The sequence below is a fragment of the Paenibacillus lupini genome (assembly GCF_011761355.1).
In the GTDB taxonomy this organism is placed as follows: Bacteria; Bacillota; Bacilli; order Paenibacillales; family Paenibacillaceae; genus Pristimantibacillus; species Pristimantibacillus lupini.
On the sequence record NZ_JAASRW010000001.1, the window covers coordinates 1 to 57,671 of the forward strand.

The 57,671-nt window shown below is 46.8% G+C and carries 56 protein-coding genes, 1 other RNA gene and 1 other annotated feature (1 of these 58 running past the window's edge); of the genes, 37 read left to right on the forward strand and 20 right to left on the reverse strand.

The features are described 5' to 3' along the window. Positions 1 to 141: 141 nt before the first annotated feature. From FHS17_RS00005 to FHS17_RS00015, 3 genes are all read right to left on the reverse strand, one after another. Entirely contained in the window at positions 142 to 1,332 is a 1,191-nt protein-coding gene (locus FHS17_RS00005) for a putative glycoside hydrolase (RefSeq protein WP_167272100.1), read from the reverse strand. A gap of 195 nt (positions 1,333 to 1,527) precedes the next feature. Further along, positions 1,528 to 1,716, reverse strand: a complete 189-nt coding sequence (locus FHS17_RS00010) for a hypothetical protein (protein ID WP_091189279.1) — start codon at positions 1,714 to 1,716, stop codon at positions 1,528 to 1,530. A 149-nt stretch (positions 1,717 to 1,865) separates the two neighbouring features. Next, positions 1,866 to 2,705, reverse strand: coding sequence for a YitT family protein (locus FHS17_RS00015; protein WP_167272103.1), 840 nt, complete (start codon positions 2,703 to 2,705; stop codon positions 1,866 to 1,868). 160 nt (positions 2,706 to 2,865) lie between these two features. On the opposite strand from FHS17_RS00015, the gene cshA reads away from it, so the two are divergent. From cshA to FHS17_RS00035, 4 genes are all read left to right on the forward strand, one after another. Beyond that, positions 2,866 to 4,503: a degradosome RNA helicase CshA gene (cshA, locus tag FHS17_RS00020; protein WP_167272108.1), complete on the forward strand. Its 1,638-nt coding sequence runs from the start codon at positions 2,866 to 2,868 to the stop codon at positions 4,501 to 4,503. A 99-nt stretch (positions 4,504 to 4,602) separates the two neighbouring features. Further along, the gene (locus tag FHS17_RS00025; RefSeq protein WP_167272112.1) at positions 4,603 to 5,388 is read left to right on the forward strand and encodes a YesL family protein; all 786 of its coding nucleotides are present in this window, start codon (positions 4,603 to 4,605) and stop codon (positions 5,386 to 5,388) included. Between the two features lie 51 nt (positions 5,389 to 5,439). Then, positions 5,440 to 5,623: non-coding RNA, 6S RNA (gene ssrS / locus FHS17_RS00030), on the forward strand. Positions 5,624 to 5,782: 159 nt separating this feature from the next. Further along, a complete protein-coding gene (locus FHS17_RS00035; protein ID WP_167272115.1) occupies positions 5,783 to 6,166 on the forward strand; it encodes a DUF1499 domain-containing protein in 384 nt (127 codons plus the stop codon). Positions 6,167 to 6,313: 147 nt separating this feature from the next. Here FHS17_RS00035 and tpx read toward each other — a convergent pair whose 3' ends face one another. After that, positions 6,314 to 6,832: a thiol peroxidase gene (gene tpx, locus FHS17_RS00040; protein WP_167272118.1), complete on the reverse strand. Its 519-nt coding sequence runs from the start codon at positions 6,830 to 6,832 to the stop codon at positions 6,314 to 6,316. Between the two features lie 98 nt (positions 6,833 to 6,930). On the opposite strand from tpx, the gene FHS17_RS00045 reads away from it, so the two are divergent. Together FHS17_RS00045 and gltC are read left to right on the forward strand one after the other, a co-directional pair. Then, positions 6,931 to 7,575, forward strand: a complete 645-nt coding sequence (locus FHS17_RS00045) for a rhomboid family intramembrane serine protease (RefSeq protein WP_167272121.1) — start codon at positions 6,931 to 6,933, stop codon at positions 7,573 to 7,575. A gap of 33 nt (positions 7,576 to 7,608) precedes the next feature. Next, on the forward strand, positions 7,609 to 8,538 hold the full coding sequence (gltC, locus tag FHS17_RS00050; RefSeq protein ID WP_167272123.1) for a glutamate biosynthesis transcriptional regulator GltC: 930 nt from the start codon (positions 7,609 to 7,611) through the stop codon (positions 8,536 to 8,538). A gap of 73 nt (positions 8,539 to 8,611) precedes the next feature. On the opposite strand, the gene FHS17_RS00055 is transcribed toward gltC, so the two are convergent. Both FHS17_RS00055 and FHS17_RS00060 read right to left on the reverse strand, forming a co-directional pair. Next, on the reverse strand, positions 8,612 to 9,295 hold the full coding sequence (locus tag FHS17_RS00055) for a zinc metallopeptidase (protein ID WP_167272125.1): 684 nt from the start codon (positions 9,293 to 9,295) through the stop codon (positions 8,612 to 8,614). Between the two features lie 63 nt (positions 9,296 to 9,358). Continuing rightward, complete coding sequence (locus tag FHS17_RS00060; protein WP_167272127.1) at positions 9,359 to 9,790, reverse strand: MerR family transcriptional regulator; 432 nt, start codon at positions 9,788 to 9,790, stop codon at positions 9,359 to 9,361. A gap of 351 nt (positions 9,791 to 10,141) precedes the next feature. Between FHS17_RS00060 and FHS17_RS00065 the strand changes: the two genes are divergently transcribed. The 3 genes from FHS17_RS00065 to FHS17_RS00075 are packed head-to-tail and all read left to right on the forward strand — an operon-like array spanning position 10,142 to position 13,360. Continuing rightward, positions 10,142 to 11,500 carry an ammonium transporter gene (locus tag FHS17_RS00065; protein WP_167272131.1) on the forward strand — a complete coding sequence of 453 codons (1,359 nt, stop codon included), beginning with the start codon at positions 10,142 to 10,144 and terminating at the stop codon, positions 11,498 to 11,500. A gap of 40 nt (positions 11,501 to 11,540) precedes the next feature. After that, positions 11,541 to 12,608, forward strand: coding sequence for a DUF294 nucleotidyltransferase-like domain-containing protein (locus FHS17_RS00070; RefSeq protein ID WP_167272134.1), 1,068 nt, complete (start codon positions 11,541 to 11,543; stop codon positions 12,606 to 12,608). A gap of 17 nt (positions 12,609 to 12,625) precedes the next feature. Next, positions 12,626 to 13,360, forward strand: coding sequence for a 3'-5' exonuclease (locus tag FHS17_RS00075; protein ID WP_167272138.1), 735 nt, complete (start codon positions 12,626 to 12,628; stop codon positions 13,358 to 13,360). On the opposite strand, the gene FHS17_RS00080 is transcribed toward FHS17_RS00075, so the two are convergent. Beyond that, positions 13,346 to 13,765, reverse strand: a complete 420-nt coding sequence (locus FHS17_RS00080; RefSeq protein WP_167272141.1) for a M67 family metallopeptidase — start codon at positions 13,763 to 13,765, stop codon at positions 13,346 to 13,348. The genes FHS17_RS00075 and FHS17_RS00080 overlap by 15 nt on opposite strands. A 57-nt stretch (positions 13,766 to 13,822) precedes the next feature. Beyond that, on the reverse strand, positions 13,823 to 15,028 hold the full coding sequence (locus FHS17_RS00085; RefSeq protein WP_167272144.1) for an MFS transporter: 1,206 nt from the start codon (positions 15,026 to 15,028) through the stop codon (positions 13,823 to 13,825). Between the two features lie 135 nt (positions 15,029 to 15,163). Here FHS17_RS00085 and FHS17_RS00090 point away from each other — a divergent pair, with 135 nt between their 5' ends. Further along, entirely contained in the window at positions 15,164 to 15,697 is a 534-nt protein-coding gene (locus tag FHS17_RS00090) for a TlpA family protein disulfide reductase (protein WP_167272148.1), read from the forward strand. A gap of 72 nt (positions 15,698 to 15,769) precedes the next feature. On the opposite strand, the gene cimA is transcribed toward FHS17_RS00090, so the two are convergent. After that, the gene (gene cimA / locus FHS17_RS00095; RefSeq protein WP_167272151.1) at positions 15,770 to 17,383 is read right to left on the reverse strand and encodes a citramalate synthase; all 1,614 of its coding nucleotides are present in this window, start codon (positions 17,381 to 17,383) and stop codon (positions 15,770 to 15,772) included. 173 nt (positions 17,384 to 17,556) lie between these two features. Between cimA and FHS17_RS00100 the strand changes: the two genes are divergently transcribed. Continuing rightward, complete coding sequence (locus FHS17_RS00100) at positions 17,557 to 18,825, forward strand: DNA polymerase IV (protein WP_167272155.1); 1,269 nt, start codon at positions 17,557 to 17,559, stop codon at positions 18,823 to 18,825. Positions 18,826 to 18,974: 149 nt separating this feature from the next. Then, positions 18,975 to 19,211, forward strand: coding sequence for a ferredoxin (locus FHS17_RS00105; protein WP_167272158.1), 237 nt, complete (start codon positions 18,975 to 18,977; stop codon positions 19,209 to 19,211). A gap of 70 nt (positions 19,212 to 19,281) precedes the next feature. On the opposite strand, the gene FHS17_RS00110 is transcribed toward FHS17_RS00105, so the two are convergent. Further along, positions 19,282 to 19,422, reverse strand: a complete 141-nt coding sequence (locus FHS17_RS00110) for a hypothetical protein (RefSeq protein ID WP_167272088.1) — start codon at positions 19,420 to 19,422, stop codon at positions 19,282 to 19,284. Between the two features lie 174 nt (positions 19,423 to 19,596). On the opposite strand from FHS17_RS00110, the gene FHS17_RS00115 reads away from it, so the two are divergent. From FHS17_RS00115 to FHS17_RS00125, 3 genes are all read left to right on the forward strand, one after another. After that, entirely contained in the window at positions 19,597 to 20,694 is a 1,098-nt protein-coding gene (locus FHS17_RS00115; RefSeq protein WP_167272161.1) for a quinone-dependent dihydroorotate dehydrogenase, read from the forward strand. A gap of 17 nt (positions 20,695 to 20,711) precedes the next feature. After that, positions 20,712 to 21,515: a GTP diphosphokinase gene (yjbM, locus tag FHS17_RS00120; protein WP_167272166.1), complete on the forward strand. Its 804-nt coding sequence runs from the start codon at positions 20,712 to 20,714 to the stop codon at positions 21,513 to 21,515. A 158-nt stretch (positions 21,516 to 21,673) separates the two neighbouring features. Next, positions 21,674 to 22,633 carry an alpha/beta fold hydrolase gene (locus tag FHS17_RS00125; RefSeq protein ID WP_167276223.1) on the forward strand — a complete coding sequence of 320 codons (960 nt, stop codon included), beginning with the start codon at positions 21,674 to 21,676 and terminating at the stop codon, positions 22,631 to 22,633. Between the two features lie 37 nt (positions 22,634 to 22,670). On the opposite strand, the gene FHS17_RS00130 is transcribed toward FHS17_RS00125, so the two are convergent. Continuing rightward, on the reverse strand, positions 22,671 to 23,126 hold the full coding sequence (locus tag FHS17_RS00130; protein WP_167272169.1) for a MarR family winged helix-turn-helix transcriptional regulator: 456 nt from the start codon (positions 23,124 to 23,126) through the stop codon (positions 22,671 to 22,673). 181 nt (positions 23,127 to 23,307) lie between these two features. On the opposite strand from FHS17_RS00130, the gene FHS17_RS00135 reads away from it, so the two are divergent. Then, a complete protein-coding gene (locus tag FHS17_RS00135; protein ID WP_167272174.1) occupies positions 23,308 to 23,703 on the forward strand; it encodes a YhgE/Pip family protein in 396 nt (131 codons plus the stop codon). Between the two features lie 19 nt (positions 23,704 to 23,722). Here FHS17_RS00135 and FHS17_RS00140 read toward each other — a convergent pair. Further along, positions 23,723 to 24,873, reverse strand: a protein-coding gene (locus FHS17_RS00140; RefSeq protein WP_279590316.1) for an IS3 family transposase whose coding sequence is annotated in 2 segments (ribosomal slippage) — positions 23,723 to 24,618 and positions 24,618 to 24,873 — 1,152 coding nt in all. Because the reading frame shifts where the segments join, the coding sequence is not laid out codon by codon here. A gap of 107 nt (positions 24,874 to 24,980) precedes the next feature. On the opposite strand from FHS17_RS00140, the gene FHS17_RS00145 reads away from it, so the two are divergent. Next, complete coding sequence (locus tag FHS17_RS00145; RefSeq protein WP_167272180.1) at positions 24,981 to 26,582, forward strand: YhgE/Pip family protein; 1,602 nt, start codon at positions 24,981 to 24,983, stop codon at positions 26,580 to 26,582. 81 nt (positions 26,583 to 26,663) lie between these two features. Beyond that, positions 26,664 to 27,239 (forward strand): xanthine phosphoribosyltransferase, encoded by a 576-nt coding sequence (locus FHS17_RS00150; RefSeq protein WP_167272187.1) that lies wholly within the window; start codon positions 26,664 to 26,666, stop codon positions 27,237 to 27,239. 74 nt (positions 27,240 to 27,313) lie between these two features. On the opposite strand, the gene FHS17_RS00155 is transcribed toward FHS17_RS00150, so the two are convergent. Beyond that, positions 27,314 to 28,642: an FAD-dependent oxidoreductase gene (locus FHS17_RS00155; protein ID WP_167272195.1), complete on the reverse strand. Its 1,329-nt coding sequence runs from the start codon at positions 28,640 to 28,642 to the stop codon at positions 27,314 to 27,316. A 362-nt stretch (positions 28,643 to 29,004) separates the two neighbouring features. Between FHS17_RS00155 and FHS17_RS00160 the strand changes: the two genes are divergently transcribed. The 3 genes from FHS17_RS00160 to FHS17_RS00170 are packed head-to-tail and all read left to right on the forward strand — an operon-like array spanning position 29,005 to position 32,183. Then, a complete protein-coding gene (locus FHS17_RS00160) occupies positions 29,005 to 30,612 on the forward strand; it encodes an RsmB/NOP family class I SAM-dependent RNA methyltransferase (RefSeq protein ID WP_167272202.1) in 1,608 nt (535 codons plus the stop codon). A 1-nt stretch (position 30,613) separates the two neighbouring features. Further along, positions 30,614 to 31,363 (forward strand): pseudouridine synthase, encoded by a 750-nt coding sequence (locus tag FHS17_RS00165; RefSeq protein WP_167272205.1) that lies wholly within the window; start codon positions 30,614 to 30,616, stop codon positions 31,361 to 31,363. Between the two features lie 22 nt (positions 31,364 to 31,385). Continuing rightward, positions 31,386 to 32,183, forward strand: coding sequence for a Cof-type HAD-IIB family hydrolase (locus FHS17_RS00170; protein WP_208420182.1), 798 nt, complete (start codon positions 31,386 to 31,388; stop codon positions 32,181 to 32,183). A gap of 78 nt (positions 32,184 to 32,261) precedes the next feature. On the opposite strand, the gene FHS17_RS00175 is transcribed toward FHS17_RS00170, so the two are convergent. From FHS17_RS00175 to FHS17_RS00185, 3 genes are all read right to left on the reverse strand, one after another. Then, on the reverse strand, positions 32,262 to 32,360 hold the full coding sequence (locus tag FHS17_RS00175; protein WP_167272209.1) for a dihydroorotate dehydrogenase: 99 nt from the start codon (positions 32,358 to 32,360) through the stop codon (positions 32,262 to 32,264). A gap of 206 nt (positions 32,361 to 32,566) precedes the next feature. Next, positions 32,567 to 33,979: an RsmF rRNA methyltransferase first C-terminal domain-containing protein gene (locus FHS17_RS00180; RefSeq protein ID WP_167272214.1), complete on the reverse strand. Its 1,413-nt coding sequence runs from the start codon at positions 33,977 to 33,979 to the stop codon at positions 32,567 to 32,569. Between the two features lie 21 nt (positions 33,980 to 34,000). Further along, entirely contained in the window at positions 34,001 to 35,737 is a 1,737-nt protein-coding gene (locus tag FHS17_RS00185; RefSeq protein ID WP_167272219.1) for a DEAD/DEAH box helicase, read from the reverse strand. A gap of 141 nt (positions 35,738 to 35,878) precedes the next feature. Here FHS17_RS00185 and FHS17_RS00190 point away from each other — a divergent pair, with 141 nt between their 5' ends. From FHS17_RS00190 to FHS17_RS00205, 4 genes are read left to right on the forward strand one after another with little or no spacing between them, the layout of a single operon-like run. Beyond that, positions 35,879 to 36,076: a YwbE family protein gene (locus FHS17_RS00190; protein ID WP_167272225.1), complete on the forward strand. Its 198-nt coding sequence runs from the start codon at positions 35,879 to 35,881 to the stop codon at positions 36,074 to 36,076. Between the two features lie 16 nt (positions 36,077 to 36,092). Then, positions 36,093 to 36,395 carry a hypothetical protein gene (locus FHS17_RS00195; RefSeq protein WP_167272231.1) on the forward strand — a complete coding sequence of 101 codons (303 nt, stop codon included), beginning with the start codon at positions 36,093 to 36,095 and terminating at the stop codon, positions 36,393 to 36,395. Positions 36,396 to 36,422: 27 nt separating this feature from the next. Continuing rightward, complete coding sequence (locus FHS17_RS00200) at positions 36,423 to 37,178, forward strand: GNAT family N-acetyltransferase (protein ID WP_167272234.1); 756 nt, start codon at positions 36,423 to 36,425, stop codon at positions 37,176 to 37,178. A gap of 17 nt (positions 37,179 to 37,195) precedes the next feature. After that, on the forward strand, positions 37,196 to 37,864 hold the full coding sequence (locus FHS17_RS00205; protein WP_167272237.1) for a LysE family translocator: 669 nt from the start codon (positions 37,196 to 37,198) through the stop codon (positions 37,862 to 37,864). A gap of 362 nt (positions 37,865 to 38,226) precedes the next feature. On the opposite strand, the gene lplA is transcribed toward FHS17_RS00205, so the two are convergent. Both lplA and FHS17_RS00215 read right to left on the reverse strand, forming a co-directional pair. Then, positions 38,227 to 39,216, reverse strand: a complete 990-nt coding sequence (gene lplA / locus FHS17_RS00210) for a lipoate--protein ligase (protein WP_167272240.1) — start codon at positions 39,214 to 39,216, stop codon at positions 38,227 to 38,229. A 90-nt stretch (positions 39,217 to 39,306) separates the two neighbouring features. Continuing rightward, positions 39,307 to 40,521: a nitrate/nitrite transporter gene (locus tag FHS17_RS00215; protein ID WP_167272243.1), complete on the reverse strand. Its 1,215-nt coding sequence runs from the start codon at positions 40,519 to 40,521 to the stop codon at positions 39,307 to 39,309. A gap of 464 nt (positions 40,522 to 40,985) precedes the next feature. On the opposite strand from FHS17_RS00215, the gene FHS17_RS00220 reads away from it, so the two are divergent. The 5 genes from FHS17_RS00220 to mobB are packed head-to-tail and all read left to right on the forward strand — an operon-like array spanning position 40,986 to position 47,558. Beyond that, entirely contained in the window at positions 40,986 to 42,290 is a 1,305-nt protein-coding gene (locus FHS17_RS00220; protein ID WP_167272246.1) for a molybdopterin molybdotransferase MoeA, read from the forward strand. Next, complete coding sequence (gene nirB, locus FHS17_RS00225; protein WP_167276231.1) at positions 42,290 to 44,275, forward strand: nitrite reductase large subunit NirB; 1,986 nt, start codon at positions 42,290 to 42,292, stop codon at positions 44,273 to 44,275. Before FHS17_RS00220 ends, nirB begins: the two co-directional genes overlap by 1 nt. Next, positions 44,260 to 46,428: an assimilatory nitrate reductase catalytic subunit NasC gene (gene nasC / locus FHS17_RS00230; protein ID WP_167272249.1), complete on the forward strand. Its 2,169-nt coding sequence runs from the start codon at positions 44,260 to 44,262 to the stop codon at positions 46,426 to 46,428. Before nirB ends, nasC begins: the two co-directional genes overlap by 16 nt. Then, positions 46,425 to 47,036: a molybdenum cofactor guanylyltransferase gene (gene mobA, locus FHS17_RS00235; RefSeq protein ID WP_167272253.1), complete on the forward strand. Its 612-nt coding sequence runs from the start codon at positions 46,425 to 46,427 to the stop codon at positions 47,034 to 47,036. The genes nasC and mobA overlap by 4 nt, the downstream gene beginning before the upstream one ends. Positions 47,037 to 47,039: 3 nt before the next feature. Beyond that, positions 47,040 to 47,558, forward strand: a complete 519-nt coding sequence (gene mobB / locus FHS17_RS00240) for a molybdopterin-guanine dinucleotide biosynthesis protein B (protein WP_167272256.1) — start codon at positions 47,040 to 47,042, stop codon at positions 47,556 to 47,558. An 18-nt stretch (positions 47,559 to 47,576) separates the two neighbouring features. On the opposite strand, the gene FHS17_RS00245 is transcribed toward mobB, so the two are convergent. After that, positions 47,577 to 49,502, reverse strand: a complete 1,926-nt coding sequence (locus tag FHS17_RS00245; RefSeq protein ID WP_167272260.1) for a sensor histidine kinase — start codon at positions 49,500 to 49,502, stop codon at positions 47,577 to 47,579. 146 nt (positions 49,503 to 49,648) lie between these two features. Here FHS17_RS00245 and FHS17_RS00250 point away from each other — a divergent pair, with 146 nt between their 5' ends. Together FHS17_RS00250 and FHS17_RS00255 are read left to right on the forward strand one after the other, a co-directional pair. Beyond that, positions 49,649 to 50,383, forward strand: a complete 735-nt coding sequence (locus FHS17_RS00250) for an alpha/beta fold hydrolase (RefSeq protein ID WP_167272263.1) — start codon at positions 49,649 to 49,651, stop codon at positions 50,381 to 50,383. Between the two features lie 168 nt (positions 50,384 to 50,551). Further along, a complete protein-coding gene (locus tag FHS17_RS00255) occupies positions 50,552 to 51,964 on the forward strand; it encodes an arsenite/antimonite efflux transporter (RefSeq protein ID WP_167272266.1) in 1,413 nt (470 codons plus the stop codon). A gap of 72 nt (positions 51,965 to 52,036) precedes the next feature. Here FHS17_RS00255 and FHS17_RS00260 read toward each other — a convergent pair whose 3' ends face one another. After that, complete coding sequence (locus FHS17_RS00260; RefSeq protein ID WP_167272269.1) at positions 52,037 to 52,492, reverse strand: RNA helicase; 456 nt, start codon at positions 52,490 to 52,492, stop codon at positions 52,037 to 52,039. Between the two features lie 134 nt (positions 52,493 to 52,626). On the opposite strand from FHS17_RS00260, the gene FHS17_RS00265 reads away from it, so the two are divergent. From FHS17_RS00265 to leuS, 5 genes are all read left to right on the forward strand, one after another. Further along, positions 52,627 to 52,953, forward strand: coding sequence for an aminotransferase yhxA (locus tag FHS17_RS00265; protein ID WP_167272274.1), 327 nt, complete (start codon positions 52,627 to 52,629; stop codon positions 52,951 to 52,953). Between the two features lie 3 nt (positions 52,954 to 52,956). After that, entirely contained in the window at positions 52,957 to 54,201 is a 1,245-nt protein-coding gene (locus FHS17_RS00270) for a glutathionylspermidine synthase family protein (protein ID WP_167272278.1), read from the forward strand. A gap of 13 nt (positions 54,202 to 54,214) precedes the next feature. Continuing rightward, positions 54,215 to 54,658, forward strand: a complete 444-nt coding sequence (locus FHS17_RS00275; protein WP_167272281.1) for a DUF350 domain-containing protein — start codon at positions 54,215 to 54,217, stop codon at positions 54,656 to 54,658. Between the two features lie 125 nt (positions 54,659 to 54,783). Then, on the forward strand, positions 54,784 to 56,247 hold the full coding sequence (locus FHS17_RS00280; protein WP_167272285.1) for a stalk domain-containing protein: 1,464 nt from the start codon (positions 54,784 to 54,786) through the stop codon (positions 56,245 to 56,247). 85 nt (positions 56,248 to 56,332) lie between these two features. Then, positions 56,333 to 56,547, forward strand: a binding site (T-box leader). Positions 56,548 to 56,632: 85 nt separating this feature from the next. Further along, positions 56,633 to 57,671, forward strand: the 5' end (the start) of a protein-coding gene (gene leuS / locus FHS17_RS00285; RefSeq protein WP_167272288.1) for a leucine--tRNA ligase. The gene runs 1,394 nt beyond the window's last position; the window shows 1,039 of its 2,433 coding nt (coding positions 1–1,039); it begins with the start codon at positions 56,633 to 56,635; the stop codon falls past the right edge of the window.

The following is a 57,671-nucleotide window of genomic DNA, read 5'->3' on the forward strand; positions in this document are numbered from 1 at the left end:
TAATTCCCTCATTCACTGTAGTATTTTTCATTAAAACACAAAAACCCGAAAGACAGGCACTTTTTTAAAGTGTCTATCTTTCGGGTTACAGTTCATTATGCGAAGAAGCCGTTTTTCTGTTCTAGCGGAATAGTGTAGCCATTAATATTGAACACCTTCTGAATAGTGGTTGCCTGCATTCCATAATAGGTACTCATCAACGCCGGCATCATGCAGCGCTTTTATCTGAGCCTCTACCTCGGTCTTACCATACTTCATGTAATGACCTTTGCCCAGCCAGCTGGCGGTGAAGTCTTGAATCCATGGGCGGATAATTGGTTTCTTATCGCCTATGGGTTCAAGCTTCTTATGGGTGTCCTTCATCGCTCCGGCAATGGTTGCGTAAGGGCTCTTATCGGGATCCAGCTGATCAAACCAGCCCGTGCTGTAATGGCTAGGATAGATCATAGGGGAGATGACATGAACATCGCTTGAGATCTTGACGAAGTCTTGTCCGATTCCTTCAGCAGCGGGTACTGATGCCGCATAACCGAATATATCGACGGAGACGCGAACGCCAAGCGGCTCAAGCTGCTCTCTTGCGTATTTGACGAAGCCGGCGACAGCATCAACGCGGCTTTGATCCGTTTTCGTGAAGGTAAGGGAATCTGCTTTCTTCTCGAAACCTTCCGGGAATCGCACATAATCAAATTGAATTTCCTTAAAGCCCAGGCTTACAGCTTCTTTGGCAATATCCACATTGTATTTCCATACTTCCGGCATATAGGGATTCACGAAGCTGTCTCCATTGCCATTGGCCCATAGAGAACCATCCTGGTGGAGATAGGAGAATTCCGGATGCTTCTTGGCAAGCACAGTATCCTTGAAGACGACGATCCGTGCAATTGGATAGACCTTATGCGCTTCAAGCTTTGTCATCAAGGCATGAATATCGGAAATATATTTCTGTGTGGTGCCGAGCTTCAGAAGCTCAGGTGTCTTTGTCGGATAGGTTATGTATCCGTTATCATCTTTAATGTCAATAACCATACTGTTAAGAGCTGTATCGTCCATCAGATTCAAGAGCGTGTTCAGACGCGCTCCACCGGCGCTGTGCGCGGTGACGTAGACGCCTTTAACGCCGGGAGCATCAGGCTGTGGATCGGCCTTTACGCCGTCTCCCACCGCCTCTGGTGTTGCATTGCTGTTCATGGCAGGCACGGCATCAATGATCGTTTGACCGGCAGCAGCGTTAAACAGTGATGCGGCAAGCTGCTTGGAGGCGACATTTTCTTCACCAGTCCCAGTAACAAGTTGATACAAAAGCATCAGTGTAGAAAAAATTACGTCCATATTATGCCCTCTCCCCGCTAGCGATTCTTTCCAAATTATAATTCAGAAGAAGGATTCGTGGCATTATTTTTTTTCAACATGGGCTAATCTAAGCATGCAATTATTTCATGTTTGAACAAAGCAAATTGAACAAACAAAAAGCCTGCCGGACTTTCGTCCAGGCAGGCTCATACGATTCTTTTTATTCCCGATTTGTCATTGCAGTAAAGCTTCTATTTGATGCTCGCAAATGCTGTGATGTACAATTTCCCTTGCATCTTCGGGTTCCAGAACAGCTAATCCATCCCGCAGCACGATGTTAATGGCAAGTTCGCGCTTTGTGAGGAAAGAACTTAGCTCCGGCACCAGCTTTTCCACAATCTGTGACAATGTGACTGTTTCCATATCCACCTGAGCATCACCCTTTCATCATAGGTTCAGGGCAAATCATATGGCAAGAAAACAAAAGTAACGGGATAACCACATTATAACAGGATGAATTGTAAAAACATAGGGATATGTATATGATTCCATGTTTGTCTATTATACTTGGGCTAATCTTTTGAGCGATGGAAGTCGCCTATGACACCTACTGTTTCCACGATATTGACGAAAGCCCGGGCATCGATGGAAGCGATCGTTTTACGTAGCTCGGCGAGCTCATAACGCGTCCGGACCGTCATCAGCATGTCCTTTTCAGCGGACGTATAAGCGCCTCTTGTTTTAATAATCGTGATCCCTCGAGGGTGACTAAGCAGCTTCGCCAGCATTTCGTCCGTTTTGGTTGTAATGATAAAAGCAGTTACTTTAATGTGCCGGACATGAATGATGTCGACGACTTTACCGGCTGTATATATAGATAACAGGGAGTAAAGTGCCAAATTCCAATCCTTCGTAAAGAGGACAAGAGCAGCGATTACAACCCCATTTAAAGTAAAAATAATAGAACCTACTGGTAAATCGCGCTTTCGAGTGATAATTGATGCTATAATATCAAAGCCACCTGAGGAGCCGCCGTAACGAAGCATCATGCCGGTGCCGATGCCCAGAATGATTCCGCCGAATACGGAACCAAGCACAGCATCCTTGGCAATTGCCGTTACGGGAATGAGTTGGAGAAATAAAGTGGATGCTAGAACGGTGTACATGCTCCAAATAATAAACCGGCGTCCAACGATAAACCATCCCCAACAAAGGACGGGAACATTCAAAACTAAATACAGCCAGCCGATGTTTCCGCCGGTCATATAGCCGATCATCATCGCGACACCCGACAAGCCGCCGCTTAGCAGTTGATGGGGAATGAGAAATAGATTAAACGCTCCCGCAATAAGAAGAGCGCCTATGGTCATAACGGATGCTGCAACAGCAGTATGAAAAGTCCACTTGTTCATTTTAGTTAGCTCCATTGATGATTTCTCGCTGTTTTTTCAGCGGATGTTAATCTATGGTAGTATGGCTTTTTGCCCATTGCTGGTATTCGTAAGTTGATATGTGCTATAATGGTTTGGATATTTTTTAGTAGGCTGCAGATAAAAGGAGTATGAGAAAAGTTTGAAAACATTTGCTGAATTTGGCCTGGAACCTAAAGTGTTGCAGGCAATTACGGAGCTTGGATTTGAGGAATCTACCCCAATCCAAGACAAGTCGATCCCCATTGCTATGAGTGGGAGCGATATGATTGGTCAAGCACAGACTGGTACAGGCAAAACGGCTGCATTCGGAATTCCGTTGATTAACAAAATTCCGACTAGCGAAGAACGTATCGTTGCATTAATTATGACGCCGACCCGTGAGCTTGCTATCCAAGTAGCAGAAGAGATCGGGAAGCTGACTAAATACAAAGGTCTTCGTTCACTGCCGATCTATGGCGGACAAGAAATCGGTCGCCAGATTCGCGCTCTGAAAAAGAAGCCGCAAATTATTATCGGTACACCTGGCCGTTTGCTCGACCATATTAACCGCAAAACCATTAAGCTTGAAGATGTACGGACCGTTGTTCTTGACGAAGCGGATGAAATGCTGGATATGGGCTTCATGGAAGATATCCAAGCGATCCTGAAGCAAGTACCGGAAGAGCGCCAAACTTTGCTGTTCTCGGCTACAATGCCTGCGAACATCCAGAAGCTGGCACAACAGTTCCTGAAAAACCCGGAGCATGTAGCGGTTATTTCAAAACAAGTTACAGCTCCACTTATCGCGCAAAACTATATCGAAGTGCATGAGCGTCAAAAGTTTGAAGCTTTGTGCCGCTTGCTCGATATGGAATCGCCTGAGCTCGCTATTATTTTCGGTCGTACGAAACGTCGTGTTGATGAGCTGAGTGAAGGTCTGCAAAAACGCGGTTACTCTGCTGACGGCCTTCATGGTGACTTGTCGCAGAACCAACGTGACAACGTTATGCGTAAATTCCGTGATGGCAGCATCGATGTCCTTGTAGCAACAGATGTTGCAGCACGTGGCCTTGACGTTTCCGGCGTAACACACGTTATCAACTTCGACCTGCCGCAAGATCCGGAGAGCTATGTTCACCGTATCGGTCGTACAGGCCGTGCAGGTAAAGAAGGTTCGGCTTACTCGTTCGTTACACCTCGTGAAGCAGATCACCTGCACTTCATCGAGAAAGTAACACGTCAAAAGATCAACAAGAAGCCATTGCCAAGCCTTGCTGAAGCAATCGAAGGCAAACAACGCCTTACAGCTGAACGTGTACTTGAGATTGTTCAGAACGATGAGTTCACTGAATACAAAGGCATCGCTATTCAATTGCTGGAACAATATGATTCCGTGCATTTGATGGCAGCAGCTCTCAAATTGCTTACTGGCGAGAAGAAAGACGTTAGTGTTGAACTTACGCCGGAAGAACCGCTTCGCGCGAAAAAACGCAAGCCGGACATCCGTTCGAATGGACGCCGTTACTCCGGTAGTTCGTTTGGCGGCGGCAACCGTGGCGGTGGAAGCAGCAATGGCGGTAGTGGTGGCAGCGGTGGCGGTGGTTATCGTGGTCGCGATGACAAACGCAGCGGCAGCTCCCGTGGCTATGAAGGTCGTAACAACCGTGACACTAATAACAACGGTGGCGGCGGCAGCCGTGGTCGTAGCAGCAGTGAAGGTCGCAGCAGCAGTGGCGAAGGCCGCAGCAGCGAGCCGCGTCGTCCGAAATATTCGTCTGAAGACTTCGTAAACAACTAAGTTATCTAGATCAGGGGGAGTCCGTGATGCCTAGCGGGCATCCGGGCTTTCCCTTTTTTATTACATTGCACTTAATCTATGAGGGTAGGGGCGAATCAAATGGAACCAAAAGGCCTTGTTGGCGGGTTGTATCGGATTTCCGAATGGATCATGCGACTAGCGGTCATTAACATCTTGTGGCTGGTATGTTCGATTCCGTTTGTATTTATTGCATGGAGTGGACTTTTGGCTGCCCCGGCAGATATATCTGATTCAGCAGTTACGAGTCAAGTGTATGCCACGTTAATCATGATGGCAGTTATCGCTCCTTTTACTCTTTTCCCGGCAACAGCTGCAATGTTCACTATTGCGCGCAAATGGGTAATGGGTGAAGTAGATGTACCGATGTTTAAAACATTCTTCCGCGGATACAAAGAGAATTATTTGCAAAGTATGATCGGTGGCATTTTCTACTCGCTGATTTTGGGCATTATGATTATTGATTTTGTTGTTTATCAAGATCAATTCAATCTGTTCTCGTACTTATACCTGGCGATTTGCTTATTGCTTGTCGTGTCCTTATTCAACTTCTTCTCGATGCTTGTGCACTATCATATGAAAACGTTTCAATTGTTGAAAAATGCGATTCTGATTACGATCGGTCGTCCGATTCGTTCGTTCTCTACGGCGATTATGGCCGCAGCAGTGATGTATTTCAGCACGCAGTATACTTTCCTGATTCCATTCTTTATGGGCAGTGTGATCGCTTACCTGTCGTTCTGGAACTTCCATCTTATTTACCGTAAACTTCAAGATCAGATGGAGAAGGAAAAACAAAAAGAAGCAGAAGCACAAGAAAATGAGTTTGCTGATCTGACGGATTCGGAGAGAGACCGGAACCATTAAATAGCAGCAAGCGAAAGTTTACTTTTGCCGGATTTACGTCTATAATAGCAATACATCCTGCGATGTTCGTTTCGGCTTTACGTTGTTTTGAACCAATGGCTGTTTCTAGGGAGACCAACATTGGAACGCGGCTGACAAGCCCTCGAAAAAGGGATTTCAAAAACGTTTCTGCGGACACCCACCTGCGAGAGCGGGTTCAGAAACATGTGAGTCGGACGGCATTCGCGGGTTTTTTTCTTGCCATTATAGAGACCGGCAGTTTCTTGGTCATCCAGCTGTGATGATCGGGGAGCTGCTTTTGTATGTTAGAATATGTTCTATGGTCTTTTTCTAAGGGTATAAACATGCTACAATATTTGTTGACGTACATAGATGCTAGAGGGGGAGATCATCGTTGTTGAAGCGGACCCTAATCGGGCTGTTGCGCAGTTTCGAAGCGACGGGCGATAAAGCTAAGGACCCACTGCTCAAATCTCATATCTACAAGCTCTCGAAGGAGAAGGCGTGGGAAGAAGTTACATCCACCCTTAAGAAGATGCAAGGGTATAAGCTGCTCCACGAAGTGAAGTCGGTCGGAGAGATTGTTCTTGAGAAGCGAACAATGACTGGACGTACAATGGATATTACGGTAACCGTCATTGGGGTTAATCCTGTCACTTCGGCAGTTGATATTTATTCCGCTTCCAAAGGATCGCTTGGTGATCTTGGTTCCAACTACCGCGTTATTCTTGATATTTATCGGATATTGGACAAGAAGCTTGCAGCTTTCAAAGCATAACTCAGTAATCACATAAAACATGAAAAAAGCGAGGAAGGTTAGCCCTTCACTCGCTTAATAATTCTATTTGGCGATAAAACCAACCTCTAAGCGCGGTCGTACATCTTCGAACGGCCCCGATAGAGGTTTTCTCATGCGCATAGAAGTTTAGACAAGCGCTTTAACTGCGTTAATCGCTTGCTCGTAATTTGGATGTTCTGTCATTTCGGACAGATATTCAACGTATTGTACTTTATCATTCGCATCGATGACGAAGATAGCACGCATATCAAGGCCGAATTCTTTTATGTAAACGCCATATGCTTGACCGAAGTCATGCGATTTGAAGTCTGACAGCATAACCACTTTATCTACGCCTGCTGCACCACACCAGCGGGATTGAGCGAATGGTGTATCAACACTTACTGTCAACACGATAACATTGTCACCCAGCGAAGAAGCTTCTTCGTTGAAACGGCGAGTTTGCGCGTCGCAAACACCTGTATCAATGGAAGGGACAACGCTGATCAGTTTTACTTTACCTGCGAAATCTTTCAAGGAAACGGAGTCAACAAGCGATTTGTTGATTGTGAAATCAGGAGCTTGGTCTCCAACTTTGACTTCCGGACCGATTAATGTAATAGGATTGCCTTTAAATGCGGCAACGCCAGTGCGTTCTTGTGACATAATGATAATGTCCTCCTTCAATAGTTATGGTTTGTAACAGGTTTAATTATAAGCTTTATGAATCGGCATTGTCCAATGGTTGGAAGGGGAGATTCGTAATGATTTTTTTAAGATATGAAAGCTTTCGCGGATATTTGCGTGCCTACCCGGTTACTTCCGTTATTATCGCGCTCAATCTTATTTATTTCATTGTGATCGCCTTTACGGGGGATACCAATAGTGGGGAGCATTTATATAATTATGGTGCTTTCACGAGCTATAGGGATGGGGATCCGTTGGGGCTCAATGAGCCATGGCGATATGTGACTTCCATGTTCATGCACTCAGGCTTTCAGCATTTGCTGTTTAATATGTTCTCGGTGCTTGTATTTGCACCTCCTCTAGAGAGGTTATTGAAACCACTCAAATATGCTGTATTTTATCTCTTATGCGGCATTCTCGGTAATGCCCTCAGTGCCATTGTATCCAGCCTTACAGAAGAATGGATAAGGCATTTGGCAGTAGGTGCTTCAGGCGCCATATACGGCGTTTACGGTGCTTTCCTGTTCATCTCATTGTTCCGTAAAGCATGGCTGGATGAGGCCTCAAGAAAAACGGTATATATGATATTAGGATTTGGGGTCGTCTACTCCATTGTAATCCCATCGATCGATTTGTGGGGACATGTAGGCGGCGGGCTTGCAGGATTTTTGTTATATGGGTTATTAGATCGCGCTATGACTAAGAAGCGGCGTCGATATTAGAATCAGCATGGTCGGGAGAGATAAGGAGACATTATGGAACTACGTCAGCTTTATTATTTTGTAAAGGTTGCAAAAAAAGAACATGTGACGCAAGCGGCAGAAGAGCTGCATGTCGCGCAATCTGCGGTTAGTCGGCAAATCCACCAGCTCGAGGAAGAGCTGGGCGTCAAATTGTTTCTTCAGAAAGGACGCAATCTTCAGCTGACGCCGGTTGGCCAGTTGTTTCTTAAGCGCGCGGAAGTCATTCTGGAGGATCTTGAAAAGGCTGTTGTAGAGATACACGAGTTTATGGATCCTGAGAAAGGTGAGATTCGACTTGGCTTTCCTCACAGTCTAGGCGTATCTGTTGTCCCTCAAGTTGTCGCTGCATTCCGCAAGCTTCATCCAAATGTCAAATTCCGTTTCCGGCAGGGCATGTATCCGTCGCTGATTCGCGATATGATTAAAGGTGAGATTGATCTGGCCTTTATCTCACCGTTTCCTGATGAACATGAGCATGTTTGTGGTCAAGTTTTGTTGACTGAGGAGCTGTATGCGATACTTCCTCCAAGTCATCCCTTAGCTGAAGAAGAAGAAATTGACCTTAACCAGTTGAAGGATGATACGTTTGTTATGTTCAGCGAAGGATATTCGCTGCGGCCAATCGTATGGGAGGCATGCCAAGAGGCAGGATTTACACCAAAGATCGGTTTTGAAGGTGAGGAGACGGAGACGATCCGAGGACTTGTCGCAGCTGGTATGGGAGTAAGTCTGCTGCCAGAGATGGCGCTGTATCATGCGGGGGTGCTGCAGTCGGCAAAAGTTCGTGTGCGTTCACCTAGAGTCATGCGTAATATCGGCATCATTCATCGCTCGAATGAAAAGATGTCGCTTGTATCTAAAGTATTCCATAGCTTCCTCATCAACTATTTCAGCGAGCTGGAAGATAATAAGGGGAAAACAAAAACGGTATCGCCTGAGTAGGCGATACCGTTTTTGTTTGTTGTCATCAACAGTATCGCCTGTAGGCGATTACCGTTTTTTATTAACTATGTGTTTAATCATCATCGCTCGATGTAAAGATCATGATGTATTTAACGAGCTCCAGTAAGGAGATCAGCGCTGCTGCCACATAAGTCAATGCGGCTGCGTTAAGCACTTTGGCGACGCCTCGTTCTTCTTCATTAGTAATAAAGCCCTCAGCGACCATCACATCACGTGCTCGATTACTTGCGTTGAACTCTACCGGCAAAGTGATGACTTGGAAAGCAACGGCTACAGAGAAGAAGATAATGCCGAGACCAACCAGGTTCATCGCATGGAACAGGAAACCTGCAATTAGCAGGAATGGTGCAATACCGGATGCGATGTTCACGACGGGGAAGATACGGTGGCGAAGCACCAGCATCGGATAATGTACTTTGTGCTGAATCGCATGCCCAACTTCGTGACAGGCAACAGCAACAGCGGAAATGGAGCTTTCATAATATACCTGCTCAGACAATCTTACAACGCGGTGGATGGGATCATAATGGTCCGACAACGTGCCGCGTACAGGTTCGATTGGTACATCATGTAAGTCGTTGGCGTCCAGCATACGTCTTGCTGCCTGGTAGCCGGTCAATCCATAATTCGTTTGAACGCCGGCCCATCTGTTGAACGTTCCTTTCACCCGGAATTGCGCCCATATGGATAGAGCGAAGGCAATCAGGATGAGGAAGTCCATGGGGTGAAAAAACATGTGATCATACCTCCAATAGAATGTTTAAGGTTGCTGGATGTCTTGTATCGATGGGACAAATGCTCACATGAACGGTCCCTTATTAATAAGAAGCATTAATGCTTCGATACAAGCTGCTGTTTGGGGCATGAGGCGCGTATACAAGCGATTTGCTTGTCTCGGCTTCAGCTGTTTGAGGACAGGCTCAAGTTCCTTGACCTCACGTTCCAGCTGCGACAGGTGATGCTGGAGATCTGTCAGCTTCTGAGACACCTGCTCCTCGGCTGTAACCTTGCTCCAACCATCCAAAGCTTCCCTAATTTCATCTAACGTATATTTTTCTTGCTTCATTTGTTCGATACGTTTAAGCCGGACTAAAGTTTCATCTTGATATAAGCGATAGTTTTTGGCGGAACGCTCCGATGGTTCTATTAGTCCCATGGAAGTATAATAATCAATCGTTCGTGAGCTGACATTCGCTAGTTTGGCAAGCTCGCCTATTCGATAAAGCTTCATATCCCCAAATCCTCCACCTTCTTTCTATATACTATCCCTTAATCATAATCGGAAACTAACCATACAGTCAAACGTGTTACATGAATGTACAAATTTCTCTTAATTAATTGTTAATACTAGAAACTGATTCCAAAGTAATAGACTCAAAATGCGAAGAATATATATCCTCTAGAACCAATTCCCTAGGCCATTTGTGAAAAAACTTAACATTCGGATCGTTTTGAGACACGAACGTTAGATTTTTTTTCAAAAATAGAAGATTATATATTGTCAAACTAGGTGCTTCTGACTATAATGACATTAAGTCTTTCCTAACATGTTAGTAAACATCACATTAAGGGAGTGGTCGTATTGATTAAGAAAATGGTGTTAACTTTAGGAGCATTATGTTTGGTATTCCCGGCAATGGCATTTGCCGATGATCCAACAGCTGGAACACTTAACATGGGAATCAACTCGCTATGGGTAATGGTAGCATTCGTGCTCGTATTGCTCATGCAAGGCGGCTTCATTCTATTAGAAACAGGTTCCACTCGAATGAAGAATGCAGGTCACGTAGCTGGTAAGACAATCTTCACAGCTGGTCTTGCTGCACTGATCTTCTGGGCTGTTGGTTATGGCTTTGCATTTGGTGCAGATAGTTCCATTAGTGAATTTATTGGATTCGGTGATTTCCTCTTCGATCCTTCTATTGTAAGTGTGGATGATGGACTTCCTACTACATTATTCTTCTTGTTCCAACTTGCATTTGCTACCGTATCACTCTCGATCGCATGGGGTGGATTTGCGGAACGTGCTAAATTGTCTTCTTACTTTATCTTCACAATTATCTTCATTGGTGTTATCTATCCTATCGTGGCTCACTGGATCTGGGGCGGCGGCTGGCTTGCAAAAGACGGCGCACAAGATTTCGCTGGTTCCACAGTTGTTCACTTGTCTGGTGCACTTGCAGCATTCGCGGCAACAGTACTCTTGAAACCGCGTATTGGCAAGTTCAATAAAGATGGCTCTGCAAACGAAATTTCCGGTCATAACCAAGTGTTTACAGCTCTGTCTGTGTTGCTCCTCTGGGTAGGCTGGTTCGGCTTTAATGCTGGTAGTACTTTGGGAATTGGCGATGGCTTCTTTGGTTATGTTGGCTTCACAACGATGCTGGGTGCAGGCGCTGGTGCAGTGGCAGCTCTTCTGATCTCCTGGGCAGTTAATGGCAAAGCGGACATTACTACAATGTTGAATGGTACACTTGCTGGTCTAGTAGCTATTACAGCATCTTGTGCATTCGTAGAGCCTTGGGCAGCAGTTGTTATCGGTCTGGTAGCAGGCGTGCTTGTATTCTACAGTGCAAAATTCTTCGAAAAAATCAAAGTCGACGATCCAATCTACGCAATGTCCGTACACGGCGCTGCTGGTATCTGGGGTACGCTGGCTAACGGTATCTTCGCAACAGATGAGCTTGCTACTAAAGTAGGCGTTGGTCAAGGTGGTCTGATTGATACAGGCAGCTGGCACCAGTTAGGTGTTCAAGCACTGTCGGTTGCAGTGTGCGGCGCGTTCGTACTTGCAGCATCGTTCCTTGTCCTTGTAATTATCAAAGCTGTAATCGGCTTCCGTGTTACAGAAGAGCAAGAGATTATTGGTCTTGACCTGAGTGAGCATGGCGCTTATGGTTATCCTGAGCAACTTAAAAAAGGTCAAGGCATCCAAGGTTAATGCTAGTATTGTTGGACTGACCTGAGGGGAGAGGCGGCGGATGGGCGATCCGGTATGTGTGCAGCTTCTGAAGCAAATCGGCAAAGCCGATAATGTGAATGTACTGCGCAGTTTGCGGGATCAAGTACACGAGCATATGAAAGGTATTCTCCAGATGAGTCCGGTCGAACAATTCAACGAACAATTAAATGAGCTGCATGATTCGGTTATATGCCGCTCTATCATACTAGCGGAAGCGGAAATGGCACGGTTGGGGATGGGTTCTCCCCCCGTGCCTTACGCGTATCTATTGTTCGGCAGCGGGGGACGTCAGGAACAGACGCTGTCGAGTGATCAAGACAGCGGCATTGTTTTTGAGGACTCCGTCAACGATTCGGAGGAGGCCAAGGCTTATTTTCAGCAATTAACCTTAATCATCGTCTCGAACCTGCAGCAATCCGGTTATCCGCTATGCGAAGGTAATGTGCTTAGTAATAACCCGGAGTGGTGCATGTCGATATCCGAATGGAAGGTCAAGCTGAATGGCTGGTTCGCAGAACCGGCTTGGGAAGCCGTTCGATACTTGTTAATCATGGCAGATGGAAGATCGGTATACGGTGATCATCGTCTTGCTTTTGAACTCAAAGATCATTACTTCAATAATATGATTGATTATCCTAACATTATAAGACGTATGCTTGATAATACGATGCGTCATAAAGTGCTGCTAGGATTGTTTGGTCATTTGCTTAAGGAACAATACGGATCAGATGCTGGGAGCCTTGATATTAAATACGGTGCGTATATTCCGCTTGTGAATGCGATCCGATTGCTGGCGATTCAAGCGGGTATTCGTGATACCTCAACACTTTCGCGTATCCGCAGACTTGCCATGCATAATGAATTGGAATCGGATGAAGCCGCCGGCTCTGAACAGGCATTTCGTCTCTTTCTTCGCCTTCGGCTCATGACAACCGAGCAGAACGAAGATGGATTGTATGCGAACAATGGTAAGTTGTCCAGCCGGAATTTATCTAGAGAAATGACCGAAGAGCTGAAGAGTGCGCTTAGGCATGGCAAAAGGCTGCAGCGCAAGGTGTTTAAACGTATAACGGGAAGGCTTATGTAAGGCGGTGGTGAAAGATAATGAAAGAACCAAAAGGCGTCGGGCGGATGTGGAACTTATATAAAATAGGTGGTTTCACGCCTGCAATAGCTTCCATGATGGGCTCGCAAAATGCGCAGCAGATGGCCTTTATACGTTCTATGAACAAGGAGCAACGCAAAGGATCCTTGCTGGATATGCCGCTTAAGGAGCTGGACATTGCTGTATTTGATTTAGAGACGACTGGATTCTATCCCTCGAATGGCGACGAGATTATATCATTTGGAGCGGTTCATATGAAGGGGGAAGAACTGCGGGAGTCTGAGCAGTTTTATAGTCTCGTTAATCCAAAACGTCGAGTTCCAAAGCAAATTATCGAATTGACAGGAATAACGAACGAGATGGTGCAGGATGCGCCGGAGTTGATGCAGGTTTTGCATGATTTCATGGAGTTTCTCGGGAGGAGACTGCTGCTTGCGCATGCCGCAGGACATGACAAACAGTTTCTAAACGCGGCGTTATGGCGTACTTCCAAAATAAGCTTAAATCATCGTGTCCTGGATACGATGCTGGTAGCGAAATGGCTGGAGCCAAAGCGCTCTTCTTATGCACTGGATGACCTGCTTGAGGACTATGGCATTCCGATAACAGAACGTCACCATGCGCTGCATGATTCCATGATGACGGCTATGCTGTGGCAGAAATTTCTCGTTCAAATACTAGATCGGAATATAACAACTCTTGGTGACTTGTATGCTTACTTAAGTAAGCATTAGAGCAAGGGGAGTGAATCCTTGTTCATAAAGCCGATAAGGCTGGACAATATTACCTATAGAGATAATCCAATAGGAGATCTGACGATCGGAAGCTGGAAAGCCAAGCAAGTCTTGCTTGGAAGGTACAGCTGAAGAGGTTGGATGCGAGTGGAAAAAACCGACGAGTGTTTGTCGGTTTTTTTGTATGTCGTAATAGATGGATATCCATTCGCCAGGATGAAAGCTGAAGGAGCGTGTAGGCTCAGGGTGTATATTCGTGATTGGCAAAATAGAAGTAACGATTGCAGGTTCACCCTGGGAAGCAGACGTACCTGCAAGTACGCCGCAGGCTTCATGAGGCAAAGCTTGCTGGCAGATGCTCAATAAGTGATCATAAGCTTCCTTGGTTATCGCGATCTTCTCCATCTCATAAACGCTCCTTCCTGCAATTGTATAGCTCATTATACAGGGGGCAAGAAGGAGTTAGCTAGCTGGATTAGCTGTTTTCTCGGGGTGTAGCAATCGAATGGCGAATAGGAGTGCTGCAATAGCCAGGACAGCTAGCAGGATAAACAGCGCAGTTACAGATCGATCGGCCAGCCAACTGAACAGTGGAGGACCGGCAGCAACGCCAAAAAATCGGAGGCTGCTGTAAAACGAAGTAACGATTCCGCGATGGGACCGATCCACACAGCCTGTAATCCAGGTGTTAAGGCAAGGGAGAAGCAGCCCTGTACCAACGCTGCTTATTGTAATAAACCCAATAAAGAGGTAGATGACCCAGTAACTGAATAGACAGCCAATTAACGCAGCACTCATGAGCGATAATCCGATCAGGATAAAACGGCGCATTTTTTTGCCGTCTTTTTTGATACTATGTCCGGTCAGATAAGCCGTAATCACAAGGCCAAGCAGTGGTATGGCAAGAATGCAGCCCTTCCATACGCCTTCAATGGAGTAGGGGGGCTTCTCGAGAATATCTGATAAATAGACCAATACTCCAAACAGCAGGAATAAACCCAGTGCTCCTGTACAATAGGCGGTGATGAGCCAGCGGCCTTTTTCCCGGAATATTTTTTTCATATCAGATAAATATTGTTTGAGCTTCAAGGGTTCTGATTCAGATTTGGGCTCCTTGATGAAGAACCATACAGCAGCAAGTGAAGCGGCGCAGAAGATCGGAAAAGCAAAAAATGGCGCATACCAAATAATCATAGCGAGTAGTGAACCAAGAATCGGACTAACGACTTTACCTGCACCATTCGAAGCCTCAACAATGCCCAGTGCTTCACTTTCCTCTCCATCCTTATACATATCGCCAACAAGCGCCATGGCAATCGGAGCTGTTCCGGCTGCTGCTATCCCTTGTATGATTCTGGAGATGACGAGGAGCCAGTAAGATCCCCAAACCGCAGCAAAGCCTGCCAGAATGCCAGCAGCGCCGTATACAGCGAGGGCGGGTATAATGATGATTTTTCTGCGGAAACGATCGGATAAATAACCGATAGCTGGTATGAAAATAGCTGCACTAACCGAAAATAGAGTGATAATAAGGCTGGATTGAAGCTCAGAAATCTCCATCTTCTTGGCTAAGTCAGGCAAGATTGGGACGAGCATCGAATTGCCGAGCACAAGGACGAGTGGTACAGAAGCAAAGGCAATATATTGCAGCCATTTGTGTTCGGCCATAAAAAAGCATCCTCCGATCTTGATGTTGGACATTTTGTCGATTTCTTGGCTAATGTGCCCTCTCGCTTGAGCTTCCATTCCTCGCCGTGTTACGATAGGTATAATATAGAAAAGAATGATGAAAGAAGGGACACCATGAAGCGCGCTACGATGCTGTTTATCGCAGCTTTTGTATTAGCAGGTTTAGCGGTGTATCAATACGTCGCAAAAGATGAATCAAGCGTTACTGCGGCTGCTGCAGGCTTTAAGCCGAAGGCAGGATCTGAAGCGGTAACTTTCCAATTGCCTGGACTAGATGAAAAAAACTATGCGATTGGCGGCAAGCAGGACAAGCTGACCTTCGTTAATTTCTGGGCATCCTGGTGTGGACCATGTGAGCTTGAAGCGCCGGATTTGCAAACCTTATATGAGAAATACGGGGATAAGATCGCCTTTTATGGTGTGAATGCCACAAAGTTCGATAAGGAACGGGCAGCAAGGCAGTTTGTGGACGATCATGAGTTTACATTCCCGATCCTAATGGACCGGAAGGGCGATGTCACAAATATATACAAAGTGGATACCTTCCCAACGACGTTCCTCATTGATTCTTCCGGTGTCATTCGGGAACGGATTAATGGAGTCATTACAATAAAAGAATGGGAACGGCTTATCGAGCAATACAGCTGATTATCCAACAAAAAAACGGTCGTGCGGGTTAATAACCTGCACGACCGTTTTTGTTATTATTTGATTTTTAAATTAATGATTTACAACACCAAGTCGTTCAATGTTATCGGTTGGGGCTGTGTTGGATTTCTCCATGTTAAGCAGAGCATAACGGATACTGTCCACTAAAGCTTCCCAGCTTGCTTCAATGACGTTGCTGGAGACACCTACCGTGCTCCATGTGTTCTCGACATTGGAGGATTCTACAAGTACACGTACCTTAGCTGCCGTAGCATCTTTTTCGTCAAATACGCGAACCTTATAGTCGGATAAATGAATCTCTTCGATCTTTGGATAGAACTGGACAAGTGCTTTACGCAGTGCGTTATCCAGCGCATTGACCGGTCCGTTGCCTTCTGCAGCGGTATAAACCTGCTGACCGTCAACATTCAGTTTCACAATTGCTTCCGAGTTCATTTGACCTTTGGCGTTTTCCATCAGCACTTTGAACGATTCGACTTTAAACACTTCAACTGTTTCGCCAAATGCTCGGCGGAGAAGAAGTTCGAGGGAGGCATCTGCAGCTTCAAATTGGTAGCCTTGATGCTCGAGTTCCTTGATATGATCCATAATGGCTTTGGTTTGATCATTATTGGAGTTAATATCAAGACCAAGCGATTGTGCCTTGGAAATAATATTCGATTGGCCAGCAAGCTCGGAGACAAGAATACGCTGCTTATTGCCAACAAGCTCTGGCTGAATATGCTCGTATGTCTTGGAATCCTTCATGATTGCAGATACGTGAATACCGCCTTTGTGAGCGAAAGCTGCGTTGCCGACATAGGCTTGGCCGACCGGCATGTTCACGTTAGCGATTTCACTGATGTAGCGTGCTGTTCCCGTTAATGTGCGAAGCTTGTCTTCCGGTAGTACATCATAACCCATCTTTATTTGAAGATTTGGAATGATGGAGCAAAGGTTTGCGTTACCGCAACGTTCGCCGTAACCGTTAATTGTGCCTTGCACCTGACGGGCGCCCGCTTGAATAGCTGCTAAGGAATTGGCTACAGCCAGCTCGCAGTCGTTGTGGGTATGTATGCCAATAGGTGCCGTTAATTCGCGTCGGATTCTGCTGACAATGTCGTGGATCTCACCTGGCAGGGTGCCGCCGTTTGTGTCACAAAGAACGAGCCAGTCTGCACCAGCTTCTTGTGCTTTACGTAATACGGCTACCGCATAATCGGGATTGTTCTTGTAGCCATCGAAGAAATGCTCGGCATCAAATAACGCTTCCATACCTTTATGTTTCAAATAAGCGATGGAATCGAATACCATGGCCAAGTTTTCTTCAAGCGTTGTTTGAAGAGCGGTATGCACATGGAAATCCCAGGATTTTCCGACAAGCGTAGCTGCCGGAACTCCGGATTCAGCGATACGTACAAGGGAAGAGTCTTGTTCAGCCAGGCTGAATTTGCGGCGTGTGCTTCCGAATGCCGTAATTTTCGCTTGAATGTTCATGGATTTAATGCGTTGGAAAAACTCAATATCCTTGCTGTTGCTGCCTGGATTCCCGCCTTCAATATAATGAACGCCGAGAGCGTCAAGTTTTTGAGCAATCTTCAACTTATCATCCGCTGACAAGCTAATCCCTTCGCCTTGCGTACCGTCGCGCAGCGTAGTGTCAAATATTGTTATGGGTGTAGTCATAGCCGGGACGCCTCCTTCTTAACTGATCGCCTTCACAAATATAATTAACTATTATAACACTTGTTGATTAGAATGTAGAGGGGAGCATGTAATTTTTTTACCGTCTGAATCGGATTTGACGCACCTTCCTGCAGAGCGGTATGCTGGGAAGAGTAGGAAGGTGATTACAGGCTATGGCGGACGTAAACAAAAATTATCCGGCCAAAGGGCGCGTCATTCTTCATTTGGATATGAATGCATTCTACTGCTCCGTACATGAAGCGGAGGAGCCTGAGAAGTATAAAGGCAAGCCAACGGCCGTAGCGGGCAGCGTTGAGCTCCGCAAAGGAATTATTGTCACCTGTTCGTATGCTGCGAGAAGTAAGGGCGTTAAGACCGGTATGACAGTTAGGCAGGCGATGAGGATCTGTCCGGGGCTCATTATTATTCAGCCCGACTTCGATCTGTACCGCAAATATTCACGGGGCTTTATGAGTATCGCCAAGGAATACACACCATTAATGGAACCGATCTCGATTGACGAATGCTACTTGGATATTACAGGGTCCAAAATATTTGGTTCACCGCTCGATATTGCAGAAACGCTGCAGAAGAGAATTGCCGATGAATGGACACTTCCATGCTCGATTGGTGTGGCTCCTAATAAGCTGCTTGCCAAGATGGCTTCTGATATGAAGAAGCCTAACGGACTGACCGTGCTTCGGCTTCGGGATGTGCCGCAGGTATTATGGGATAAACCATGTGATGTGCTGCATGGGATTGGGAAGAAGACAGCCGATAAGCTGGATCGTCTGCGGATACGAACGATTGGTCAGCTTGCTGCTGCAGACGAAGAGCTGTTAATCCGTCAATTTGGCACCTATGGTTCCTGGATGAAATCAGCGGCGCATGGCATTGATCATTCCGAAGTTCGTGCAGATCGGGAGCAAAGCAAGTCAATCGGGCATACAACCACTCTTCCCTACGATGTAACGGTCCGGGAAGAAGCTCACCGAATCATGCTTAATCTAGCGGACCAGACAGCCCGCAGGCTGCGCCGGCAGAAGTTGATGGCATCTACAGTCCAAATCACCATCCGGAAGCCGGATATGACGACTATAACGCGTTCCAGCACGCTCCGTTCCCCAACCCATTCAACAGATATCATTTATCATGAAGCCTGCCGGTTATTTGACGAGCATTGGCCAGTGAATGAGCCTGCCCGACTGCTCGGGGTTACGCTGCAGAACTTAACGGCGGAAGAAGAGACGGTTGTCCAGCTTGATTTGTTTGACTACGAGCAGCAGCCGCGTAAGGAAGCCTTGACCAAAACAATGGATGTCCTGCGGGACAAATTTGGCGAGAATGCAGTGCTTACTGCAGGGATGCTAGGCGATGACCCATCAGCTCTAATTCGCAATAAACGTTTGCGCGGAACTTCGCTTCAAAAGGATGAAATGTAAGAAATGCCTAAGGATAGCTTGTTGCCAAGGTGGAGTGTTTGTTATATATTGATGAGTGAAGGTTTACACTATTTATAACGAGCGGCATACGAGCATTAACGTTTGCTGCACACATTTTTAATGTATATTTTTTGTGGGAGGGAATACCAATGGCTAAATTTACATGGGTAGAGAAAGACACCTGTATCGCTTGCGGAGCTTGTGGCGCTACAGCACCAGATATTTATGATTACGACGATGAAGGTATCGCTGAAGTTATTTACGCGAACGACGGCAATCACGGTAATACAGAAATTCCTGAAGATCTGTACGATGACCTGCAAGATGCTTGCGATGGCTGCCCAACAGATTCGATCAAGATTGCTGACGATCCGTTTAATATGTAAGCTTGAAATAATAAACTCCATGCTGCTGCAGCTTAATGCTGTCAGGCATGGAGTTTTTTTGTGTGCTTGTCTATTGATTGACGATGAGAAGGACGGCAACGGCGGCAATGATGACAACCACGACTGCCCCGATCCAAGCGAGCGCCTTGACATTTACCTCTTCTTTTGGCTTCGTTTTCATAGCAGGTGCTTTCCGTTTGGCTGTGCTCATCAACAATCAACCTTTCCATGGAAAAATGGTTACCAATATAAACTCATTGTAATCGTTTTCTCGTACTGCCGCAATAACGAATAGGTCTTTCGTATGGCTGTCGCCCTTTTCTTTTTCCTATAAAAAAGATAAACTGTCAGATAGAACAGACAACTTGAAACGGAGTGTGTAACCTTGCTTTATTCTTCAATTCTTAAACCTATATTCTTTCAGATGGATCCAGAGAAAGCTCATCATCTTGTCATAGACGGATTACATACTGCCGGCCGTGTGCCAGGCATGAACAACATGCTGCATGCAATGTACGGCGTCACGGAGGCACCTGAGCTTGCCGTTGATCTCTTCGGCATTCATTTCCCTCATCCAGTCGGCTTGGCCGCGGGACTTGATAAGAACGGTGTAGCTGCTGACGGGTTCTCCAGCATTGGCTTTGGATTCGCTGAAGTAGGGACAGTAACACCAAAAGGACAACAGGGCAATGAATTGCCGCGACTCTTCCGTCTGCCTTCTGACGAAGCGCTTATTAACCGGATGGGCTTTAATAATGAAGGTGCCGAGGCGATGGCTCGCAAGCTTTCACAGCGCCGGATCAACCGGATTCCGATTGCAGTGAATGTCGGGAAAAATAAAGCGACACCAAATGAACGGGCTCACGAAGATTATCGTTCATGCATACAAGTGTTATATCCGTATGGCGATTTCTTCGTTGTGAATATTAGTTCTCCTAATACACCGGATTTACGCGCTCTGCAGCATGGAGACGAGCTGCGTACGCTTCTTGGCGAAGTGTTGGAGGAAATAGGGCTTCAAGCGTCGAAATTAGGTAGCAAAGCAAAGCCGGTTCTTGTGAAGATTGCTCCTGATATGACGGACGAGCAGCTAGAGCTTACTGTCTCGACCATTAAAGAGAGCGGCGTATCAGGCATTATTGCATCGAATACGACGATTTCGCGGGACGGACTTACGCATGCGAATGCGAAGGAAATGGGTGGATTAAGCGGAGCTCCGCTGCGAGAGCGCTCAACTGAGGTTGTACGAGCGGTATACCGACAGACGGAAGGCAAACTTCCGATTATTGGATCGGGCGGCATCTTTACAGCGGATGACGCATACGATAAAATCCGCGCCGGAGCCTCGTTGGTAGAGATCTATACCGCGCTTATCTATAAAGGTCCAGGGGTGCTCCGCGAACTGACGAACGGCTTGAAAGAAAAATTGCGTAAAGACGGCTACCGCAACATATCGGAGGCAGTAGGCGCAGATCATCGATAAGAACAGGAGGCGGCCGGATGGATGGCAGAGATTGGAATCTTTTTTTGCAGCCTTATGAGCAAGCAGTAGAAGAATTGAAAGTGAAGTTAAAGACAATGCGGGTTGAGCTTAAGATGCGGGAAGCGTATGCCCCGATCGAGTTCGTTACCGGAAGAGTGAAGAAAGTATCCAGTATACTGGAGAAGGCGAAGCGGCTGAGCGTTCCTTCGGATCAATTGGAAAAGGGGATCGAGGATATTGCAGGCATTCGCATTATGTGCCAGTTCGTAGACGATATACACCGTGTTGCTGGTTTCATCCGGACGCGTAAGGATTTAACCCTCGTTTATGAGAAGGACTATATAACGAATTACAAGGACAGCGGCTACCGCAGCTACCACATGATTGTGGAATATCCGGTGCAAACGGCGCTCGGACAGAAATTCGTACTCGCTGAAATTCAGATTCGGACGCTAGCCATGAACTTCTGGGCTACCATCGAGCATTCGCTGAACTATAAGTACAAGGAAAGTCTGCCAGAAGATGTGCGTGAACGGCTAAAGACAGCATCAGAAGCCGCATTCCTGCTGGATACTGAGATGTCGAGCATTCGTCATGAAATTCTGGATGCGCAGCGCGACTTCGAGGAGCGCTCCAATGTGGTATCGAAGGTGCTGAGCTCGATTCAGGATTTGTATTATTATCACCGGGTGAGAGAAGCGGCTCAATTCCAGATGAAATTTAACGAATTGTTTGAGCAGGAAGATTTATATGGACTCAAGCAGCTCTCGGTTGATATAGAAGGGGCCATCTTACGGGCCAAAAAGAATAATCAGACATAACAAAGTCCCGTGTCCTGCTTTCGAAGCAGGATGCGGGCTTTTTGGTTTTTAGAATTGAATGATCTAGCTCCAATTGGGGCTTGTCAATGAACATTGATCATGCGAATATGGAATTGGTTGAGAAGATTTGCCATACGAAGATGGAAGGGAAGAATAATATGCCGCTTGTTGATATGCCTTTAGAACAGCTGTACAGCTATAAAGGACGTAACCCTCGTCCGGAAGATGTTGATGCTTATTGGGAGCGCGCCCTCGAAGAGATGCGTGCTATTGACCCGCAAATTGAACTTATCCCTAGCAGCTTCCAAGTACCGTTTGCAGACTGCTTCGATCTGTATTTCACAGGTGTACGAGGCGCTAGAATTCATGTCAAATACGTTCGGCCAAAACATGCAGCAGAGCCTCATCCAGCTATTGTACAGTTTCACGGTTATTCTTGGCATGCTGGTGACTGGTCCGATAAGCTGAACTATGCTGCTCTTGGATATTCGGTGTTTGCAATGGATTGCCGTGGACAAGGCGGAGGTTCAGAGGATACAGGCGGGGTAAAAGGGACAACGCTTAACGGGCATATTATTCGCGGTTTGGATGATCATCCGGATAATCTGCTTATGCGTCATATTTTCCTCGATACAGCACAGCTTGCTGGTATTGCTATGAATATGCCGGAGGTTGATCCTGACCGAGTGGGGGCTATGGGCGGCTCGCAAGGTGGAGCATTGACGCTGGCCTGCGCTTCGCTTGAACCTCGTATTCGGCGTCTGGCTCCTGTATATCCATTCCTTAGCGATTATAAGCGAGTGTGGGAAATGGATTTGGCGAAGGATGCCTATGCGGAGCTGAAAACCTACTTCCGTCACTTTGATCCACGACATGAGCGTGAAGATGAGGTATTCGAAAAGCTTGGTTATATCGATCTTCAGCATCTAACCGGCCGCATTAAAGGCGAAGTGCTCATGACGGTTGGCTTGGCCGATACGATTTGTCCGCCATCGACACAATTTGCTGCGTACAATAACATTACTTCACCTAAGTCCGTTGATATTTATCCGGATTACGGTCATGAACATATTCCTGAAGTATCTGACCGAACGATTCAATTCATGCTTGGATTATAATAGAGAAGGGGGTTGTCCATTTGGACAACCTCCTTTCTTAGTTGCGAGACCGGATTCGCTGTTCTGCGGTCTCATTAAATTTTAGCAGCAGATTTCCTAGTAAACGGACTTCATCCTCGGACCAATCCGAGAGCAGCTGTTTGAAAAATACTTCCCTTGACTCACGTACTTCTGCCAGCAGCGAAGGTGCTTCCTCTGTTAATTCCAATAGACTGATTCGTGCATCATTCGGATCTGTCAGTCTCCTGATCAGACCTTTAGACTCTAAAGCCGCAATCTGTCTGCTAACCGTTGAAATATCAAGCTGTAAGATGGTTGAGATCGTCTTGATCGCGACTGCTCCGGCTTTCTCCAAATGCTGCAGAATAAGGTAAGAGGAGCGGTCCATTTCTTTGCCCATTATATTGGACAGCCGTGCAGCTTCGGCTCGGCGGATAAAAATCGAAATCTGACTTTCAATCATGCTGAAGGGAGATTGCACGTTTATATTCATATCGACGAATCCATTCCTGACGTTAGTTATTATCGTTAGCTTACCGTTCGTGCTTGCATAATGCAAGTAAGCTGGTAAGTAATGTTTTCATAGATTTAGTATTTGCATTCTCAAAATAAACTTGTATAATACAATGGTTATTACTTGTATGATACAAATAAATAGTAGGAGTGCTTGGCGAATGAAGGGAAACTTGTTTTGGACCAACCTCAAATTAATGGCGAACCACAAAACACTTCGAGTGGGTTCAATTATTTTGTTATTTATCCCGTTGCTATACGCAGGAATGTTCCTCGCAGGCTACTGGGATCCTTATGGACAATTGAATAAGCTTCCAGTTGCCATTGTGAATGAGGATAAGGGGGCTGTCTCGGAAGGGAAAGATCTTCATCTTGGGCAGGATATTGTGGACAATATGAAGAGTACTTCTGCTTTGGATTATCACTTTGTTGACCGCGACAACGCGGATAAAGGATTGTATGACGGTGATTACTATATGACGATTCTCATACCTGACAACTTTTCAACAAGTGTAACTACCTTAACAGATGAGAATGTACCTCTGTCAATGAAGTAGACACATAAAACCGAGAGAATTAGGCCGCAGGACGGTACATACGTTCGTATTGAATAGGTGTGTGATACCCTATGGAAGAATGGATTCTCTTTCCATTATAGAAGCAAGTTATATATTCAAAAATGCGCTTTCGAGCCTGCTCACGCGTTTTGAATTTTTCTAGATAAATGAGCTCTTTCTTAATGATGCTATGGAAAGACTCGATGCATGCATTGTCGTAGCAGTTTCCTTTACGGCTCATGCTGCCTTGCATTTTATATTCTTTCAATAGTTCTTGATAATCATGAGATGCATATTGACTACCGCGATCAGAATGGTGTAGAAGTGCTTCAGACGGCCGCTGTTGGTTGTAAGCTCGTTTAAGTGCTGTAATAACCAACTCTTTAGTCATCCGTGTGTCCATATGAAACCCTACGATCTTGCGACTGTACAGATCCATGACGCTGGCAAGATACAACCATCCCTCATTTGTTGGGATGTAGGTAATATCCGTTACCCATGTCTTGTTCGGGGCTAGTACGTTAAATTTCTGCTCCAGTACGTTCTCATGCACCGGCAGATTGTGCTTGGAGTTAGTTGTAGCTTTATATTTCTTCACCGTCCGAGATCGTAAGCCTAGTTCCTTCATTATTCTTGAGACCGTTTTTTCGGACACTTTAACTTGTTGCTTCAGCAACATCTTGTGAACTTTAGGACTGCCGTACAAACGACGGCTATCCAGGAAGATTCGGCGTATCCGCCGTTCTAATTTCTTACGTCGTACTTCGCGTTTGCTTTCCTTACGAATACTCCATTTGTAATAACCGCTTCTAGATACTTCTAGGGTTTTGCACATCTTTGCAACTCGACACTTAAAGCGGTACTGGTGGATGAATGAATAGATTAGCGCCGGTCTTTCGCAAAGTAGTGCATGGCCTTTTTTAGGATGTCGTTTTCCTCTTCCAGGTCACGAATTCGTTTCTGGAGATCTCGCATAGCCTTATCTTCCGGCTTCAGTTGTCCACTGCCAGGAAAGGCTTGTTTTCCGGATTCTTGATATTCTGTTATCCATCGGTACAAAGTGTTTTCGCTGATCCCCAGTTCTCGGGCTACCTGCGCCACCACCTTGCCTTCTTCTTTAATCATCTGGACTGTTTGTAGTTTAAACTCTTTATCGTACCTTTTTGTCATGTTGGAACACCTCGAATTAAGATAATTTTTATTCTATCCCATTCTCGGTTCTCCGTGTCTACTTTTTAGTCTAGCATCAGAATCCCAAGCCTGCTGAGTTAGTATTCATGACGAACCCGGGGAACAATTATGTATCGGGACAAATTGGCAGTAATGTACTGAAGGAATTGAAAGCAGAAGTAAGCCAAAATTTGATCAAGAGCTACACCAAGACGGTATATGGAAAAATGCAACAAATGGCGGATGGGTTCTCCACAGCAAGCAGCGGTGCTTTGCACTTAACGGAAGGAACCGAGACAGCACAGGACGGCGTAAGTAAGCTGCATAATGGAATCGAATCACTTGCTGGCGGTGTAATGAAGTTAAGCAACAGCAGTAAACCACTTAAGCAAGGAATCGACCAGCTTAGCAGCGGAGCAGATGGTTTGGTATCAGGAACGGCTGCTTTGACAGATAACCTAGGAAAATTGAATGCATCCGGGGAACAGCTGACTACCGAACTAAGCAACTGGCAAAAGGATATGGTGGAATGGGCCAAAGCTGCGAAAACAGCTTCTAAAGGTGCATCTGACATGAATGGAACAGCTTCAAGCTTACAGTCGCAGCTCCAAACTTATTTGGCGAAGCATCCGGAATTGAAGGATGATTCATCGTTTGCAGCAATTGTTAACGACAGTGAGAAGCTGGTTCAAGTTGCGGACAATGTCGGCAAGTCCGTGCAGGAGCTAGAGCAGCCCGGTGCGGCAGCACAACAATCTGGAGCAAAGCTCGCCGCGGGTCAGACGGCTGTCTTGAGAGGAATCTCTGAAGCTTATACAGGCAGCAGTAAGCTAGCAGCCGGAAGCTCACAGTTGAATGAAGGACTGCACAGCTATAGTCTAGGAATCGATAAGCTGCAGGGAGGCATCAGCCAGCTGGCTGGAGGTGCTCAGCAGTTGAACAACGGCTCCGAGGAACTGCTTGGCGGTGTAATCCGACTGGTAGATGGTTCCAAGCAATTAACGGATAAGCTGTCTGATGCCGCGCAATCAACAGCGAGTATTGAAGTCAGTGATGCAGAGCTCGATATGTATGCTCAGCCGATTCAACTGGAGCAGAATGATTTAAATACGGTTAAGACCTATGCTGCCGGATCAGCTCCTTATTTTCTTGCCTTAGGTTTATTAGTAGGATCTTTGATGGCGTCCAATATCATTCATTTCCAAGAGGGGCAAGTACGTTCGGCATGGCAGAAGTTTTGGGGCAGAATCAGCCTATTTTATCTCGTCGCTTTGCTTCAAACGATTGTACTTGACTTGATTATTCTCTATGCCATTGGTCTAGAGGTTCAAAGTGTACCGAAATTCTACTTGTTTACATTAGTTACGGCATGTACATTCACTACACTTATACTAATGCTTGTCTCCATCTTTGGTACGCTTGGTAAGCTTGTCGCTATTGCCCTAGTGGTTACGCAGCTGGCAAGCAGCGGCGGAACCTTCCCAATGGAGCTGGCACCGCAATGGATACAGGCGATTGGTCAATGTCTGCCGATGACGTATGTGCTGCGCGGTATGAAGAGTGTGATTTCAACAAGCAACTGGGATATGTACTGGAGCAACACGGGCATTCTGATGGTTTATTTGGTTGGCTTTGCTGCCGTTATGTTTGCTGCCTACTTCCTTCGTTCACGGAAAGAATTGCCGGCTTCTACAGCAGCTGCTCATTAAAATAAATGAGGAGTCTTGCGAACTTCCTGATTTCCGAGTAGTCTCAATATATAAGATTTGAGCAGGAGGGTTTATGAGGTTATGAAAGCTTTGCAGGATAAAATTCGTGAGGAAGGGATCGTACTCAGTGATACAGTACTGAAGGTCGATTCCTTCCTGAATCATCAGGTGGATGCTCAGTTAATGTGGGAGATCGGCCAATGTTTTGCTGCTGCATATGAAGGCGAAGGGATAACGAAAGTGTTGACGCTGGAATCGTCCGGCATCGCGCCGGCAGTCATGACAGCTCTTGCCCTTCAGGTACCGCTTGTATTCGCGCGGAAGCAGAAGTCGCTGACACTTCGTGATGATCTGTATGTTGAGGAGGTCTATTCCTTCACGAAGCAGGTGAAGAGCGAGGTAGCCATTTCACGCAAATTCTTATCATCAGGGGAACGCGTGTTGATCATTGATGATTTTCTTGCCTATGGTGAAGCGGCTTTTGGTATGGCTAGAATCATTGAGACAGCTGGAGCTAGTGTTGCCGGGATTGGAATTGTCATTGAGAAGTCATTCCAGAATGGTGCGGATCGGTTGAAGGAAGCGGGATACCGAGTTGATTCGCTTGCCAGAATCTCTGTTCTTTCTCCGGATGGCATTCAATTTGTAGAGGAATAAGCCATACAAAACAAAAACTTGCGAAAGCTCCGTAAAAGGCAGCTCTCGCAAGTTTTTTTGTTAACCTGACTTACTTACATCGCCTGTAATCCGGCTTGATTGAGAAGGTTCCATGGTTTGTTGTAATGCGGCTGGAAGAAGAAGTCGACGAAGGTAAGTTCATTCATCGTCATGCTGTTCTGGATGCAGACCGACATCGTATTAATGGCCTGAGTTAAATCATCCTTCGACATGACTTGAGCTCCGACAATTCGGCCTGTATTTGCTTCATAGACTACTTTGAGCTGCACTTTCTCGTAGGTTGGCATAAACTCAGGGCGGTCGTTGTCCTCGATTGTGACAGTTTTCACATTCATGCCTGCATCAAGTGCAGCAAGCTCAGTTAATCCTGTCGATGCGATGTTGCTGTCATATATTTTAATACCCGAAGTACCTTGTGTGCCCATATAACGGACAGTTGGCTCTATCAGGTTGCGGGCGACTAATGTTCCCATTCGTACGGCGTTTGTTGCCAGAGGAATGTAAGCATGTTTATGCGTCGGATTGTAATAGACGGCGCAGCTGTCACCGGCTGCGAATACATCAGGATGGCTGGTACGCATATACTCATCTACGATAATGGCTCCGTTAGGCAGCATGTCGACCTGGCCTCTTAACAGATCCGTATTAGGCCGGAAACCGATGCATAAGACGACCAGATCCGTCTCATACTCCCCAGCTGTTGTTACGACTTTGGCAACTTGACCATCTTCGCCGAGGAAGCCAGTCACGGTTTGAGCAAGCTTGAGTTCAATACCACGCTGCTGCAGTTCTCCCTCAATGGCATCTGTAAATTCACGATCAAGATATTTGAACAGGATTCGGTCCATATTATCAATTAGTGTGACCTGCTTGCCAAGCTGCTCGAACGCTTCAACAAGCTCGATGCCGATATAGCCTGCACCAATAACGGTGATTCGTTTGGCGTGCTTCGCTTTTTCTATGATGGTCTGCGCGTGGTTGTAGTTTTTGCACAGCAGGATATTGTCCAGCTCCATACCTTTAAGCTTCGGAATAATCGGCCACGATCCAGTCGTCACGACAAGCTTATCGTACTCGTCAAGTTGTTCCTCATTCGTTTCGAGATTACGTGCCAGAATAGTCTTGGCTTCTGTATGGACTTCCAGGACATCATGGCGCAAGTTCATCTTAACTCCCATTGCGGTTAACTGCTCGGGCGATGCGTAGAACAGCTTATTCACATCTTGTACGACGCCGCCGACATGGAGGGCAATGCCGCACGAGAGGAACGATACATTGTCATTGCGTTCGTATACCGTAATTTGTGCTTCGGGATAAAGCTTAGCCATTTGAGTAACAGCGGCGGTACCTGCATGTGTGCAACCAATAACAGCGATCTTCATAGAAAATTCCTCCTCAATTTCCTGTGAAATAATTCACAAACATCGTTGCAAAAAAGGAAGCAGACCATATTAGGGGATGAAGAGTAGGGTTGGTTGGTGGTGGCGGCTTCCGATAAAAAGGGATGATATAGAATGCAACTTGTTATGTGATTTAATTCACAATCCTTTTGTTGCTTTTATCATATGCGAGATATTCGAATTTGACAAGGGGTTGTGATTAATTTCACATATTCATCACAAATGATGAATAAAGGGCTGCGGATAGCTAAATCATGAATTCATCTTTGAATTCAAGGAGCATTGGAGTATACTCGAAGTTATATTTCAAAGAGCGTTTAAGCTGCTTGCAAGGGGATGACCAGATGTCAGGCTATTTGCCGATTGCTTTTACAACAAAGATGAAATCACTGCTTGGAGAAGAATATGATCGTTTTATCTCTTCTTATGATGACCCGCGCTTGTACGGGATTCGCGTAAATCGGTTAAAGCTTAACGGTGAAGCATGGAAAGCGATATCTCCACTGGGAGATGCTATCCGTCCAATACCTTGGGTAGAAGATGGCTACTATTATGAAGAAGGTGCAAGACCAGGCAAGCATCCGCATTATCATGCCGGTCTTTACTATATTCAAGAGCCAAGTGCGATGGCTCCTGTGGAATTGCTGGATGTTCAACCAGGGCAGAAGGTGCTGGATCTGTGCGCGGCGCCTGGCGGCAAGTCCACTCAAATCGCGGCAAAGCTGCAAGGCAGCGGTGTTCTAGTCAGCAATGATAATGCAAAAGAACGGACGAAGGCATTAGCGAAAAATATCGAGCTTGCCGGTGTTCGCAACGCGGTCATTCTCAATGAGGAGCCCTCAGCACTTGCTCCAGCATTCGGGCAATGGTTCGACCGTATTCTCGTAGATGCCCCATGTTCAGGTGAAGGCATGTTCCGCAAGGACGAGTCAATGATCGCAGAGTGGGAGAAGCATTCTATTGAACGCTGCTCAACTATGCAGCGGCATATTTTACGTGATGCGGCTGCTATGCTTGCCCCTGGCGGCATACTTGTCTATTCGACTTGTACGTTCTCTCCTGAGGAGAATGAATCACAAATCGCCGAGCTGCTTGCCGAGCTGCCAGACTTTGAAGTCGTACAAGTGGAACCTCTTTACGGCTGGAAGAATGGACAGCCTGATTGGGCGGGCGAAGCAGGGCGCGAACTCGCACCTGCGCGCTTAGCCTCTCTTTCTGGTACGGTTAGACTCTGGCCCCATCATATTGAAGGGGAAGGGCATTATGCGGCAGTGCTGAGACGCAAGGAGTCTGACGAGGCAGCTGCTATTTCTCCTGATATCGAAGCTCAGAAAGAGACGCGTAAGAAGCATCCAAAGGGCAATGCGGGAGCTACTTTGCGCGCAGCCGAGAAACGTGGTGCTCAAGGGGCGAAGGATGTTGGTAAGCTGAACAAAGCGCCTGAGCGTAATAATGGACGTCATACAGGCCGTGGTCAAACAGAGACGATAGATCCGTCAGCGATGTGGCTTGATTTTGTGGAGCGGGAGTTGTCAGATGCTTTCGAAGCCACGGGAACCGTTCAATGCTTTGGCTCAAGAGTTTATCTTCAGCCAGCTTCCTTGCCTTCTTTGGACGGGCTGCGTGTCGTCCGTGCTGGCTGGTACGTTGGGGACGCGGGGCGTAATAAGTTCGAGCCGTCACAAGCGCTTGCCTTGGGACTGCGCCAATCTGAAGCAGTGCGTTCGATTAATATGCAGTCGGATGATCCTAACGTTATACGTTATTTGAAGGGCGAGACCCTGTTTGTAGAAGCGGGTCAGTTAACGATTGCACAAAGGGAGGGCAAGACGCCTCAACCTTTGAAAGGATATGCCTTAGTATGCACGGATGGTTACCCGATCGGATGGGGCAAATATTCGACAGACGGTATGCTGAAGAATGAGCTGCCAGCTGGCTGGAGGTGGATGTAAGATGGCGAAAAAGATGCGTTTGGACAAACTATTATCTCATACAGGTTATGGGACGCGCAGCGAGATCAAGAAGCTGGTGAAGCAGGGAATAGTGACGGTTTCAGGCAAAGTCGTCAAGGATAGCGGACTCCTGGTTGATCCGGAGCTGGACGAAGTTGCCTATGACGGAGAACGGGTGATGTACCGGGAAGTCATCTATTTGATGATGAATAAGCCTCCCGGTGTTATTTCGGCAACAGAGGATAAGCGGGAGCAGACGGTTATCGATTTACTTGAGCCTGAAGATCAAATCATGGAGCCCTTTCCTGTTGGAAGACTGGATAAGGATACGGTTGGTCTGCTGCTGCTGACAAATGACGGGCAGTTGGCTCATGAGCTCCTGTCCCCGCGCAAGCATGTCCCGAAGACTTATGAAGCTGTAGTGCAAGGGGATGTCGGCGAGAAAGATCAGGAGCAGTTCAAGACAGGCGTGATACTGGATGATGGATATGTGACGATGCCGTCAAATTTGAAGATTTTGAAAAAAGACCATGATGAGGGTGGCGTTACTTCGGTTATATCCCTTACGATAATGGAAGGTAAGTTCCATCAAGTGAAGCGGATGTTCGAGTCAGTAGGCAAAAAAGTCGTATACTTAAAGAGAGTATCGATGGGACCACTTGAACTAGATACGGATCTTGAGGAAGGAACATACCGTGAATTAACGGACGAGGAGCTTGCGCTTTTGCGGGCTCACCGGGCATCGGAGTAAATATAGAGATAGGAGTGGGGAAATGACACTGCAGTATGATTTGATTGCACTTGATGTGGATGGTACGTTATTAACGGATGACCACCAATTGACAAGCAAGACGCGTGAGGCTGTGCGGGAAGCGGCTGAACGCGGAGCGGGTATTGTGTTATGCACCGGCCGTGCTCCTGTAAGTGTATTTCCGGTTCTGGAGGAGCTGGGACTTAACGGAGTCATAATTACGCATAACGGCGGAGCGACAATTAATTCAGACACAAGAACAATCATTCATCAATATGAGATTGCACCGCAGCAGCTTGAGCCGTTTCTGGCCTATTGCCGGACGAACCATGTTCACTTTGACTTAAATACAGCCTTCAGTATGATGGTGGAATCGATGACACCTGAGCTTGAGGATATGTACAGCAAGTTCCATGCTGCACCGTCCATTCTGGAGCGTGGGACACAGCTGCCTGAAGGGCTTGTGAAGTTTACGATATTTGGTGACAAGGAAGAGATGGACCGCGTGCAGAAAGATTGGGAGCAATGGCCGCCATCGCTGTTGACCATTCGCAGCGGAGACTTCTTTATCGACGTCCATCATCCGGAGGCAAGCAAAGGCAGAGCCCTGCAGCAGTTTGCTCTTAGTCAAGGGATTGACCGGAGCCGGATTCTGGCGATCGGTAATTATTTTAACGATATCTCCATGCTAGAGTACGCCGGATGCGGAATTGCGATGGGCAATTCACCTGACGGGGTAAAAGAAGCAGCAGATGCTGTAGCGCGTTCAAATGCTGAAGACGGCGTTGCGCATGCCTTACGTGAGTTCGCTTGGAGCTAAACATAACGAAAGAAGGGGCAGCCCCTGGTCATAAGACCATTTAGGCTGCCCCTTCTTCATGTGGTAGGTTTGGTATTATTACCAATGATGAAGTCCTCTAACGATGATTACCAGAAGAATGAAAAGGACAAGGATGAAACCTACCGTATTGACGCCGCCTCCATATACGCCAGACATGCTAATTCCTCCTTGTAGTTGTATTCCGCTGGAGGGCCTCTGTCACTCGAGTACAATCGCCCTTCCGTTCGGTATACAGTATTGTATGTGATTTGCCCTGATTCGAATGGACGCTTATCACGGTACATTCATAATTGGGTAATCACCTAATGAGGAAAGCTTGATCTGCACGGCAGGGAGGAGGATCCCTGACAATCGCCGCTCTATTAGCTGAAGCGGCGAAGCCCTTTCGGCAGGTGATTTTTCAACTGACCGCTGCTTGCTTTAGCCCAGCCAAGCGGCAAACCATCAACGGCAACAAGACCCCAGCCGTTTACATCTCCAATGGCAGGAAGGGTCTCCCCGCGCAGATAAGCGGCAATCTCAGGTGAATCAGGCGGATAGTTCTGTACCCAGGCTGCCTCCTCCGACTGTACGGCGAGAGCAAGCGCATGCGCGGGCTCCAGCCGGTTCTTACGGATGTCGCCGAGGTGCAGACCAGGCCGTGCGACCTTGAGGCCGTCAAGATCAGCAGCGCCAAAGCTGCCATTGGATTGATGTGGCAGCCAGTAGAGGGCATCACCGAAGCGAATAGGCTCCCCTGCGCCTAAAGTGAATCCCGGTAATGCCTGCTCGGCAAAGCTGCTCCACAAGGCAAGCTCAGCTGTGAGCGGCTTTGCTTGCCTTGCTGAACGCTTATCGCGCTCACGCCGTTTGTTTTTGCTGCTGCGGAGGTCAGGTTCGTCGATGTGGCCGACTTTCAGCAGATCCTCATCCGCAGCTTTGCGGAGCCGGGCTACAAAATGACCTTCTCCACGAACCTGATGCGGCCACAGCCGCTCGATCTGTTCGACGTGGAAGGAGGGATGAGACACAATGAATTGTTCAATCGTATCTTCATTCTCAGAACGGTTAAACGTACAAGTAGAATAGACAAGCACGCCGCCTGGCTTCAGCATGATGGCTGCATGCTCTAATATATCTGCAGAGCGCGCGGCACAATAGGTGACATGCTCTTCCGACCATTCCGTAATAGCGAGTTCATCCTTACGGAACATACCTTCTCCAGAACAGGGAGAGTCTAACATAATTCGGTCGAAGAAGGCAGGGAAGCGTTTGGACAATTCTTGTGGCGCAGCATTTGTAACAACGGCGTTGCGAATGCCCAGCCGCTCTACATTTTCGCTAAGAATCTTAGCTCTTGCAGGATGGATTTCGTTTGCAATAAGTAATCCTTCGCCGTTCATACTGCCAGCAATTTGAGTCGTCTTGCCGCCCGGAGCTGCAGCGAAGTCTAGTATTGTCTCGCCTGGCTGGGCGTCTAACAGCTCAGCAGCAGACATAGCTGATGGCTCCTGAATATAATAAAGGCCAGCAGTGTGATAAGGGTGCTTGCCCGGTCTTGTAGATTCCTCATAATAATAGCCTGTCTTGCACCAAGGTACTGGTTCCAAATGAAACGGCTGCTTAAGAGCAGCAGCCGCATTGTCCCCGATTAGTTGTCGACATTTCAATGGATTAATCCGCAGCCCGAAAGCACGGGCATCGTTGTAACTGTCAAGAAACCGCTCGGCTTCTTCCCTTCCGAGAAGAGCCTGCATTTGCCGGACATAAGCTTCCGGCAGCTGCACGTTCTTCAATGTACTGCAACTCCTTTATTCTTATCTGTTACGACCGCCAGAGCTTGGACCACGCGATGAACCGCCACGCGTCCCGCCTCTGTTACCGTTGTTGCTGCCGCCGCGCGAATCTCGTCCGCCACGTGGTGCGCTGCTTGATGGCCCGCGCGAATCTTTATTGCTGCTTGGCCGGCCTTCCCATCTGCCGCCAGTAGAAGCGCCGCGCGTATTGCCGCGTGCTGCGCCATCTTGAGACCGCTCTCCTCTGCTGCCGCCAGTTGATGGCCCGCGCGAATTGCCGCGTTCTGAACCGCCTTGAGTACGTGTACCGCCACCACGGTTAGCACCACGAGCATCTCTGCCGCCGCGTCCACTAGATTCACGTTCGCCTTTCCCGCCGCGTTCATTGCTGCCAACTTCCCACGGATTGCTTTCTGTGTTGCTGGCTACCGCAGCACGTTCCGGCTTGCCGCGTCCGCCTGCTTGTGAACGGCCTGCACTGCCACCGCGTTCATTACGATCGCCTCTGCCGCTGCGTCCGCCTTGCGCTGGTTTTGAATCACGACCACCGCGACCGCGTCCTCCGCGTTCCGGCTTGCCGCCTCTGTCATAGCTTTTACCTTCGCTGCTAGGACGTGGTGTAGTAACCTTCACAATTGTGCCGTCCGCTTCCACAGTGCGGCGCTCAAGTACAGCATTGATACTGCGCTCGATATGGGCAACCGCTCCGCGATCATAAGGCGATGCAATGGTTATTGCAGTTCCGCGTTGTCCAGCACGGCCAGTACGGCCAATACGGTGAATATAAATTTCGGAATCCGTTGGAACATCAAAGTTAAAGACATGGGTAACGCCTTCCACATCAAGCCCACGTGCTGCAACGTCTGTTGCGACAAGAATTTGAAGCTTCGCATCGCGGAAACGTTTCATGACTTGCTCACGTTTAGCTTGTGTAAGATCCCCGTGAAGCTCATCTGATTCAAAGCCATGATCTTGAAGATCCTTGTTTAGTTTTTTCGCGCGAACCTTCGTCCGGCAGAAAATAACAGCCAGGTAAGGGCGCTGTGATTCGATCATGGAAATTAGTGCTTTTTGCCGTCCGCGGTCAGTCGTCTCTACAACAAGCTGTTTGATATTGTCCAAAGTTACGTTTGCGCTTTGAATTTTGATATCAACAGGTACCTTCATATAATTTTCTGCAAGACGTTTAATCGCATCCGGCATTGTAGCAGAGAAGAGCATCGTTTGACGAGCACGAGGTGTCTGTTCAACAATGCTTTGTACTTCAGGAAGGAAGCCCATATGCAGCATTTGATCGGCTTCATCCAGTACGAGCATTTTCAGCTTGCCCAGGTTGATCGTTTCACGTCTCATATGGTCAATCAGACGACCAGGCGTTGCAACAACGATATGTGGTGCGTTATTCAATTTGCGGATTTGTGCGTCAACATCTTGTCCGCCATACGCGGCAAGAACTTTGGCGCCTACAGCAGGTACCAGCTTTTTCAGCTCGCTAGTGATCTGGATTGCCAATTCACGTGTTGGAGTAAGAATAAGGGCTTGTACCTGATCTTTAGTAATATCGATTTTCTGCAGGATTGGCAGAGCGAATGCTATCGTTTTTCCTGTTCCTGTCTGAGCCTGGGCAATGACATCTTGTCCGGACAGGAGGACAGGGATTGCTTTCTTTTGTACAGGCGTAGGGGTTGTAATACCGTCTGATTGCAGAATATCTGTTATCTCCGGGATAATACCCATTGCACTAAATTCGTTTGACATTTGTAAATGTTCCTCATTTCATCGATCTCGTTTAACGTTTAGTATAACAGTTGTGCCTTGGAAGTGCATCTTTCAGCTACATATGCTATGCTGTGCGTCATAAACTATTAAGCATACATGCGAATGAAGGAATGATCAACAGTGACAAATGGTACACAGAGAGCTTCGGTTAAGCCGGGGCTGGAGGTCGATATCGTTCTAAAGCAGGATCAGCGGACAGGTAAGCTGACGCGTGGAATTGTTAAGGACTTGCTTACAAATTCACCAAATCACCCTCACGGCATTAAGGTGCGTCTGACAGATGGCCAGGTCGGAAGAGTTAAGCATATTTATACGTAAGTAAAGGAGCAATGCCATGGCATTCGGTATTTCCAGGGCTGAAATGACGGCATGGAAGGAAGCGGTCGCCCGCGGGGAGATTGCGTTCCTGACGCATTATTGGGTTGACCCGCGATTTCCAGGTATGAAGACTGTGACGAAGGTAGGCTGCTCTGATCTGGATAAGCTGGCAGAGTGGTGTCTAAGGAATGGTCTCAATCCGAAGTATATACATAGACGTGATTTATTTCCTCATTTTGATCTGCTTGGGCCTAAACAGCGTGAAATCTTGCTTAGGGAGAATCAGTTGGCACAGCTCGAGCGGTTTCATCTTATATAGTCTTTGGTAAGGGGGAGGAGAATAGATTTGGACAATCCTTTATATAGGAAGTTAGAGGAGCTGAGTTTAAACGCTTGGCCATCCCTTCAGACATCCGTCTATGACGGCTGGCTGCTGCGGTATGCGAATGGTTATACGAAACGATCCAATTGCGTTATGCCGCTGTATGAAAGTCATGGCGATGCCGAGGGGAAAATCCGTTATTGCGAGCAGATTTATTCGGTACTTGGATTAGATTTTGTCTTCAAAATAACACCATTCGCAAGTCCTAGTCATCTAGATTCTTTATTAGAGGAACAGGGATACCGGATTGTGGAGCCTGTGTATGTAAAGACGGCCTCCTTATTGGAGCTGCCTGTACCAGCAGGTGATCACTGTCAGATTGATGACCATATGAATGAGCGTTGGTTTGAAGAATTTACGCAAATGATGCCGCTCTCTGATGCGCATAGAGAAACAGCGGTGAAATTGCTCAATAGTATGCCGCCTATCAAATGTTTCGTTACGGTATATTCGGAGGATGGTACTCCTGCTGCCTGCGGGATTGGCGTTGTTGAACAAGGGTATATTGGGCTGTACGATATTGTAACTTCACAGCAGTTCCGTAATCAGGGGTTTGGCTATCAGTTAGTGCTTCAGATCCTTCATTGGGGTAAGCAGAATGGGGCGACTGACGCTTATTTATTGGTTGTTCAGGAAAACAAGCCTGCGAATCGGTTGTATGACAAGTTTGGTTTTGAGACGCAATATGAGTATTGGTATCGGGTTAAATCTAAGAAGTAGGATGCGTGAACGGTAGTATGGCTTTATGGCTTTCTTTTGTACAAGGCTTTTTATTTTCTTTATCTTTATGCTTTGATCTGGGCATGGTGAATGTCGCCATTATTAAAACCGGTGTTGAACGCGGCTTTAAGCCGTCATTTATGATCGGTTTTGGTTCATGTTTTGGGGACTTAACGTATCTTGCACTTGCGCTTGTAGGCTTTAGTTTTGTTCTGGAAATTACGGTTGTCCGTTGGGTTCTATGGATTGCGGGGACGGCGGTACTGCTTCTGCTAGCTTATAAAATGGCGAGAGAGTCTGTTCATCCAAAAATGATCGATTGGAATGTCAGAGAGGGCAGCGGGGAAACTGGGCATAAGCGAAGGAGATATCTGTCTGACTTCCTGTTTGGCTTAGGAACGGCTTTATCTTCGCCGACCATTATGCTATGGTTCGTTGCCTCGGCGGGGCCGATTGTAGCAGAGATGCACGGAAGCAGCCGTTATGCAATTGCGGTATTTATAGCAGGCTTCTTCACGGCAGGCTTGTTATGGTCGCTTGGCATGGCCTTCATCAGCAGCAGGGCTGGCAAAGCACTTGGCGCCAAGTTCGTGAGAGTGATCTCTCTGCTCTCAGCGGTTCTGTTTGTTTATTTTGCAGTCCGGGTATTCTGGTCGGGACTGCAGGTTGTGCTGGGCAATGAGTAGGTGGGGGCGAGGGGAACGGATAACGGAGTGGTGTGGCTGATACGTTGCGCCTTCTGCAGTATAGTACTCTGGTAAGACTAACTTAAGGTGCAATAAGACCCTGCGGGGGTCTTATTGGGTGAAAGTTAAGTGAGATGAGTCATCATAAGACCCTGTGAGGGTCTTATTTTCTTAATATGGAAGAAATAAGGCTGCTTTTGAGCACTCGGAGCTCCAATAAGACCCTGTGGGGGCCTTATTGGGTGAGCGTTAAATGAAATTAGTCATCATAAGACCCTGGCAGGGGCTTATCGTTGCATCTCAACGTACTAAATGAAAAAGAGGGGCTATGGGACAGCCCCTCTTCGTATTTATTAACATTTCTACAACATCAATGACAACAGCTGTTCCTTCGTTACTGGACCAAAGTAGAAATTCACATCGATCTCATCCAGCAGCTTGCCAAGCGACTGCGCATCATAACGTGTGCCAATCAGCTTTTCAGTTACCTCGCTAGTCTCGCCTCTGCCGAAGAAATCTCCGAAGACGGCTGCATCCACGATTTTACCTTCTTCCACTTGAAGACGGACGTCGTATGTGCCTGCGCCTTCAATACGTTTCGTCTGACGCACATTAAAGGCCGGAGAACGGCCATAATTCCATTCCCAGCTGCGGTAGCGCTCGTCGGCAAGCTTCCGGACATTATCCCAGTCCTGCTCGGTCAGCTTGTAAACCGGGATCTCCGATTCTCCTTCGAAGATGGAGGCGAGCAAATATTGCCGCAGCTCCTGGATTGTCATCGGTTCATTCAGAAACTCCGTAATATTCGCTACGCGGCTGCGGATCGATTTGGTTGCTTTGGAGACGTATTTCTCCGCATTGACCTTCAGTGCGGAGACGACATTCTCAATCTCCGAATCGAATAGGAGAGTTCCGTGGCTGAACATTTTACCTTTGGTAGCAAACTGGGCATTACCGGATATTTTTCGCTCACCGACCTGAAGGTCATTGCGTCCTGACAGCTCAGCGTCAACACCAAGGCTTCGTAATGCCCGCACAACAGGCTCGGTGAACTTCTTGAAGTTATGGAATGACTTGCCGTCATCTTTCATAATGAAGCTGAAGCTTAGGTTGCCAAGGTCATGATAGACCGCACCACCGCCAGACAGCCTCCTTACGATATGGATGCCATTCTCCTTCACATAGTCCGCGTTAATTTCTTCTACAGTATTCTGATTCTTGCCTATAATAATGGACGGCTCATTAATATAGAAGAGCAAATACTCATCGCCCGGAAGTGACCGCAAAATATATTCCTCAAGCGCCAAATTAATCGCTGGATCAGTAATGTTGTTATTATCAATAAACTGCATGTGATGCAACTCTCCTCTGCAATAATTCATTCATCTTCGTATTATAACCTTGATGAATAGATTTTTCATCGAAGAGGAGTGACATTATCGTTACATGCTTCGTGCTTTGCCGCCGTCCCCGATCCATGTCTTCTTCCAATCAAGCTGTGCAATAGCTAACATGACAACGCTCAAGATAGCTATGCCGCATAAGATTAGGAAGCCTGGCGTGTAGGAGCCGGTTGATTGATACAGATTGCCTAAAATCAGCGGAAGTGCATATCCGCCAATACCGCCTGCCGCACCAACGATACCGGTTACGAGGCCGATATCATCGCCAAACCGCTGAGGTACAAGCTGGAATACGGAACCGTTACCCGCGCCAAGGCACATCATGCCGATAAATAACATGCCGATCACGAGGTACAGCGGCGGCATGCTTGAAATGGAGGCAAGCATGACGGCAGCTCCGGTATACAAGATCATAAGTACCTTAATACCGCCAATTTTATCGGATAAATAGCCGCCTATCGGGCGGAAGAAGCTGCCTGCAATAACGCAGAGAGTAGTGAAATCGGCAGCTTTGACAGCTGACAATCCGTATTGGGTGTTGAAGAAAATCGTCAAATAGTTAGAAAGACCAACAAAGCCGCCAAAGGTCACGCTATACATAATGCAGAACAACCAAGTATCCCGCTGCTTCAACACTTTTGCGTAATGGGACAGCTTTTTCGGAGCAGGTTGATTAGGGCTGTCTTTGGCAAAGATGGTGAAGACGATAAAGGCAATAGCGATCGGGATAAGCGCAAGACCAAAGACCACTTCCCAGCTGCCATAATGCTGAGCAATACGATTGGCGAACAATGTAGAGAAGACCGTTCCGCTGTTGCCCGCTCCGGCAATACCCATTGCAAGACCTTGATACTGCGGGGGATACCAGCGGCTTGCAAGCGGCAGTGCTGCTGCAAAGGATGCACCTGCAACGCCAAGCATAAGGGCAACGATATGAAGATCACCAAGGGAACTGACAAATTTCCAACCCCAGATGAGAGGGACCATGGTGAGGAGCATACCAAGCTGTCCCGTTCTCTTTGGTCCTATATAATCAGTAAGGAAACCAAATACCAAACGTAGAATCGAGCCCCCGAGCACCGGCAGGGCGACGAGGTTCGCTTTTTGAACCGCCGTCATTTCGTAATCTCCCATAATAACAACGCTAAGCGGACCGATAAGCACCCAAATCATAAAGCTGATATCGAAATACATAAATGCACTAAATAAAGAAGGCTTATGGCCGCTCTTCCAAAAAGACGTAGGGTTACTCATATCCAAATCCCTCCAACTATTTTTTTTTGGGTATGGCAGACACGCGTTCCGGGGCGAGGGTCTGCTTCCAACCATCTCTAACAATCACGAATTGAAATAAAAAGAGGCCGCAAGCTGCCCTTGTGGACAGTTAGCGGCCTCTTTGCCGAAGGCGGTACAACATTGTACCCACCGGATCGTACGGTCACATCATTGTGAACCCAATTCGAATTATAGGGGAATCTCCAAACTCATGTCAATAAACTTAACACCAAATTTCGTAACTTCTGAAAAAATGATGGTTTTCCGACTATTTTACGTCACTTATATTGACATGTGAGCTGTCTTCCAGTATGCTCAAAACAAATGTGCAGCACAACGATGTGCTGTCAACCCGGCAAAGAAGCCCGCTTCCCCATTTCGAATTTTCGATAGGGAACGGGCTTTTTGTGTTCATTTTGAGCAGTGGAGAGGAAGTGCCAGTTATGACTACCTTGCAGAAGCAGCAGCTTGTTGTATCTATAGAAGAAGCGATTGGTCATTTGTGTAAGGGAATGTCCCATGGTCGAACGGAAAAGCTGCCTTTGGAGGAATGTGTTGGCAGGGTGCTGGCAGAAAATTTCTTCACCCCCTTCCCAATGCCTCCATTCAGACGCGCGGCGATGGATGGATATGCGATCCGTTCGCACACAACTTTAGGTGCTGGTCCTGGCAGTGAAGTTATGCTTCGTGTCATTGCTGAAATCAAAGCCGGTGCATCCCGGAACTTTGTGGAGGAATGTACAGGCAGCAGATTAATAGATGATATTGATGCCGTTCGTATTTTTACTGGTGCGCCAGTGCCGCATCGCTACGATACCGTAGTTATGCAGGAGGTTGTTACACCAATTAAGGGTGAAGATGGCAAGCCATTATGGATAGGGATAGACCGGCACCATCCAAGCGGCAGACATATCGCAGAAGCCGGAGAGGATCTCGCTCCAGGCAAGCAGATTCTCGTGAAGGGGACAACGATTGGTGCAAAAGAAATGGCGGTGCTTGCTTCCTACGGACAAGGTGAAGCCCTTGTTTTTGCTAAACCTCGGGTAGTCGTTCTGCCGGTAGGAGATGAATTGCAAGAACCGGGAACACCTCTGTCTCCAGATCACATCTATGACTCTAATGGCCTAGTTGTTTATGCCTTTCTGAAGCAGCTAGGCGTCGAAGTGACCCGCAGAAAGCCGGTTCCAGATCATCCAGCCATTCTTACGAGGGAAATTGAAAAGGCTGCTGAGCAGGCTGATCTTGTCATCACAACCGGCGGTATTTCGGTGGGGGATCATGATTATGTAGAGAGAGCAGCTGCACGCGCAGGCTATGAACCTCTATTTACGAAGGTGCTAATGAGACCAGGTACACCAACTTCGGCCTTTAAAAAAGAAGGCAGCCTACTGTTTGGTCTGTCGGGGAATCCATCGGCTTGTTACTCCGCTCTGGAGCTATTGGTTAAGCCAACCATTCAATGGATAAAGGGGATGAAGAGTTACCGCAATCAATGGCAGAAAGGACGGCTCGAGGACTCGATCGGCAAGCCATGCCCTTATCCGCGATATATCCGTTCGATTGCTTCAATGGAGCTTGGCGTTTGGCGGCTTACTCCTCTGCCTAATGACAAATCAGGCAATATTGCAGCCTTTGCGGAGGCGAATGCAATCGCGGTTATTCCGGCAGGCGGGAGAGGCGCGGCGAAGGGCGAGACGATCTCCTTTCTATTACTAACGCATATGGCAAACGGAGGATTGACGTTGTGATGAAGAGGAAACTTGCGGTAATCGGCAATGGAATGGCTGGCGTGAGATGCGTAGAGGAGATTTACCGGTTATCGCCTGATGCTTTCGAAATAACAATCATTGGAGATGAGCCTCATCCGAACTACAATCGGATCATGTTGTCCAAAGTGCTTCAGGGAGACACCTCCATTACAGATATTACAATTAATGATTTCAGCTGGTACAAGGAACGGGGAATTCGGCTGCTTCTGAGCGAGAAGGCTGTGCGAATTAATACCGGCAGCAAAAAGATTCATTTGGAATCGGGGAAAGAAGTTTCCTATGACGAACTTATTCTTGCAACTGGCTCATCGGCATTTATTCCTTCTATACCGGGTATTCAAAAATCGGGTGTAACGGCTTTCCGTAATATTAAAGATTGCGAGACGATGATGGAGGCTTCGGAATCCTATCGCAGGGCAGCTGTTATCGGCGGGGGGCTCCTTGGTCTTGAGGCTGCGCGCGGACTGCTTAATTTGGGTATGGAAGTACATGTCGTCCATAATGCGTCCTACTTGATGAACAGGCAGCTGGACACCATGTCTGCGGATATGCTGAAGCGGGAACTTATGGGTCAGGGCATGCGCTTCTGGATGGAGAAACGGACGGAGAAAATTATCGGTCGGAAGCGGGCGGAAGGTCTGCAATTCAGCGACGGTACTAAGCTTATTGCGGATCTGATCGTCCTTGCAGTTGGTATCAGCCCTAATATAGCTGTTGCGGCAAATAGCGGAATTAAGACGAATCGTGCAGTTGTCGTTGATGATTATATGAGGACCAGTGTTCCTCATATCTATGCGGTTGGGGAATGCGCAGAGCATGACGACACCGTGTATGGACTAGTCGCACCGCTCTATGAACAAGGCAAGGTGCTGGCGCGGACGCTTACAGGTGTAGATACGGCTCCCTACAAGGGTTCTATTCCTTATTCCATGTTGAAGGTATCCGGTGTAGATGTGTTCTCGGCTGGCGATATTCAAGGCAGTGAGGTCCAAGTAGCGCTCCAGCAATACAACGGTCTTCAAGGCACTTACAAGAAGGTTACTGTTAAGGAAGGTAAGATAGCGGGGGCTGTCTTGTATGGTGATAGTACGGAAGGAATGAAGCTGCTTGATCTATTGAAAAAGAGAGCAGCTGCCGAAGTCCTTCTTGAGAAGGCTGAGAGCCCAGGTGCCGGCGGGATGGATGGCGCTGTAATGGCAATGGCGGATCATGAAACGATCTGCTCCTGTAACGGGGTGAGTAAGGGGGCCATCGTTCTGGCAATCGGAGAAGATAATCTGCAGACTGTTGAACAAATCAGGGATAAAACGAAGGCCTCAGGTTCATGTGGCGGTTGTAAACCGATGGTTGGAGCAGTGCTTAATTGTGTATTGTCTGGTGCAGGAGGAGTCAAGACCGTTATTCCGATCTGCAGCTGTACAACGCTTGGTCATGAGCAAGTAAAAGAAGCCATTATAGCTAATGCTTATATAAATGCGGCTCATGTCAGAGCAGATTTAGACTGGAATCGATCAGAAGGCTGCCAGGTATGCCGTGCAGCTATTCCTTATTACTTGGGATTAGTCAATGAGAGTGATCGGAATGCGGTTAGACTGCCTTATCCTGTACGTGTTGAAATCTCCTCTAATTATCTGGAGCCTTCCGATGTACTGGTTCGTGATTTCTCTCTTTCTGCTGTTCCTGCCGGCTGGGAAGTATACGTTGGAGGGCATGCGGAGCATCCGGTGAAGCAAGCGCAGCTGCTTGCGGTGGAAGCAGAGGAAACAAATGCTCGGCAATTGGCTGCTGCCTGTATGCAATGGTATCGGGAATCTGCTTATTATGGGGAACGTCCTTGGAAATGGCTTGATCGAATAGGCCTTCTGCCTCTTCGTGAAAAGCTGCTAGATTTGGAAACGCAAGAAGAGCTGTCGGAACGCTGGCAGGAAGCAGAAAGGATGGAGATGGCATGGAGCGGCAAATAGATACGATGACGTTCTCGGCGGAGGATGCAAAAAAAGTAATGGAGACGCAGTGTCCTTTCTGCAGCGTGCAATGCAAGATGGAAGTGGTAGAGGACCGGTCGGGCCGCCGCCCGACTTATCAAGTAACAGCTATTCCGAATAAAGCATCGGAAGGCAGACTGTGTGTAAAAGGGATGAATGCTCATCAGCATGCAGTAAGCCGGGAGAGGCTGTTATATCCGATGATGCGACTTCAAGGCGAGCTAAAGCGTGTATCCTGGGAAGAAGCGTTGTCAGCCATCAGCATTCGATTCACGGAGCTTCAATCTCAATATGGATTGAATGCGGTAGGGCTGTACGGCGGCGGATCGCTCACGAATGAATCCGCCTATTTGCTTGGCAAGTTTGCTCGAGTTGCTCTGAAGACCAAATATATCGATTATAATGGCAGGTTCTGCATGTCAGCAGCCGCCTCGGCAGGCGTGAAGACCTTCGGCATTGACCGCGGATTAACGAATCGGCTTTCCGATATCCCTCATGCACAATGCATCATTCTCGCAGGTACGAATATTGCGGAATGCCAGCCGACGCTGATGCCATATTTTACAAGAGCGAAGGAAAATGGGGCAACGATTATTGTAATTGATCCAAGGGCTTCTGCCACTGCCTCCATTGCAGATATTCATCTGCAGGTGAAGCCGGGTATGGATGCCGCACTGGTGAATGGGATGCTGAAGGTTATTCTGGATGAGAAGCTGACGGATGAATCTTTTATCCAGAAGAGAACGAAAGGTTTCTCAGCAGTGAAAGAGCATCTATATCAGGTTGATCTCGAGGAAGTTGCGGAGATGACAGGCGTTGGCATGGACAGGATCCGCAAGGCGGCGATTGCTTTTGGCAAGGCAGCAACGGGAATGATCTTCACAGCGCGGGGTGTCGAGCAGCATGCGGACGGACATATGGCGGTAAGGAATTTTCTCAATATGATTCTTGCTACGGGGAAAATCGGCAAAGAAGGCTGCGGCTATGGGGCGGTAACCGGTCAAGGAAACGGTCAAGGAGGCAGGGAGCATGGGCAGAAGGCGGATCAGCTTCCGGGCTATCGTCTGATTGAAAATGCTGATGACCGCGCTTATATCGCTGGAGTGTGGGGGATTCAGCCGGAGGAGCTGCCTGGTAAAGGCGTTTCGGCGTATGAAATGATGGAGCTCGTTCATTCCGGCGATATTAAAGGGTTGTTTATTATGGGTTCTAATCCGATTGTCTCAAATCCAAATGCAACATTAGTAGAAGAAGCTTTCGAAAAGGTTGATTTTCTTGTAGTGGCGGATATGTTCTTATCCGAGACGGCGAGGCTTGCGGATATTGTACTTCCGGTCAGCGCGTATCTCGAGAATGAAGGCACGATGACGAACCTGGAAGGGCGTGTATTGCTCCGGCAGGCAGGACGTCCCGCTCCTGGTGAAGCACGACATGACTGGCAGGTTCTATGTGACATCGCTTATTCGCTTGGAAAAGAGAAGTTCTTTACGTTCCGGGATTCCGAAGATATTTTCAATGAGCTGCGGGTTGCGAGCCGTGGCGGCATTGCGGACTACTATGGCATTACGTATGACCGGCTGCGTAAGGAAGAAGGCATTTATTGGCCTTGCCCTTCATTAGACCATCCGGGGACGCCTCGGTTATTCGGAGAAGCTTTTGCCCATAAGGATGGATTAGCTGTATTCCAGAGTGTGGAGAGCGAATCACCTGCCGAGCAGCCAAATGATGAATATCCGCTCTATCTGACCAATGGCCGGATGTTATCGCATTATTTAACAGGGGTTCAAACCCGTAGAAGTCCAGTTCTAGCAGCACGTGAGGTGGAAAATATATTGGAGATCCATCCAAATACGGCTGAAAAGCACAGGTTGGAAGACGGAGCTTTAGCCAGCGTACAGTCGATCCGAGGTACCGTTATCGTTCGTACAAAGCTAAGTTCAGCGATTCGGGAGGATACTTTATTTATTCCTATGCATTGGGGCGATGCCCAGAATGTAAACCGGGTTACGAATGCTTTGCTTGATCCGAACTGCAGGATGCCTGATTTCAAATCAAGTGCGGTACGTGTTCAGCCGCTTGCTGAGTATTTACAAGAGACAGCTGTGAGTACAAAGAAGGTGAAAGTGGAATGAACGGGCTTGACGGGATTATTCTGGCTGGGGGACAAAGCAGACGAATGGGCGGCAGCATGAAGGCGCTTCTTCCGGTCGGCGAGCAGCTTATGATCGAACGAGTGCGGGAGAAAATGCAGCTGCTATGCAGCAATATAACAGCTGTTGCAGCATCTGAAGAGCAGGCAAAGCGGTTGTCTGACCTAAAGCTGGTAACTGTAATCGATACTTCGCCAGGTCAGGGACCGCTTGCCGCTCTTGTTACCGCCTTCCAATATAGCCGTCATTCAGCCCTTTGGGTATCTGCTTGTGATATGCCGTTTGTCTCCGAGAAGGCTGCTGCTTTGCTTGTTGATTACATGGAGCGAAGCGGGAGTATGGCGGCTGTCCCAGAGATTAACGGCAGACTTCATCCCCTTCAGGCTGTTTATCGTGCGGAATGTGCGGAGCAGGCCCAGCAATGTTTATTGGACGGCGACTACAGCATGAAAGGGTTTCTGAAACGTATTTCGTATGTCCGAGTTACGGAAGAGCCATTTGCTGCTGCTGGTATCCATCTCAACTTCGTTGATAACATAAATACACCTGACGAGTATCAGAATGCGCAACTTGCGGGAAAGGGGGTGTAGGTATTGGCAGCTGCCGTCTATCAAATTACGGGTTACAAAAATACAGGCAAAACAACCCTAATGTGCCGACTGATCGATTATTTGTCCTCTCGAAATAGGAAGGTTGCGACGATTAAACATGACGGTCATCAATTTGAGGCGGAGCCTGCTGGAGTAGATACAGCAAGACACCGTGCATCTGGCGCTGTATGGTCGGCCATTACTTCAGGTGAGCGGACCGCCATTGTAAAAGAAAAATCATCCTCACTGGAAGAATTGATCGCGGAAGCGCCACATGATGCATTTGTTCTGGTTGAAGGATTTAAAATGGAATCATACCCTAAGCTTGTAATCGTCAGGCGGGAAGAGGATGAGCGGTTATTAGCGGAGTTGTCAGGTGTTACGGCAGTAGTCACCTGGCCGGGATATAGGTTGCAGGACAACTGTATTCCTGCAGGAGCAGTACTTATAGAGATAAATGATATAGATCGGATAGGAGATCATATAGAGCAAGTAGGCAAAGAGGCAGTCCTAAGAAATTAGGACCGCCTCTTTACTTGTTTATTCTGTTTTTAACGGTACAGGGCTTTCGCTTGCAGGCAGCCGGATAATCGCTTCTGTTCCGATGCCTTTTGTACTGTTGAAACGAATCGTACCTTTCATAGCCTCAATAATACGGAAAGTGACCATCAGCCCAAGACCGGTACCTTTGGATTTGCTGGAGAAATAGGGCTCTCCAAGCTTGTCCAGTTTTTCCGGATCGATGCCTTCGCCATTATCTGTGATACGAATGATGATCGTGTTCTGATCATTTCTCGCATGAACGGCTACCGAGCCATCATCCTTTGCGATCGCTTCAAGACTGTTTTTGATTATATTGATAATCGCTTGTTTGAATTTCTCGGCACTTCCCATGACGAATAGATCTGATTCAGTTAAAAGATCAAGCCGTGCGCTTTGCATGGCTGCAAGAGGGGTTAGAATGTCTTGTATTTGATACAACTCTTCTGAAATATTCAATGTCTTGACGTCTTCCAGCTCTGGTTTGGCGAAAGTCAGGAACTCGGTAATAATACTGGATGCGCGGTCCAGCTCCTGTACGGCCACATTCAGAAACTGGCGGTCTTTATCTACTGCTTTCTCTCCAACCAATTGGATGAAGCCTCGTGTAACCTGCAGCGGATTACGAATCTCATGAGCAATGGAGGCAGCCAGATGGCTGATGAGCTCCATTTTCTCTGAGCGTTGAATTTCCCGATTGAACATCTCCTGTTCTTGGGAATACTTCACTAACCGATCATGATTACGAGAGAATTGCCTTCCCATTACTGCAATCAGTGAGAGCAGGAAGGGTAATAAACCCCATTTCCAGTAAATAAGGTGATAGGTTTCGTCTTTGAAATAATTGACAATTTCGGTAATTGAAATAATGGAAAAGATGGAATAGCCAACAGAGATCAAGATGGCATCACGATTTCCCTTCCACGCGTACCAGATCGCATGAATGGTCAATATGACAATCTGTATGGACACACAAACCGTAAGAGGCACAACTTGAAGCATACTGATGCTGATGCCAGGAAAGATGGTTTTGCCAAGCGCCCACAGCACGATCACAATGACTGTGACCGGCATCAATGCGATTCTGAATTTCCTCAGCATGCCATAAATACCCTGTCCAAGGACATTTTCGAAGAAGACAGCAACAGCAGGTGTAAGTAAAAACAACGCTAAATCAAATAAGGCCAGAAAAGGCTCTCCATGCGTTTGGAAATGATGGTATAACGCGGGTGAGTAAGCAAGAATAATCTCGCCTAGGCAGAGGATGATGAGACAAAGAGACATCCATAACACGATCTGCTCACGTTTCAAAAAGAACAGGCAAGTCATCATGATTAACGCGATGAACATAAAAGAACCGCCAAAGATTAATTCGATCAGTCCATATCTCTCGTATTCAGGCAGCATCTGATAATAATCGCCAACTATAATTTCAGGTTCTAATGATTGACGCTCATCAGATAATCGAAGTAAAACAATCAGTTTGTTATTATCGGCTGTATTCTCTAGTGGAAGAAGCATATAATTCACATCGTAACTATAGGTTCGTGCAACTTGATAAATGGGAGTGGGCTGCTGATCGATTGATACGCTTACGGCGGTGCCATAGACGCGTTTCAGCCATATACCTGGCGTATTCCATTCCATATCGGAGAGTGATATCCGAAGCACCAGCGCATCGGCATTGTTATCACGCTTAGGCATCGGGTGACTCTTGTCGGCATGCTGCCAATTAGTCGGACTGGCATCGGCTGCCCAAGCTGAGGAGAATGTCTCATCTTGAGAATTTAACCATTGATAATCCCATTCCTTAACACTAGTAATATTCGGTTTCGGTTCTGTCTTGTCAGAAACCTCTTGAATCTGGTAAACGGAGCAAATAATTATTAGAACAATGCCCGATACCAACCATATAGTTGATCGCATCTCACTCACCTTCAACCCAAACTTTTGTCATCATTTACCATACTTGCTAATCTTACAAAATGCAATATATTCCAACAAAATGCGTATCAAATGTGAGGATAGAATGGTATAATAAAGCCATTTTTCGACAAGTCAGGGGGGATCCTATGATTAAGGAACAGTATGCTTCAAATGGTGAGGTACAGATTCATTATTATGACTCAGGAGAACAGAGTGACGCGAAGCTGCTTCCGCTTGTGATCTGCCCAGGATTATCTGAGACGGCAGAAGAGTACCTGGATCTTGTGCAGACGGTAGCGCCTAGAAGGAGTATCGTCTTATCTTTCCGGGGCAGAGGGAAAAGCGATACGCCTGAGAATGGTTATGATCTGACCAATCATATAGCTGATCTTGAAGCCGTTGTGAAACATGCTGGTGTGACTTCCTTTCATCTGTTCGCTTATTCTCGAGGTGTCTCGTATGCCTTGGGCTATACGCAGATGCATGAAGAGAATGTCCGTTCTTTAATGATTGGAGATTATCCGGCTGAACATCGAGCGATGACTGCTGAATGGGCAGTTGATTATATCGATAATTACTTAATTCCTTATAAACGTACGGAAAATATACGAGAAACAGCGGTATGGGGGATTCATCGTGATTCATCTCAAATCCAATTGGATCATCCACTTCATATTCCGGTGTTGGTTGCCAGAGGGCAATTAGAAGGGTCGTTAGTAACCGATTCGGATCTGGACCATTATAAACAGCTGTGTTCTCACTTAACCGTGAAGGAGTACGCGCGATCTGGGCATGCTCTGAAGGGTGAAGATAAAGATCAATTATATGGAGATATTATTGGCTTCTTAAGTACCGTGGATGAGGGAGGAAAGACGAGCTAAAAGATTTAAGCTAACGCTTACGAGGTAAGAGTCATCATGAACAGCCATCCGGCTATTTGGGTGATCATTCTTTTTAGGAGGAAATTTTGTTAATGCTTTAGCGGTATAAAACCTGTTATAGTACAGGATGGTAACCTTATTGATACGAATTAAAGCGGGGATCTAACAGTGGCAATTGTTGCAGTTATCATTTTTCTACTAACTTTAGCTTTTGTGATTTGGCAGCCCAAAGGGCTGGGAATCGGCTGGTCTGCTGCCGGTGGGGCTATTCTGGCCTTAATGTTTGGCGTCGTCAGCTTTGCTGATGTGGGAACAGTAACCGGTATTGTATGGAACGCAACGATTGCGTTTGTTGCTATCATCTTAAATTCACTTATTCTAGATGCCATCGGTTTCTTTGAATGGGCAGCCCTTCATATGGCACGGCTTGCTAAAGGCAACGGGAAGCGGATGTTTATTTATGTGATCGTACTTGGCGCTGCTGTATCAGCCTTTTTCGCAAATGACGGTGCAGCACTGATCCTGACACCAATTGTTCTAGCTATGGTGCGGGCGCTTAAGTTTGATTACAAAATGATCTTGCCGTTTATTATGGCAGGTGGTTTTATTTCGGATACAACTTCGCTGCCGCTCATTGTAAGTAATCTTGTCAACATTGTATCGGCTGATTACTTTGGGATAGGTTTTGTGGAGTATGCGAGCAGGATGATTGTCCCTAACTTGTTCGCACTTGGGGCGAGTTTGCTAGTGCTTTATCTGTTCTATCGGAAAAGCATTCCTGCAAACTATGATGTTCGTGAACTGAAGGAGCCAAGGGATGCCATTAAGGATCATCGGTTATTTCGGTTATCCTGGATTCTCTTGACGATTCTGCTGCTTGCTTATCTGGCGAGTCAATTCATCCAAGTACCCGTATCCATTATTACAGGTGTCATCTCCATATTCTTTCTTGTCGCGGCGAGGCGGAGCAGCGCTATTCAGACGAAGAAGGTCGTCAAGGAAGCGCCGTGGGCAGTCGTTATTTTCTCCATTGGCATGTATGTCGTTGTATATGGCCTTCGTAATGCAGGATTAACGGATGCACTTGGCGATGTTATTCAAGTGATTGCAGATCAAGGCTTGTTTGTATCAACGGTTGGAATGGGCTTCCTTGCCGCCATCCTATCGTCCGTTATGAACAATATGCCAACGGTCATGATTGATGCTTTGGCGATTAAAGGAACGGCAACAGCTGGAGCGATTAGAGAGTCACTTGTGTATGCGAATGTGATCGGGTGTAATTTAGGACCTAAGATGACTCCAATCGGCTCGCTTGCCACCTTATTATGGCTGCATGTTCTTGCGAAAAAAGATGTGAAGATCTCATGGGGATCATATATGAAAGCAGGCTTTGTCTTAACCGTTCCGACCTTGTTTATTACATTGGCGGGGCTGTATGTCTGGCTCGAATTTATCCATTCCTACAGCGTATATGCAGGCTTTGGAATCATCGCACTGGTCATTGCTGTTGCAGTGATCATTACATTCTTATACAAGTTGAGATCCGGCAAAAAGCAAAAAACAGAGAAGCAGATTGCGTAGTTTACAAAACAATATGTGCATCAAAAGAAAACCCACTTCCAATGCGGATGTGGGTCTTCTTTTGTACTGTTGTTATACTTCGGGTTCATCCATTCCACGTACATAAATCACGTAGCAGCCTCGATCCTCATCGATCTCGGTGGAGGTGGTGAACATTGGGCCATAGCCCGGGATATCCACGATATCCTTGAGCAGATACCGGATGACATCATAATGATTAGGGCTTTGAATTTCAGTCAGCTTGCGCCCGCGTTCGTTAGGCTTTCGGAACTCGATGTAAATGCCACGGCCACGGTAATTCACTTCATCTGCATACTTCTCATTAAATCCACGCTTCTTAACGATTAGCATTTCTTCTTTTTCTTGCATCTCATTGGAGGTTAGTTCGTATTGAATACCATTGGAAATCAGGTAAGTACATAATTGTCTCGCATACATTTCGTCGATTCCGACATTTGCGGATTGGTATTCCATCAGTGGTTCATATTGATTAAGTCCAAGGTCGATAAAATAAGTTAATTTGTTCATCTCAATCACTCCGTATTAAAAATGATTTTATTATCATACCATCATTTTATGGAAACATTAACTTTCTTTCCTACCCTTCTTTCAAATGTGTTATAACTTTATAGGAACTATTAAGCTATGGAGGAAACTAGTCTATGAATTTAACTCAAAAAGCAATGCTTGGCGTTTCCGCTGTAGCCATGGCTACAGCGCTCACTGGCTGCGGCCAGTCGACCAGTTACCCTCGGACTGCACAGCCTACAGACAGTCAATGCAGGGACTGGGAGTGGGACAGCTCGCAAGGGGTCTATCGATGCGATGATTCCAGCTCTTCCTACTATCGTCATTATTATTATGGAAATAGTTACTACTCATCCCGTTCTGCACTGCAGAAAAACAGCTCTTATTCCACTTATAAATCCAGCATCTCAAGCAAAACGAGCTCCGGGTTTGGTAAAGGAAGCTCGATTAGCGGAGGTTAGCGAGTGAATCAATTTGCTAAGGCAAGAAAAGCCTTCTACGACCAGATTGGCGATTATTGGGCGGATTTATACGGAGAAGAATATTCTCTGTATGATTTCTATTCCCTTACGAAAGAAGAAGTCCAAAAGATTCGGGAATCGACGAACCGGATTGGTCATATTTTTTTCAAGACAGCCGCTTTGCTTCGAACCGTAGATGACGACACTTTATTATGTCTTGGTTTCCCAAGAGAAACGTTAACCTACATAAGAACAAGCAGCCTGTCTGTCGAGAGTGTAATTGCCAGATTAGATTTGGTGAGAGCAGGCGATACGTTCAAATGTATGGAGATTAATTCAGATACACCAACTTTTATTAAAGAACTTCATGATGTGAATGGCCGTATCTGTGAAGCATTTGATCAGCATAATCCGAATGAAGGATATGTGAAGCAGCTGGCGCTTGCCGTAGAAAAAGCGATTGTTGAGAGCTTTGAATACCTTGGCACTTCTAAGGAAGTCCCATATGTCGTGTTCACTGCACATGGTGACAATGTGGAGGATGCCCATACAGCAGCTTATTTAAGAAGTCTTATCCGTATTCCGTCCAACTTTGTTCCTCTAGACCAGCTGCAAATTATTCGAGGTGTTGGCCTCTTTGACCAGGAAGGCCGCGAAATTGATGTGTTATACCGGCAAACCTTTCCGGTCGAGCAGCTGATCGAAGATGAGGATGAAGCGGGGAATCCAATTGGGATTTGGCTCTTGGAATTGATACAGCAGAAGAAAGTAACGGTCGTTAATCCGCCTTCCGCGTTTCTGCTGCAGTCGAAAGCTGATCTTGCGATCATCTGGGGTCTTCATGAAGAAGCCAGTCCATTTTTCACAACTGAAGAACATTTATGGATCGAAGAGCATTTTCTCCCAACCTATCTTGAACCGGATAGCTTTCTTAAGCGGCAGATGAAGTATGTGATGAAGCCTGCTTTTGGCCGGGAGGGGGATACGGTTAAGATTTTTGATGGCAATGGTGCTTTAGCGGCAGAAGATAGTCATAACTCCTATGTGGATTATCTTCAGGTGTATCAGGAATATGTAGAGCTGCCAACTACGGCCTTTCAGACGGAAAAAGGGTTACGCCATGGCTCATATATGTTCGGGAGCTTTCTGATTGGGGGAAAAGCGGGTGCCATCGGTATTCGGATCGGCAATCAAATCACAGACAATTTATCGTATTTTTTGCCGGTAGGCATAAATAAATCTTTGTAGGGAGCTAATCGTAATGGACAATAATTTATATGTAGATTTCCTTGTTTATTCTTTAGTAGGCTTTGCGATTATGATCGTAGGTCTTCTCTTATTTGAATTGACGACCAAGAATAAAGAATTCGCTCTTATTTTCAAAGGTAACGTCGCAGCGGCACTTTCACTCGGCGGCAGACTAGCTGGACTCGCAATCGTCGTGCGTGCAGCCGCTGAGAACTCCGTATCGCTCTCGGATATGCTGTTGTGGGGTGTAATCGGGATTGTCGCGCTAGTTATTCTGTATTATGTAACCGAGTTTATAACGTACCTGTTTGGCAAAGCGCTTAAGGTAAACGTGACAATCTTCAAAGCGATTGAGCAAAACAACATTGCAGTAGGTATTCTTATTTTGCTTATCTCCTGCAGTGTTGGCATGATTATCGCGGGCTGCTTGACTTATGAACCTGATTTGATCGGGTAGGAGTGATGGATAGACTGTTTAGGGGAATCCTATCAGTCTATTTTTTTTTGCGTTTTTACCCTTTTGAATTTGGTATAATCAGGTAGGAATCTTACTTGAATTAATGGGAGTTGACGTTTTTAGTTATGAAGAACTTATCTGCCTTCCGTTTATTAATTTTAGCGATCATCGGAATAATGATTTTTCAATCATCGATTGTACAGGCTGCGTCTTCCGCTTCTAAGGGATGGAAGGCTATTGCAGTAGGTACCATTCACAGTTTGGCGATTAAGATGGATGGGACTGCCTGGCAATGGGGAGATATTACAACCTATGGAGCAGAAGGAACAGAAACGAATTTATATGCGCTAGTACCAGAACAAGTGCCTGTATTACAAAATGTGATTGCTGTAGCTGCAGGGCAGGTACATTCCCTTGCTCTTCAAAAGGATGGTACAGTGTGGGCATGGGGCGGTAATGATAGTGGTCAGTTGGGTAATGGCAACAAGGAAAGCTTGGTTATTCCACACAAAGTAGAGGGAATATCTGATGTTGTTGCTATTGAGGCAGATTGGACCCGAAGCTTTGCCGTTAAATCAGACGGTACAGTGTGGGGCTGGGGAGGATTCTATTTCAAAGATGCTAAAGGTAATATCACTTCTCCTGATCGGCCAATTCAACTGGAGGGTTTACGCGATATCGTCTCGATCTCTTCTGGATATGGCAGTTTCGTAGCTCTTAAGAAGGATGGGACCGTGTGGCAATACGAGACGCAATTGCCGGGCATTCAAGATATCATTCAAGTAGCTGTTGGTGGTGAGTATACTTACGGGTTAAAAGAAGACGGAACAGTGTGGTATTGGGGAGCTGCAGGTATAGGCTTAGTCAATGGGGAGTCTGCTGCAAACGACTTGTCTCCTCGGATGCTTGAGGGAGTTAAGGATATTATTTCGATTCAAGCAAGTGCAGGCGGTCCGCTTATGCTGCAAAATGATGGAACAGTCTGGGCTAGCGGCACGAACTCCGGAGGGCAGTTAGGCAACGGCACTTGGGATTCGAGTGATGTGCCCGTACAAGTAAAAGGTCTGAAGAAAGTAACAAGTATCGCCGCACACGGAGTAGGTTTCCGATCAATGGCCATAAGAGCAGACGGTACATTATGGGCATGGGGCGGCGGCTTAGTTGGGGATGGAAAGAAGGGGAGTCGGACGATTCCTGTAGGGATTGCAAGCTACTCGAATGAAATACCAGATCAAGACCCTATCTTTGTCGAAATTGACGGTACAATATTACAAGTAGATCAGCCTCCTGTGAGTATAAATAATCGTATAATGGTACCCTTAAGAGCAATCATGGAAGCGTTAGGCGCTGAGCTGGAATGGCACGCATTTACTTCTTCCATAACAGCGAAAAAAGGGGATATCACAATTCAGCTTGCTGTTAATAATCCAATTGCTTCGGTAAATGGGAAAAAGACTACGCTCGACTCACCACCGACACTAGTCAATAATAATACTCTTGTTCCAGCTAGATTTATAAGTGAGTCATTGGGTGGGAGGGTAACTTGGGATGAAAATGAAAAGACCGTGACCATTAAAACAGGTACTTAGTTTAGAATGGGTCATGTGAACATTGTGCCTTCTTGACACATGGCTAACTTAATATTATAATCGGGGATAACCATGTTTTACTATACTTATGGCGTTGAAGAGGAACAGTAGTGTCGCGGGGCAAGGCTTAGAGAGCCGGCGGTTGGTGCAAGCCGGACCTGCAGCGATATGAATCTCACCTTGGAGCCTTGCGTGTGAACGCAACGATTAGCCTGCGTTAAAGGCAATGAGTGAGCGGAAGGCAAAGAATGCCGGCCGTTAACTAGGGTGGTACCACGGGAATAATCTCTCGTCCCTAGCGATAATACGCTGGGGGCGGGAGTTTTTTTATGTCTGATGATGCGTTGCTTCATAGAGCGCCGCACACATTTAGGAGGATATGATTATGAGTCAGGAATTTCACGGTTACAACCCGCTGACGGTAGAACCGAAATGGCAGAAATATTGGGATGAGAACAAATCGTTCGCAACAACGGAAGATCCGGGTAAGAAAAAATTCTATGCCCTTGATATGTTTCCTTATCCATCCGGTGCAGGCCTTCATGTAGGTCATCCGGAAGGCTACACAGCAACGGATATCGTATCCCGTTACAAACGGATGCGAGGTTACAACGTTCTGCATCCAATGGGGTGGGATGCTTTCGGCTTGCCAGCTGAGCAATATGCTTTGCAAACAGGACGCCATCCGCGTGAGATTACGGTTGAGAACATTAACAACTTCCGCCGTCAGATCAAATCGCTTGGCTTCTCGTATGACTGGGACCGCGAATTCAGCACAACAGATCCGGATTATTACAAATGGACACAATGGATTTTCATCCAATTGTATAACAAAGGTCTTGCTTATGTCGCAGAAGTTCCTGTTAACTGGTGTCCAGCACTTGGTACGGTACTGGCTAACGAAGAGGTTATTGACGGCCTCAGCGAACGTGGCGGCCATCCGGTTATCCGTAAGCCAATGCGTCAATGGATGCTGAAAATTACAGAATATGCAGAACGTTTGCTTGAAGATCTGGAAGAGCTCGACTGGTCGGAAAGCATTAAAGATATGCAGCGCAACTGGATTGGCAAATCGACAGGTGCTGAAGTGACTTTCGCGATTGATGGTCACGATGCTTCGCTTGTTGTATTCACAACTCGCCCAGATACGTTGTTTGGTGCAACTTATTGTGTTCTTGCTCCTGAGCATGAATTGGTTGCTCAAATTACAACAGCGGATCAAGCGGCTGCAGTTGAAGCTTACAAAGAAGCAGCAACACGTAAGAGCGACCTGGAGCGTACTGACCTTGCGAAGGACAAAACAGGCGTATTTACAGGCGCTTATGCAATCAACCCAGTTAACGGAGTGAAGACACCAATCTGGATTGCAGATTATGTACTTGCCGGTTACGGAACAGGTGCAATTATGGCGGTACCAGGCCATG

Coding starts and splice junctions, on each gene's coding strand:
- FHS17_RS00005 (WP_167272100.1), bottom strand. CDS start 1,332: ATGGACGTAATTTTTTCTACACTGATGCTTTTGTATCAACTTGTTACT.
- FHS17_RS00010 (WP_091189279.1), bottom strand. CDS start 1,716: ATGGAAACAGTCACATTGTCACAGATTGTGGAAAAGCTGGTGCCGGAG.
- FHS17_RS00015 (WP_167272103.1), bottom strand. CDS start 2,705: ATGAACAAGTGGACTTTTCATACTGCTGTTGCAGCATCCGTTATGACC.
- FHS17_RS00025 (WP_167272112.1), top strand. CDS start 4,603: ATGGAACCAAAAGGCCTTGTTGGCGGGTTGTATCGGATTTCCGAATGG.
- tpx (WP_167272118.1), bottom strand. CDS start 6,832: ATGTCACAAGAACGCACTGGCGTTGCCGCATTTAAAGGCAATCCTATT.
- FHS17_RS00045 (WP_167272121.1), top strand. CDS start 6,931: ATGATTTTTTTAAGATATGAAAGCTTTCGCGGATATTTGCGTGCCTAC.
- gltC (WP_167272123.1), top strand. CDS start 7,609: ATGGAACTACGTCAGCTTTATTATTTTGTAAAGGTTGCAAAAAAAGAA.
- FHS17_RS00055 (WP_167272125.1), bottom strand. CDS start 9,295: ATGTTTTTTCACCCCATGGACTTCCTCATCCTGATTGCCTTCGCTCTA.
- FHS17_RS00060 (WP_167272127.1), bottom strand. CDS start 9,790: ATGAAGCTTTATCGAATAGGCGAGCTTGCCAAACTAGCGAATGTCAGC.
- FHS17_RS00070 (WP_167272134.1), top strand. CDS start 11,541: ATGGGCGATCCGGTATGTGTGCAGCTTCTGAAGCAAATCGGCAAAGCC.
- FHS17_RS00075 (WP_167272138.1), top strand. CDS start 12,626: ATGAAAGAACCAAAAGGCGTCGGGCGGATGTGGAACTTATATAAAATA.
- FHS17_RS00080 (WP_167272141.1), bottom strand. CDS start 13,765: ATGGAGAAGATCGCGATAACCAAGGAAGCTTATGATCACTTATTGAGC.
- FHS17_RS00085 (WP_167272144.1), bottom strand. CDS start 15,028: ATGGCCGAACACAAATGGCTGCAATATATTGCCTTTGCTTCTGTACCA.
- FHS17_RS00090 (WP_167272148.1), top strand. CDS start 15,164: ATGAAGCGCGCTACGATGCTGTTTATCGCAGCTTTTGTATTAGCAGGT.
- cimA (WP_167272151.1), bottom strand. CDS start 17,383: ATGACTACACCCATAACAATATTTGACACTACGCTGCGCGACGGTACG.
- FHS17_RS00100 (WP_167272155.1), top strand. CDS start 17,557: ATGGCGGACGTAAACAAAAATTATCCGGCCAAAGGGCGCGTCATTCTT.
- FHS17_RS00105 (WP_167272158.1), top strand. CDS start 18,975: ATGGCTAAATTTACATGGGTAGAGAAAGACACCTGTATCGCTTGCGGA.
- FHS17_RS00110 (WP_167272088.1), bottom strand. CDS start 19,422: ATGAGCACAGCCAAACGGAAAGCACCTGCTATGAAAACGAAGCCAAAA.
- yjbM (WP_167272166.1), top strand. CDS start 20,712: ATGGATGGCAGAGATTGGAATCTTTTTTTGCAGCCTTATGAGCAAGCA.
- FHS17_RS00125 (WP_167276223.1), top strand. CDS start 21,674: ATGCCGCTTGTTGATATGCCTTTAGAACAGCTGTACAGCTATAAAGGA.
- FHS17_RS00130 (WP_167272169.1), bottom strand. CDS start 23,126: ATGAATATAAACGTGCAATCTCCCTTCAGCATGATTGAAAGTCAGATT.
- FHS17_RS00135 (WP_167272174.1), top strand. CDS start 23,308: ATGAAGGGAAACTTGTTTTGGACCAACCTCAAATTAATGGCGAACCAC.
- FHS17_RS00145 (WP_167272180.1), top strand. CDS start 24,981: ATGACGAACCCGGGGAACAATTATGTATCGGGACAAATTGGCAGTAAT.
- FHS17_RS00150 (WP_167272187.1), top strand. CDS start 26,664: ATGAAAGCTTTGCAGGATAAAATTCGTGAGGAAGGGATCGTACTCAGT.
- FHS17_RS00155 (WP_167272195.1), bottom strand. CDS start 28,642: ATGAAGATCGCTGTTATTGGTTGCACACATGCAGGTACCGCCGCTGTT.
- FHS17_RS00160 (WP_167272202.1), top strand. CDS start 29,005: ATGTCAGGCTATTTGCCGATTGCTTTTACAACAAAGATGAAATCACTG.
- FHS17_RS00165 (WP_167272205.1), top strand. CDS start 30,614: ATGGCGAAAAAGATGCGTTTGGACAAACTATTATCTCATACAGGTTAT.
- FHS17_RS00170 (WP_208420182.1), top strand. CDS start 31,386: ATGACACTGCAGTATGATTTGATTGCACTTGATGTGGATGGTACGTTA.
- FHS17_RS00175 (WP_167272209.1), bottom strand. CDS start 32,360: ATGTCTGGCGTATATGGAGGCGGCGTCAATACGGTAGGTTTCATCCTT.
- FHS17_RS00185 (WP_167272219.1), bottom strand. CDS start 35,737: ATGTCAAACGAATTTAGTGCAATGGGTATTATCCCGGAGATAACAGAT.
- FHS17_RS00195 (WP_167272231.1), top strand. CDS start 36,093: ATGGCATTCGGTATTTCCAGGGCTGAAATGACGGCATGGAAGGAAGCG.
- FHS17_RS00205 (WP_167272237.1), top strand. CDS start 37,196: ATGGCTTTATGGCTTTCTTTTGTACAAGGCTTTTTATTTTCTTTATCT.
- lplA (WP_167272240.1), bottom strand. CDS start 39,216: ATGCAGTTTATTGATAATAACAACATTACTGATCCAGCGATTAATTTG.
- FHS17_RS00215 (WP_167272243.1), bottom strand. CDS start 40,521: ATGAGTAACCCTACGTCTTTTTGGAAGAGCGGCCATAAGCCTTCTTTA.
- FHS17_RS00220 (WP_167272246.1), top strand. CDS start 40,986: ATGACTACCTTGCAGAAGCAGCAGCTTGTTGTATCTATAGAAGAAGCG.
- nirB (WP_167276231.1), top strand. CDS start 42,290: ATGAAGAGGAAACTTGCGGTAATCGGCAATGGAATGGCTGGCGTGAGA.
- nasC (WP_167272249.1), top strand. CDS start 44,260: ATGGAGCGGCAAATAGATACGATGACGTTCTCGGCGGAGGATGCAAAA.
- mobA (WP_167272253.1), top strand. CDS start 46,425: ATGAACGGGCTTGACGGGATTATTCTGGCTGGGGGACAAAGCAGACGA.
- FHS17_RS00245 (WP_167272260.1), bottom strand. CDS start 49,502: ATGCGATCAACTATATGGTTGGTATCGGGCATTGTTCTAATAATTATT.
- FHS17_RS00250 (WP_167272263.1), top strand. CDS start 49,649: ATGATTAAGGAACAGTATGCTTCAAATGGTGAGGTACAGATTCATTAT.
- FHS17_RS00260 (WP_167272269.1), bottom strand. CDS start 52,492: ATGAACAAATTAACTTATTTTATCGACCTTGGACTTAATCAATATGAA.
- FHS17_RS00265 (WP_167272274.1), top strand. CDS start 52,627: ATGAATTTAACTCAAAAAGCAATGCTTGGCGTTTCCGCTGTAGCCATG.
- FHS17_RS00275 (WP_167272281.1), top strand. CDS start 54,215: ATGGACAATAATTTATATGTAGATTTCCTTGTTTATTCTTTAGTAGGC.
- FHS17_RS00280 (WP_167272285.1), top strand. CDS start 54,784: ATGAAGAACTTATCTGCCTTCCGTTTATTAATTTTAGCGATCATCGGA.